The sequence below is a fragment of the Thiomicrorhabdus xiamenensis genome (assembly GCF_013282625.1).
GTDB lineage: Bacteria > Pseudomonadota > Gammaproteobacteria > Thiomicrospirales > Thiomicrospiraceae > Thiomicrorhabdus > Thiomicrorhabdus xiamenensis.
In genome coordinates, this window is the sequence record NZ_CP054020.1 from 2,533,467 (window position 1) to 2,591,137 (window position 57,671).

55 protein-coding genes, 2 tRNA genes and 3 rRNA genes (2 of these 60 cut by a window edge) are annotated in these 57,671 nt (G+C 48.4%); 15 read left to right on the forward strand and 45 right to left on the reverse strand.

The window, feature by feature from the left end; all coding sequences use genetic code 11:
• A protein-coding gene (locus HQN79_RS11670; protein WP_173286750.1) for a hypothetical protein crosses the window boundary here: on the forward strand, positions 1–1,060 show its 3' portion. Its footprint begins 107 nt before the window's first position; only the last 1,060 of its 1,167 coding nucleotides appear in the window; its start codon lies off the left edge, out of view; it ends in the stop codon at positions 1,058–1,060.
• A gap of 32 nt (positions 1,061–1,092) precedes the next feature.
• On the opposite strand, the gene HQN79_RS11675 is transcribed toward HQN79_RS11670, so the two are convergent.
• The 4 genes from HQN79_RS11675 to aroK all read right to left on the reverse strand — a co-directional run bounded on the left by HQN79_RS11675 (position 1,093) and on the right by aroK (position 4,297).
• Entirely contained in the window at positions 1,093–1,629 is a 537-nt protein-coding gene (locus tag HQN79_RS11675) for a hypothetical protein (protein ID WP_202984494.1), read from the reverse strand.
• A gap of 11 nt (positions 1,630–1,640) precedes the next feature.
• Positions 1,641–2,549 carry a D-hexose-6-phosphate mutarotase gene (locus HQN79_RS11680; RefSeq protein ID WP_173286752.1) on the reverse strand — a complete coding sequence of 303 codons (909 nt, stop codon included), beginning with the start codon at positions 2,547–2,549 and terminating at the stop codon, positions 1,641–1,643.
• 94 nt (positions 2,550–2,643) lie between these two features.
• Positions 2,644–3,729, reverse strand: a complete 1,086-nt coding sequence (gene aroB / locus HQN79_RS11685) for a 3-dehydroquinate synthase (RefSeq protein WP_173286754.1) — start codon at positions 3,727–3,729, stop codon at positions 2,644–2,646.
• Positions 3,730–3,772: 43 nt separating this feature from the next.
• Positions 3,773–4,297 carry a shikimate kinase AroK gene (aroK, locus tag HQN79_RS11690; RefSeq protein WP_173286756.1) on the reverse strand — a complete coding sequence of 175 codons (525 nt, stop codon included), beginning with the start codon at positions 4,295–4,297 and terminating at the stop codon, positions 3,773–3,775.
• Between the two features lie 246 nt (positions 4,298–4,543).
• Between aroK and gmk the strand changes: the two genes are divergently transcribed.
• The 8 genes from gmk (at position 4,544) to HQN79_RS11730 (ending at position 13,242) form a co-directional block, all read left to right on the forward strand.
• Positions 4,544–5,158 carry a guanylate kinase gene (gene gmk, locus HQN79_RS11695; protein WP_173286758.1) on the forward strand — a complete coding sequence of 205 codons (615 nt, stop codon included), beginning with the start codon at positions 4,544–4,546 and terminating at the stop codon, positions 5,156–5,158.
• A gap of 218 nt (positions 5,159–5,376) precedes the next feature.
• On the forward strand, positions 5,377–5,601 hold the full coding sequence (gene rpoZ / locus HQN79_RS11700) for a DNA-directed RNA polymerase subunit omega (RefSeq protein WP_173286760.1): 225 nt from the start codon (positions 5,377–5,379) through the stop codon (positions 5,599–5,601).
• Positions 5,602–5,623: 22 nt separating this feature from the next.
• On the forward strand, positions 5,624–7,753 hold the full coding sequence (locus HQN79_RS11705; protein WP_173286762.1) for a RelA/SpoT family protein: 2,130 nt from the start codon (positions 5,624–5,626) through the stop codon (positions 7,751–7,753).
• A gap of 24 nt (positions 7,754–7,777) precedes the next feature.
• Complete coding sequence (locus HQN79_RS11710) at positions 7,778–8,164, forward strand: RidA family protein (RefSeq protein ID WP_173286764.1); 387 nt, start codon at positions 7,778–7,780, stop codon at positions 8,162–8,164.
• A gap of 199 nt (positions 8,165–8,363) precedes the next feature.
• The gene (locus HQN79_RS11715) at positions 8,364–8,813 is read left to right on the forward strand and encodes a hypothetical protein (RefSeq protein WP_173286766.1); all 450 of its coding nucleotides are present in this window, start codon (positions 8,364–8,366) and stop codon (positions 8,811–8,813) included.
• A gap of 19 nt (positions 8,814–8,832) precedes the next feature.
• Positions 8,833–10,854, forward strand: coding sequence for a tetratricopeptide repeat protein (locus HQN79_RS11720; protein ID WP_173286768.1), 2,022 nt, complete (start codon positions 8,833–8,835; stop codon positions 10,852–10,854).
• A 196-nt stretch (positions 10,855–11,050) separates the two neighbouring features.
• Positions 11,051–12,232: a tetratricopeptide repeat protein gene (locus tag HQN79_RS11725; protein WP_173286770.1), complete on the forward strand. Its 1,182-nt coding sequence runs from the start codon at positions 11,051–11,053 to the stop codon at positions 12,230–12,232.
• 152 nt (positions 12,233–12,384) lie between these two features.
• Positions 12,385–13,242 (forward strand): HDOD domain-containing protein, encoded by an 858-nt coding sequence (locus HQN79_RS11730; RefSeq protein WP_173286772.1) that lies wholly within the window; start codon positions 12,385–12,387, stop codon positions 13,240–13,242.
• Between the two features lie 3 nt (positions 13,243–13,245).
• Here HQN79_RS11730 and HQN79_RS11735 read toward each other — a convergent pair whose 3' ends face one another.
• The 3 genes from HQN79_RS11735 to HQN79_RS11745 all read right to left on the reverse strand — a co-directional run bounded on the left by HQN79_RS11735 (position 13,246) and on the right by HQN79_RS11745 (position 16,292).
• A complete protein-coding gene (locus HQN79_RS11735) occupies positions 13,246–14,052 on the reverse strand; it encodes an HAD family hydrolase (RefSeq protein WP_173286774.1) in 807 nt (268 codons plus the stop codon).
• A gap of 198 nt (positions 14,053–14,250) precedes the next feature.
• Positions 14,251–14,757 carry a ferritin gene (locus tag HQN79_RS11740; protein WP_173286776.1) on the reverse strand — a complete coding sequence of 169 codons (507 nt, stop codon included), beginning with the start codon at positions 14,755–14,757 and terminating at the stop codon, positions 14,251–14,253.
• Positions 14,758–14,885: 128 nt separating this feature from the next.
• Positions 14,886–16,292 (reverse strand): GGDEF domain-containing protein, encoded by a 1,407-nt coding sequence (locus HQN79_RS11745; protein WP_173286778.1) that lies wholly within the window; start codon positions 16,290–16,292, stop codon positions 14,886–14,888.
• Between the two features lie 260 nt (positions 16,293–16,552).
• On the opposite strand from HQN79_RS11745, the gene HQN79_RS12080 reads away from it, so the two are divergent.
• The gene (locus HQN79_RS12080) at positions 16,553–18,934 is read left to right on the forward strand and encodes an ATP-dependent DNA helicase RecG (RefSeq protein WP_238843382.1); all 2,382 of its coding nucleotides are present in this window, start codon (positions 16,553–16,555) and stop codon (positions 18,932–18,934) included.
• Between the two features lie 12 nt (positions 18,935–18,946).
• Entirely contained in the window at positions 18,947–19,483 is a 537-nt protein-coding gene (locus HQN79_RS11760; protein WP_173286780.1) for a chorismate--pyruvate lyase family protein, read from the forward strand.
• Between the two features lie 4 nt (positions 19,484–19,487).
• On the opposite strand, the gene HQN79_RS11765 is transcribed toward HQN79_RS11760, so the two are convergent.
• Positions 19,488–20,558 (reverse strand): hypothetical protein, encoded by a 1,071-nt coding sequence (locus HQN79_RS11765; protein WP_173286782.1) that lies wholly within the window; start codon positions 20,556–20,558, stop codon positions 19,488–19,490.
• 44 nt (positions 20,559–20,602) lie between these two features.
• Here HQN79_RS11765 and HQN79_RS11770 point away from each other — a divergent pair, with 44 nt between their 5' ends.
• On the forward strand, positions 20,603–21,103 hold the full coding sequence (locus HQN79_RS11770) for a hypothetical protein (protein ID WP_173286784.1): 501 nt from the start codon (positions 20,603–20,605) through the stop codon (positions 21,101–21,103).
• A 1-nt stretch (position 21,104) separates the two neighbouring features.
• Here HQN79_RS11770 and ubiA read toward each other — a convergent pair whose 3' ends face one another.
• From ubiA to HQN79_RS11865, 20 genes are all read right to left on the reverse strand, one after another.
• Positions 21,105–21,962, reverse strand: coding sequence for a 4-hydroxybenzoate octaprenyltransferase (gene ubiA, locus HQN79_RS11775; protein ID WP_173286786.1), 858 nt, complete (start codon positions 21,960–21,962; stop codon positions 21,105–21,107).
• Between the two features lie 74 nt (positions 21,963–22,036).
• Positions 22,037–22,288, reverse strand: coding sequence for a hypothetical protein (locus HQN79_RS11780; protein ID WP_173286788.1), 252 nt, complete (start codon positions 22,286–22,288; stop codon positions 22,037–22,039).
• A gap of 71 nt (positions 22,289–22,359) precedes the next feature.
• Positions 22,360–23,724 carry a bifunctional UDP-N-acetylglucosamine diphosphorylase/glucosamine-1-phosphate N-acetyltransferase GlmU gene (glmU, locus tag HQN79_RS11785; protein WP_173286790.1) on the reverse strand — a complete coding sequence of 455 codons (1,365 nt, stop codon included), beginning with the start codon at positions 23,722–23,724 and terminating at the stop codon, positions 22,360–22,362.
• A gap of 254 nt (positions 23,725–23,978) precedes the next feature.
• Positions 23,979–24,413 (reverse strand): F0F1 ATP synthase subunit epsilon, encoded by a 435-nt coding sequence (locus HQN79_RS11790; protein WP_173286792.1) that lies wholly within the window; start codon positions 24,411–24,413, stop codon positions 23,979–23,981.
• A gap of 6 nt (positions 24,414–24,419) precedes the next feature.
• Positions 24,420–25,802 carry a F0F1 ATP synthase subunit beta gene (gene atpD / locus HQN79_RS11795; RefSeq protein WP_202984575.1) on the reverse strand — a complete coding sequence of 461 codons (1,383 nt, stop codon included), beginning with the start codon at positions 25,800–25,802 and terminating at the stop codon, positions 24,420–24,422.
• Between the two features lie 28 nt (positions 25,803–25,830).
• Positions 25,831–26,694 carry a F0F1 ATP synthase subunit gamma gene (gene atpG, locus HQN79_RS11800; protein WP_173286796.1) on the reverse strand — a complete coding sequence of 288 codons (864 nt, stop codon included), beginning with the start codon at positions 26,692–26,694 and terminating at the stop codon, positions 25,831–25,833.
• 16 nt (positions 26,695–26,710) lie between these two features.
• Positions 26,711–28,252, reverse strand: coding sequence for a F0F1 ATP synthase subunit alpha (gene atpA / locus HQN79_RS11805; RefSeq protein WP_173286798.1), 1,542 nt, complete (start codon positions 28,250–28,252; stop codon positions 26,711–26,713).
• Positions 28,253–28,267: 15 nt separating this feature from the next.
• Positions 28,268–28,804 (reverse strand): F0F1 ATP synthase subunit delta, encoded by a 537-nt coding sequence (locus HQN79_RS11810; protein WP_173286800.1) that lies wholly within the window; start codon positions 28,802–28,804, stop codon positions 28,268–28,270.
• A gap of 15 nt (positions 28,805–28,819) precedes the next feature.
• The gene (locus HQN79_RS11815; protein ID WP_173286802.1) at positions 28,820–29,290 is read right to left on the reverse strand and encodes a F0F1 ATP synthase subunit B; all 471 of its coding nucleotides are present in this window, start codon (positions 29,288–29,290) and stop codon (positions 28,820–28,822) included.
• Between the two features lie 66 nt (positions 29,291–29,356).
• Positions 29,357–29,647: a F0F1 ATP synthase subunit C gene (atpE, locus tag HQN79_RS11820; RefSeq protein WP_019557536.1), complete on the reverse strand. Its 291-nt coding sequence runs from the start codon at positions 29,645–29,647 to the stop codon at positions 29,357–29,359.
• Between the two features lie 154 nt (positions 29,648–29,801).
• On the reverse strand, positions 29,802–30,617 hold the full coding sequence (gene atpB, locus HQN79_RS11825) for a F0F1 ATP synthase subunit A (protein WP_202984495.1): 816 nt from the start codon (positions 30,615–30,617) through the stop codon (positions 29,802–29,804).
• Between the two features lie 11 nt (positions 30,618–30,628).
• Positions 30,629–30,994, reverse strand: a complete 366-nt coding sequence (locus HQN79_RS11830) for an ATP synthase subunit I (protein ID WP_173286804.1) — start codon at positions 30,992–30,994, stop codon at positions 30,629–30,631.
• Positions 30,987–31,256: an AtpZ/AtpI family protein gene (locus HQN79_RS11835; protein ID WP_173286806.1), complete on the reverse strand. Its 270-nt coding sequence runs from the start codon at positions 31,254–31,256 to the stop codon at positions 30,987–30,989. Before HQN79_RS11835 ends, HQN79_RS11830 begins: the two co-directional genes overlap by 8 nt.
• 280 nt (positions 31,257–31,536) lie before the next feature.
• Positions 31,537–32,415, reverse strand: coding sequence for a ParB/RepB/Spo0J family partition protein (locus tag HQN79_RS11840; protein WP_238843383.1), 879 nt, complete (start codon positions 32,413–32,415; stop codon positions 31,537–31,539).
• 17 nt (positions 32,416–32,432) lie between these two features.
• On the reverse strand, positions 32,433–33,200 hold the full coding sequence (locus tag HQN79_RS11845) for a ParA family protein (RefSeq protein ID WP_173286808.1): 768 nt from the start codon (positions 33,198–33,200) through the stop codon (positions 32,433–32,435).
• Positions 33,201–33,239: 39 nt separating this feature from the next.
• Complete coding sequence (locus tag HQN79_RS12170) at positions 33,240–33,524, reverse strand: 16S rRNA (guanine(527)-N(7))-methyltransferase RsmG (RefSeq protein ID WP_338065236.1); 285 nt, start codon at positions 33,522–33,524, stop codon at positions 33,240–33,242.
• The gene (gene rsmG, locus HQN79_RS12175) at positions 33,517–33,888 is read right to left on the reverse strand and encodes a 16S rRNA (guanine(527)-N(7))-methyltransferase RsmG (RefSeq protein ID WP_338065237.1); all 372 of its coding nucleotides are present in this window, start codon (positions 33,886–33,888) and stop codon (positions 33,517–33,519) included. Before rsmG ends, HQN79_RS12170 begins: the two co-directional genes overlap by 8 nt.
• 3 nt (positions 33,889–33,891) lie before the next feature.
• Positions 33,892–35,787, reverse strand: a complete 1,896-nt coding sequence (gene mnmG / locus HQN79_RS11855; protein ID WP_173286810.1) for a tRNA uridine-5-carboxymethylaminomethyl(34) synthesis enzyme MnmG — start codon at positions 35,785–35,787, stop codon at positions 33,892–33,894.
• A gap of 263 nt (positions 35,788–36,050) precedes the next feature.
• The gene (locus HQN79_RS11860; RefSeq protein WP_173286812.1) at positions 36,051–36,479 is read right to left on the reverse strand and encodes a group II truncated hemoglobin; all 429 of its coding nucleotides are present in this window, start codon (positions 36,477–36,479) and stop codon (positions 36,051–36,053) included.
• 32 nt (positions 36,480–36,511) lie between these two features.
• Entirely contained in the window at positions 36,512–36,826 is a 315-nt protein-coding gene (locus HQN79_RS11865; protein WP_173286814.1) for a DUF4282 domain-containing protein, read from the reverse strand.
• A gap of 162 nt (positions 36,827–36,988) precedes the next feature.
• On the opposite strand from HQN79_RS11865, the gene HQN79_RS11870 reads away from it, so the two are divergent.
• Positions 36,989–37,573, forward strand: coding sequence for a hypothetical protein (locus tag HQN79_RS11870; RefSeq protein WP_173286816.1), 585 nt, complete (start codon positions 36,989–36,991; stop codon positions 37,571–37,573).
• 14 nt (positions 37,574–37,587) lie between these two features.
• On the opposite strand, the gene HQN79_RS11875 is transcribed toward HQN79_RS11870, so the two are convergent.
• The 8 genes from HQN79_RS11875 to HQN79_RS11910 form a co-directional block, all read right to left on the reverse strand.
• Positions 37,588–39,015 (reverse strand): sodium/proline symporter, encoded by a 1,428-nt coding sequence (locus HQN79_RS11875; protein WP_173286818.1) that lies wholly within the window; start codon positions 39,013–39,015, stop codon positions 37,588–37,590.
• 156 nt (positions 39,016–39,171) lie between these two features.
• Positions 39,172–39,993 carry an NADPH-dependent 7-cyano-7-deazaguanine reductase QueF gene (gene queF, locus HQN79_RS11880; protein ID WP_173286820.1) on the reverse strand — a complete coding sequence of 274 codons (822 nt, stop codon included), beginning with the start codon at positions 39,991–39,993 and terminating at the stop codon, positions 39,172–39,174.
• 1 nt (position 39,994) lies between these two features.
• Positions 39,995–40,396, reverse strand: a complete 402-nt coding sequence (locus HQN79_RS11885) for a hypothetical protein (RefSeq protein WP_173286822.1) — start codon at positions 40,394–40,396, stop codon at positions 39,995–39,997.
• A gap of 223 nt (positions 40,397–40,619) precedes the next feature.
• Positions 40,620–40,734: ribosomal RNA gene (gene rrf / locus HQN79_RS11890) — 5S ribosomal RNA — on the reverse strand.
• 148 nt (positions 40,735–40,882) lie between these two features.
• Positions 40,883–43,746 (reverse strand): 23S ribosomal RNA (locus HQN79_RS11895).
• A 376-nt stretch (positions 43,747–44,122) separates the two neighbouring features.
• Positions 44,123–44,199, reverse strand: a tRNA-Ile gene (locus HQN79_RS11900).
• A 36-nt stretch (positions 44,200–44,235) separates the two neighbouring features.
• Positions 44,236–44,311 (reverse strand) — tRNA-Ala (locus tag HQN79_RS11905).
• Between the two features lie 63 nt (positions 44,312–44,374).
• Positions 44,375–45,918: ribosomal RNA gene (locus tag HQN79_RS11910) — 16S ribosomal RNA — on the reverse strand.
• Together the 16S, 23S and 5S rRNA genes with 2 tRNA genes alongside form the textbook arrangement of a ribosomal RNA operon.
• Before the next feature lie 641 nt (positions 45,919–46,559).
• On the opposite strand from HQN79_RS11910, the gene HQN79_RS11915 reads away from it, so the two are divergent.
• Together HQN79_RS11915 and HQN79_RS11920 are read left to right on the forward strand one after the other, a co-directional pair.
• Positions 46,560–47,693 (forward strand): histone deacetylase family protein, encoded by a 1,134-nt coding sequence (locus tag HQN79_RS11915; RefSeq protein WP_275284673.1) that lies wholly within the window; start codon positions 46,560–46,562, stop codon positions 47,691–47,693.
• Between the two features lie 121 nt (positions 47,694–47,814).
• On the forward strand, positions 47,815–47,976 hold the full coding sequence (locus HQN79_RS11920) for a hypothetical protein (RefSeq protein ID WP_173286823.1): 162 nt from the start codon (positions 47,815–47,817) through the stop codon (positions 47,974–47,976).
• Positions 47,977–48,008: 32 nt separating this feature from the next.
• Here the strand turns inward: HQN79_RS11920 and HQN79_RS11925 are convergent, their stop codons facing one another.
• The 9 genes from HQN79_RS11925 to yidC form a co-directional block, all read right to left on the reverse strand.
• Positions 48,009–48,623 carry a YigZ family protein gene (locus tag HQN79_RS11925; protein WP_173286825.1) on the reverse strand — a complete coding sequence of 205 codons (615 nt, stop codon included), beginning with the start codon at positions 48,621–48,623 and terminating at the stop codon, positions 48,009–48,011.
• Positions 48,624–51,683 carry an efflux RND transporter permease subunit gene (locus tag HQN79_RS11930; RefSeq protein ID WP_173286827.1) on the reverse strand — a complete coding sequence of 1,020 codons (3,060 nt, stop codon included), beginning with the start codon at positions 51,681–51,683 and terminating at the stop codon, positions 48,624–48,626.
• Positions 51,683–52,750 (reverse strand): efflux RND transporter periplasmic adaptor subunit, encoded by a 1,068-nt coding sequence (locus HQN79_RS11935; RefSeq protein WP_173286829.1) that lies wholly within the window; start codon positions 52,748–52,750, stop codon positions 51,683–51,685. The genes HQN79_RS11930 and HQN79_RS11935 overlap by 1 nt, the downstream gene beginning before the upstream one ends.
• Positions 52,737–53,183 (reverse strand): NfeD family protein, encoded by a 447-nt coding sequence (locus tag HQN79_RS11940; protein WP_173286831.1) that lies wholly within the window; start codon positions 53,181–53,183, stop codon positions 52,737–52,739. The genes HQN79_RS11935 and HQN79_RS11940 overlap by 14 nt, the downstream gene beginning before the upstream one ends.
• Positions 53,184–53,457: 274 nt before the next feature.
• Positions 53,458–54,087, reverse strand: coding sequence for a YchE family NAAT transporter (locus tag HQN79_RS11945; protein ID WP_173286833.1), 630 nt, complete (start codon positions 54,085–54,087; stop codon positions 53,458–53,460).
• Positions 54,088–54,181: 94 nt separating this feature from the next.
• Positions 54,182–54,760: a histidine phosphatase family protein gene (locus tag HQN79_RS11950; RefSeq protein WP_173286835.1), complete on the reverse strand. Its 579-nt coding sequence runs from the start codon at positions 54,758–54,760 to the stop codon at positions 54,182–54,184.
• Positions 54,761–54,770: 10 nt separating this feature from the next.
• Positions 54,771–56,132 (reverse strand): tRNA uridine-5-carboxymethylaminomethyl(34) synthesis GTPase MnmE, encoded by a 1,362-nt coding sequence (gene mnmE, locus HQN79_RS11955; protein ID WP_173286837.1) that lies wholly within the window; start codon positions 56,130–56,132, stop codon positions 54,771–54,773.
• Positions 56,133–56,297: 165 nt separating this feature from the next.
• On the reverse strand, positions 56,298–56,630 hold the full coding sequence (locus HQN79_RS11960) for a hypothetical protein (protein WP_173286839.1): 333 nt from the start codon (positions 56,628–56,630) through the stop codon (positions 56,298–56,300).
• A gap of 11 nt (positions 56,631–56,641) precedes the next feature.
• A protein-coding gene (gene yidC, locus HQN79_RS11965) for a membrane protein insertase YidC (RefSeq protein WP_173286841.1) crosses the window boundary here: on the reverse strand, positions 56,642–57,671 show its 3' portion. Its footprint extends 647 nt past the window's final position; only the last 1,030 of its 1,677 coding nucleotides appear in the window; its start codon lies off the right edge, out of view — the gene reads right to left on this strand; it ends in the stop codon at positions 56,642–56,644.

Below are 57,671 nucleotides of genomic sequence, written 5' to 3' on the forward strand. Positions count from 1 at the left end.
GAAATACTCCGGGAACCTGTGTCACGGCGCAGCCGGAGCTCCTACAACCATGTTATGGACGCTATCTGACGGTATTAGTTTAGAACTCAAGACTTTTAAAAAAGAGGGAAATGGAAAAGTTGATATTAAACTCACTGTTGCCGAAAATACGACAATAGAATGGGAACAAGGTGGAATTCAAATTCTCGCCGATAAAAAATCAATCCAGACTGTGGAACCTCAAGTTGTAACCAGGGCCTGCAAAGCTTCTCCATCAAATGGCATCATCAACTGGAATAATTTAATCGCTGTGCCAACAGCTTTTGATTCCAATGGCGTGCCCGCCAAACCTTTCTCAAGCAATTTAAGCTCACCATTTTTTTCGCTTAAAAACTTCACGCCCAAAACGGTCTCCTTACAAATTCCCGATATATCTACGTCCGAGAAAGCCCCAGCTCATATAGCCATGCATCCGACAAGCCTACTATTACACGAAGTCATAGTTCGATCGCTCCTTTCTTCATCTTCAAGAAACCGTGTCGTCTATATGACCGAAAATCAATTAGCTCGCTACCATAAAGAAGTTCACCAGTGTCAAAGCAACAGCGAGAAAAGCAAACACTTCTCATGCGAAGAGGCGGCCTATTTTAAATACAAAACCTTCAAAGAGCCGCTCGGCGCTTTTCAGGCAAAAGGCCGATTGTGGCGTTTTCAAAGCGACACAGAAATGAACAACCTCAAAGGTTATCTGAATCTCAACCTGCCTGAAAAACCATTTAATTTTATCTGGTCAGGAAAGGAAATCACACTGCTTGATAAGGCGACCAAAGAGACACGCGGCATTGAACTGAGTACTATGTCGGCCTGTTCAACGATCAAAGCTCAATTAGGCGATAAAATCATCGGGATCGGCGATAGAGGAACGACGGTCACGTTTTCGATGAATCTGGGAAGTATAAAAGCTCAACGCTATCGGATAATCCTGCCGCCTTTACGTATTAATAACCAGCGCCGGATTCTTAAACCGATAGATTTGGAATTACGCCAATTCGAACTGGGGGTTTTACCTATTAACTGCTAAAAATCAAAATCCGACCCTTTAGCATAAAAAAGTCAGCTCGGAGTGATAAGGATCTGCTGTTCACCAAGTCCATCTAACCGTAACAGATTGCATTCCGAATTGTGATCCTGATGACTTAGCAGCCAGATCTGTTCGAAAGGATGGTGGTCAATCTGCTGAATAAGATGGGCATGTTCAGCAAAAGCTTCCGTCTGCCAATGCGGATTAAGGTTGCGGATAACCAGCCAGACTTTTTTCGAGTCATAGCGCTTCTGAGACTTTTTCAGCAACACCTCGTTCAGGGCTTCCAGCAGACGGTGCGTTGGCGGCGTCTTTTGTAAATGTCGCAAAGCGGCGCGGGTTTCGTCAGATAATTCCCGCCCGAGAATATGTTTCGCTTCCACTTCGCTGCCGTAAAGGTGTGCGATCTCCAAATCCAGACGTTCGCCATTCAGATAACAGCTGACATCGGGTTTACGCGGCGTATTGTGCCAGATATGCCGCATTGGAATGCCAAACTGTTTTTCATAGCGGCGCATGAACAGTTTGGCCGCTTCATGTTCCAGATGTAACTTTTCGTGATCGCTCACTCTGTCCGCCTTCACGGCTTGCAAATGGCAATTTGCATTTTGTGCTTGCTTTCCGCCGGTACGGTAACGAAATTATTCCAGACATTACCGTTTTCAATGCAAACAAACTCCTTCCAGTGACTGTTTTCGATATCGCTGAAACCTTTCACCGTCTCCGGGCCCGGGTTCCAGACAATACATGAGCGCGCATGAGAACTGTCGATCTGCAACACAGGTTCGCCCTGCACGCTAGCCTGTAGCGACGGCCCTGCATTCAGATAGACATTATCAATCGGGCTTTGCATAACGACCGGAGTTCCGACCAGATTTTGCCGGTTTTGCTGCAAAGTTTCGATCTGTGTGGCGCCCTGCAACCCATCTAGCTGTAAAGTGTCGTCTGGCGGCAATCGGAAATAAGTATGCAGTGCCTCGGTCAACTGCAGATCGAATGCATTCAGGTTATGGGTTGTCAAAGACAGACTCAAGGTCTCGCCGACCACAACCTGCAGTTGCAGCGCGAAAGCATAAGGCCAGATTGCCTGCGTTTCCTTGCTTGAAGAGAGCGAGAACAGAACCGTGGTCACTCCGCTGGGTAACTTTTCGACATTTTCCAAATGCCAGGACATCTTGCGCACAAACCCGTGTGCTGGAGGCTGCGCACCTTCCTCCAAAAGTGCATTGAATTCGCTCTGATAACCGCTGAACCATGGCCAGCAGACCGGGATACCGCCGCGTATCGCCGCCTTACCGTCAAAAACCGCCTGTTCGCTGACCCAGAGCAGATCTTCCTGCAAATCGCCGTTTTTATCTTTCGGGCAATAACTCAGCACCGTCGCGCCGTGAGCAGTCATGACCGCCTTTGCATAGTCGTTCTCCACCTCGATAACGCTTACAGCATCGCGCATGGAAAAAGTCACTCCGGGAATATGGGAAAACGGCATTTCAACTCCTTGCTTGGAAAATTGCTTCAATAAAAAAAGCGGCAAATTAACACTAATTTACCGCTTTCCTTTGTCAGGTCAATGAAGACGTCGATTAAGAACGAAACTCATCCAAAGTCTGTTCCAGCAACTCGTACGGATAGTCGCCGGTGACATAAGCCTGTCCAATAGCTTTTAACAGAACCAGACGGATGGTTCCAGCCTGAACCTTTTTATCCCCGGCCATCAGATCAAGGAACTTCTGTTTGCTCATCTCTTCGACGGAAGGCGGCATAATCGGCAGATTGGCGCGATCAAGGATTTTCGCAATGCGTTTTTCGTCTTCGGAAGTCAGATCGCCCATCAGCATCGACATATAGACCGCCTGCATGGTTCCGGCACTGACCGCCTCACCGTGCAACCAGACGCCATAGCCCATGCCTGCTTCAATCGCATGTCCAAAGGTGTGGCCAAGATTAAACAGCGCGCGCAAGCCCGCTTCCTTTTCATCCTTGGCAACAATATCCGCCTTATTCTGGCAGGAGCGTTCGATCGCTTCGGAAAGCGCCTGAGGATCGCGTGCCAGCAATTTCTCAAGATTTTCTTCCAACCACTCGAAGAACGGCAAATCAACAATCAGACCGTACTTGATCACTTCCGCCAGACCGGCGGAAAGCTGGCGATCTTCCAGCGTATTCAGAGTATCCGTATCGATAATGACACATTCCGGTTGATGGAAAGCGCCAATCATATTTTTACCTAAGGGGTGATTGACACCGGTCTTTCCGCCAACCGAAGAGTCCACCTGCGCCAGCAGTGTGGTCGGAATCTGGATAAAGTTGACCCCGCGCTGATAAGCTGCCGCGGCAAAACCGGTCATATCACCGATAACGCCGCCACCTAAAGCAACCAACGTACATTTACGGTCAAAACGGTTCCCGATCAAGGCGTCAAACACTTTGTTCAGCTCTTCCAGCGTTTTGTATTGCTCGCCATCCTGCAGCACGACCGAATGCGTATCAAAATCAGCAAACGCTTTTTCGCACTGTTGCAAATACAAAGGAGCAACGGTCTCGTTGGTGACAATCAGAACCTGAGTCCCTTGCACATACGGCTTCACCAACTCGGCGCTGCCCAGCATGCCCTGACCAATAAAAATCGGGTAACTGCGTTCCCCCAAATCAACGGTTAATGTTTTCATTCTTTAAAAACCTTAAAGTCTCTTTAAAAGACACAAACTTTAATTAAACGATGCCTTCCTGCTGCAAACGGTCATAAATCTTCTTTACAACTCGATGCACCGGAACCTGCTGGGTTTCCACCACCATATCGGCCATTTCCAGATACCACGGCTCGCGGCGCTGCATCAGTTCAGTGAGCACCTGCTCCGGGTTATCGGTCTGCAACAAAGGACGGCTGCGGTCATGACGGGTTCGCTGAATCAGCGAGTCTACCGACGACTGCAGGTAAACGACAAAGCCCCGGCTGCGCAAATGTTGACGGTTCGCTTCACGCTCGACCACTCCGCCGCCTGTCGCCAGAATCACGTCTTTGCGTTGCGACAACTCATCAATGACCAACTCTTCGCGATCCCTGAAACCGGACTCGCCTTCGATGTCGAAAATCATCGGAATAGTCGCACCTGTTCGCCCTTCGATCTCGTGATCGCTATCGACAAAATCATAGTGCAGCTTTTCGGCCAGCAACTTTCCGACGGTGGACTTTCCGGCCCCCATGGGGCCAACTAAAAAAATACTTTCTCTATGCATAGCCGCATTGTAATGGATTTATGCCGGAAGCACTATTCTATCCCGGTGCTTTTGCGCAACTTAGCGGAATATTTATTCACGCCGACAAGACGCCCGCTTAAGCAAGATTCACTCATTCAGGTGCCATCTCTGGTAAACTTATGCGACATTTCCTGACCGCGGCCTTTTTTAAGTCCGTTACCGAACAATCCGCCTAGGTTCGGAGAGAGGTCAGATTCTTAATATTTGCTTTGGAGTATTTGAATTATGAGCGGCTCTCTCTACATTGTCTCAGCCCCTTCCGGTGCCGGTAAAACGTCGTTAGTCAGTAAACTCATTGAACAAGATACCCATATTATGGTTTCCGTATCCAGCACGACTCGCCCGAAACGCGACGGCGAAGAGGACGGCGTCAATTACCATTTTCTGGAAACCGAAACCTTTCTGGAAAAAATCGAACACGGTGATTTTCTGGAACATGCCGAAGTCTTCGGCAACTTCTACGGCACTTCGAAAAGCTCGGTAGAAGCGCAACTCAATGCCGGTAAAGACGTGATTCTGGAAATCGACTGGCAAGGTGCGCAGCAGGTGCGTAAGCTGATGCCTGAAGCGACATCCATATTCATTCTGCCACCTTCTCTGGAAGAACTGCAACGCCGCCTGAACAATCGCGGGACGGACAGTGCGGAAGTGATCGAAAAACGCATGAACGAGGCGGTCAGCGAAATGTCGCACTACGATGAATACGACTATATCGTCATCAATTACAATTTCGAGAAGGCGCTTGAAGAACTGCACAGCATTTTCAAAGCCGGACGCCTGCGCCGCGAAGTGCAGTCCAAAGCACATAAAAACATGATTGCCGGCCTCCTCGGCGAGTAACCGGCACGACCGTTCGGAAAAGCTTCAATCCGGACGGCAATCCACCAAAATCCAACCGCTGTTTTCGGTTTGCCTGTAGTCGGAATCGGGTCAACATCGGTTTTTCCGACAAAACCTGACAAAAAACCTAAAAATCCGTAACTTACAGCATTTATTTTTAATCTCTGATTTGATACATTAACTCTTTACTCAAAAATATTTATGGGATCAAAGAAACAATGGCACGCGTCACAGTCGAAGATTGTTTAACACAAGTAGAAAACCGTTTTGAATTAGTCATTCTGAGCGCTAAGCGCGCACGTCAATTGTCTTACGGCGCAGAAGCGACTCTTGAGTGGGATAACGATAAACCGACCGTAATGGCCCTTCGTGAATTGGCAGAGAACACCATCGACGGCAAGGTGGTTATGGAAGATCCTGATACTCCTCCATTTTTTAGCTAATCGCTAAGGAGAACCCGCCAGTATGCCAACCCCCACTTCAATTGACGGATTAATTGAAAAGGCTTCATCCTATCTAAACGAAGAACAAGTTGAACGAATTAGACAGGCATTTGAGTTCGGCGCCCTGGCTCACCAGGGACAGAAACGCAAAGCCGGTGGGGATTACATCTGGCATCCGGTGGCCGTCGCCGAAATTCTTGCCGAATACAAACTCGATCATGAAAGCATCATTGCCGCCATCCTGCATGATGTGGTCGAAGACACACCTTTTGACAAAAACGACATTATCGAACGTTTCGGCGAAAGCGTTGCCGACATGGTTGAAGGTGTCACCAAACTAGCCAAAGTTAAATATAAGAGCGCCCAGGAAGCACACGCCGAAAGCTTCCAGAAAATGATGCTGGCGATGTCGCGCGACATCCGTGTCATTCTGATCAAACTGGCCGACCGTCTGCACAATATGCGCACCATGGGTGCCATGCGCCGCGATAAACAGTATCGCATTGCCGATGAAACACTCGAAATTTATGCACCGATCGCAGCCCGTCTCGGTATTCACGCCATCCGCATCGAACTCGAAGACCTGTGCTTTAAAGCCAAGCATCCGTACCGTTACGAAGTTCTGAAACATCGCCTGCAACAGGTTCGCGGCGGCCGCAACGAAGCCTTGAAACATATTGCCGACAACTTCCAGCACCGCCTGAATCAGGACGGCATCCCGGCAACCGTCATCGGTCGTGAAAAGCATCTGTACAGCCTGTACAGTAAGATGCGCAACCACAAATTTTCAGAAATTCTCGACATCTTCGCTTTCCGGGTAATTGTCGATACCATCGACAACTGCTACCGAGCACTCGGTTCCGTGCACTCCTTGTACAAACCGCTACCGCTGCGCTTTAAGGACTATATCGCAGTACCGAAGAAAAACGGTTATCAGTCGCTGCACACCACCGTAATGGGCCCCTACAATAACGCCCACCTGGAAGTGCAGATTCGTACCGAGCAGATGCATGAAGTCTCCGAACACGGGATCGCGGCGCACTGGCAGTACAAACAGAAAGGCGACGACGAAAACGAGATTTCCCAAGTCGATACACTGGCTCAGGAATGGGTTAAAAACCTGCTGGAAATTCAGCAGAGCACTGGTAACTCGCTCGACTTTCTGGAAAACGTCAAAATCGATCTTTTCCCGGAAGTCATCTATGTCTTTACGCCTAAAGGCGATATTATCGACCTGCCACGCGGCGCAACCGCTCTCGACTTCGCTTATGCGCTGCATACTGATCTGGGTCACGCCACCAAAGGTTGCCGTGTCGATAAGAAAGCCTGCCCGTTGAGAACTGTACTGGAAAGCGGACAGAGCATCGAAATCATCAAAGGCAAAGAACCGGCTCCTCAGGCAAGCTGGCTGCAGTTTGTGACCACCGCCAAAGCGCGAACGCAAATCCGCCACTATATGCGCAATCTGAAAGCGAGCGACGCCATCGACCTCGGCGAACGCCTGCTGAATACCGCTTTACTGGCCAACCACCTTAGCCTGGGCAGTCTATCCGACGAAACCAAACAGACCGTTCTGGAAGAGTTGAACGTCGAATCCTGGCAGGATCTTCTTGGCGAAATCGGCAGCGGAAACCGTATGCCGGCACTGGTGGCCAAACAGATTCAGGAATTTGCCGGCGAACCACTCACCGAGGAACAGAAGCAGGCGGCCAACACCACCCTGCCAATTACCGGTACCGAAGGGATGGTTATCCACTATGCGCACTGCTGCCACCCGATTCCGGGCGACTCGATTCTTGGCTTTATCAGTAAAGAGAAAGGTCTGGTCATTCACCGCGAATGCTGCACCAATGTCAAACATCTGAAAAGTCAGGTGGATAAATGCATCGAGCTGCGCTGGGCCGATAATGTCGAAGGAACGTTCCTCGCGGAACTGCAACTTGAAGTGGACAATGTACGTGGAAGTCTGGGAACAATCGCCAGCACCATCGCTTCAACCAATACCGACATCGACCGCGTACACTCGGATGACAAAGATGAAAGCTACAGCTTGATGAACTTTGTCATCAAAGTTCGTGACCGCATACATCTCGCACAAGTCATGCGCGTATTGAAACGCTTGCCGATTGTGCAGAAAATTCAACGAAATTAATATCCATTATTAAGGAACAGAACTATGCGCCAAGTTATCAGTACTGAAAATGCGCCTCAGGCGATTGGAACTTACTCTCAAGCGGTGCGCTTCGGCAACACCGTCTATCTATCAGGCCAGATCGGTCTGATTCCGGCTACGATGGAACTGGCCGAAGGTGAGATCAGCGAACGTATTCACCAGGTATTCAAAAACCTGAGTGCCGTCTGTGAAGCAGCGGGCGGAAGCTTGCAGGATATTGTTAAATTAAACATTTTCCTGACCGATATGAGCCACTTCGCAACCGTTAATGAAATTATGGCGCAATACTTCAAAGAGCCTTACCCTGCTCGTGCAGCCGTCGCGGTTAAAGAACTTCCGAAAAACACCGACGTTGAAATGGACGGTGTTATGGCTCTGTCGAGTTACTAAACCTCTCTTCTCTCCGGGCTTGCCCCCTAAGCCCGGAGCCCCCTCTCTTGTTCCCTTCCCTAAATTTTCCAAACTCAATTTTGATTTCAGACAAATTCCGAAAATAAATAGTTTTATACAATAAAAGCTCGTTTTTAATTGGCAAAAAAGTACACAACGCTTTGTAATCTTCTTCTGCCCTCCAAGAACAAGGCACTTCATGACGAGCAAACCATTTTTGTGGACGATCATCCAGATATTGCTGCCTATCGCCTTGTGGCTGACGGGAGCCGCGTATTACTTTCTGGCTTCGGTTGGTTTAGGGATGGCATTTTCTCTGGAGACTCTTGAATATGACGCCGATTTTTTCAAAATCGTTGCCATAGGACTTGTTTCGCTATGTGCCATGGGCATAGCCTCTTATTTCAGCAGAGACAGACTTTCACAACTCATCTCATTCGCGCTTATTGCCACGTTTATCTTTTACGGCGTTTACAACGCTATCGGGCTTATTGAAGACCAGAACTCTACGCTTTCTATATGGCTGTTGTCCGTCGGCAGCCTATTTATTCCTCCTCTGCTTTGGATTCTCTGGCCTTTTAAACACCTCAGAAAAAGATATTTTGAAAACATAAGACTCGCATCTCATAAACAGCCTGAACAAGAATAAAATTTAACAAGAGAAAATCATGATGAATAAATGGATACTCCCTCTACTGCTTCTGACCTTAAGTATAGATTCATTCGCTCAAGTCGATATTGAACAGGCCCATCAAGCTTATCAAGCCGAAAATTATCCGAAAGCACTCAAACTTTTTGAAGAAGCCTGCAATGAGAACCAGGCATCAGCCTGCGCAATGCTAGGCTTTATGTATGACCAGGGGGAAGGGGTTAAACAAGATCAATCCAAAGCGATAACCCTTTATCAACGAGGCTGTGACGGCGGGAATTCTGTAGGCTGTTTCAACATTGGCATCATAAATAATCAAATGCAGAACTTTTCAGCTGCCCTCAAATATTTCCAACGTTCATGCGATTTGGGTAATGCTGATGGCTGCACGATTCTTGGCGAAATGTATGACGGAGACAAAGGAATACCGGAAGACAATATCAAAGCGGTAAATTATTACCGAAAAGGTTGCGAAGGAGGGAGCTCTGTCGCCTGCCTTAACCTCGGCATCATGTATAAAGAGGGAGAAGGCGTAAAGCAGAACACATCTCAGGCAATGAACTTCCTGACCAAGGCCTGCGAAAATGGAAACGCTGAAATATGCAATCATGTCGGCGTTCAATATTATGAAGGCAATGGAGTTGAACAGCATGTCGGAAAAGCGACTCAGTTTTTCCGAAAAGCCTGCAACGGCGGCAATGAAACAGGTTGCAGCAATCTAGCCAAGATGAATTCGCAAGACAAGGAAGAGTACCAAGATCAAGCCGATGCTGCCTATGATGCTCAAGATTACACCAAGGCCGCTCAACTGTATCAGAAAGCGTGCGATTCAGGACAAATGCTAGCCTGTAATTCTCTTGGCGTGATGCTTGTTGAAGGACGAGGTGTTACACAAAGTCATTTGCAAGCAGTCAAACTGTTTAAACACTCCTGTGATGCTGGAAATGCCACCGGTTGTGATTACCTTGGTGGAATGTATTTTAGCGGCAAGGGCGTTGAAAAGGACATTAATAAAGGCATTGAATTAGCTGACCGCGCCTGTAAAGGCAAAGAAGGTCATGCCTGTCTCATGCTGGGAGGATTTCTATACGATGGTTCCATTATTTCCCGCAACATACCACAGGCAATCAAATACTTTTCCCAAGGGTGTGATTTGAATATCGCTGAAGCCTGTCGGCATGCCGGAAATATCTACGGCAATGGTGATGGCATTGAAAAGGATGACAAGAAAGCTTTTCTATTCTTTAAGCGCGCCTGTGATTTAGGAGATGGAATGGGGTGTACAAATTACGGCGTTAGCTATGCACTCGGAGAGGAAGCTCCTCAAGATTATTCCAAAGCCATCAGTCTGTTCTCAAAAGGTTGTGATCTTAAGGATGGTCAAGGCTGTGTCAGTGCCGGATACTATTATGAAATCGGCAGAGGAGTAGAAAAAAACCTGGCTGAAGCTTCTCGTTTTTACCAAAAAGCCTGTGATTTAGATAATGCTAAAGGGTGCAGATTTCTAAGTGATTTTTATCTGAACGGAACAGATGGAACTAAAGACCTTCTTCTCGCAGAAAAGCTTTCTCAAAAAGCCTGTGATCTGGGTGATTCCAACGGCTGCACTGTTCTTGCAACGGTTTTTTATCGCAAAAAAGAGTTTAAAAAAATGGGCGCCTTGCTAAGAAAAGAGTGTGATAGAAATATTGCAGATGCATGCGTCACTCTCGGCTTTGGTCATGACCCACTTCAGGAGCATATAGGATTTACTAAAAACCCAGCTAAAGCAGTAATGTTTTACTCAAAAGCCTGCAATCTAGGAGATGGCAGAGGCTGCTATGAAGCAGGAGAAAGTTATATGTATGGAAAAGGTGTACCTTCCTCGGTTTCAAAAGCAATGCCTCTCTACCAGAAAGGTTGCGACTTGCAAAATAGCGACAGTTGTTTTGCTTTAGGACAAAAAAAAATGTTCGAAAAGAATAAAATCGAAGCACGCAAATATTTGAATAAAGCCTGTGATTTAGGCCACAACGTTGCTTGTGGTTTGCTTCAAAGATAACTCTCTAAAACCAATTAACTAATAATCTCACATTAGGACAATCTCAATGACTATTGATCTGACTGGTTTCTGTCGGTTTCTTTATTAATTCCGCCTCTATTCTGGCTTCTTTGGCCTTTTCAAGGCCTTAGAAAAAGATATTTTTAAAACCACAAAAATCACATCTCATATAAAGACTAAACAAGAAAAAAGCATTATGAAAAAATGGATACTGACTGCCCTGACAACTCTTTTATTTAGTACAAATTCATTCGCTGATTTTGACTTTGAAAAAGCCTGTCATGAAGGCCGGGGGGATGCCTGTTCAGTTATCGGCTTGGCGTATGATAGGAATAACAACTATGCAAAAGCCTTAGCGTTTTACCAGAAAGGATGCACCTATCGCGATGCCAATTCATGCACAAAAATTGGTTTGATGTACGATTCAGGTAGAGGCGTCAAAAAAAACCCTGGCAAAGCCATCGATTTTTACAGCAAAGCCTGTGAGTATGGTGACGCAGAGACATGCAACTATCTCGGCGCCAAATACAACAATGCTGACGGTATTAAACAGAATGTCGCCATGGCGATCGACTTTTTTCAGAAGGCCTGCAATGGTGGCAATGCAGATGGTTGCCAAAATGTTTTTAAACTCTACCAAGCATACTGCGATGGCGATCACGCCTTTAGTTGTAATGCGCTTGCAGGGATTTATTTTAAAGGACAAGGGGTTACGAAAGATCCCACCAAAGCAGCAGAGCTTGTTGTTAAATCCTGTCGTCTTGAAGATGCTAACGGCTGCTATCTCAGCGGCATGGTTTATGAACAGGGAGTCGGCGTCACACAGAATCTGAAAATTGCCCTGCAATATTATCAAAAGAGTTGCCAGAAGCAGCATAACAAAGCCTGCCAAGCAGTTCAAAAGCTGCAATCTAATACACATAAAGCTCAACAGCCTGCCAGAGAAAGTCATGCTCAATCGCCAGTTGCAGAACCCAAACATGCGGCAAAAAAACCGCAAAACCAACAACAGAATGAAGCCGAAACACTCTATTCAAAAGCGCTTAAATTGGCGAACAGTACAGAAGGTTGCAACCAAGAAGCTTACGGTTTGTTCCAGCAGGCTGCCAATCAGGGACATATCGAGGCGAGCAATACTCTTGCTTACTACGCAACCAGAGGTGTTTGTGAAGCGAAAAGCTACTCACGCATGATCCACTGGTATCAGAATGCAGCCAACCACGGTGACACTAACGCGATGTTCACTCTCGGAAAAATTTATGAAAATGGCGATTACGATCAAAATATCGATAAGGGCAAGGCTGCTCACTGGTATGAAAAGTGTGCAAAACAGGGAAAACAAAGCTGCCAGAAAGCATACAATCGACTTAAAAGGTAGTTCGCCTTTTGAGTTGAATTAGAAAATCCTGCCCTCTAACGACGAATTGCCGGACTTCCCGTTCGGCTAATCGACATTACAACCGCAAACAATTTTCCTCAAGTAGACAGATCACCTATAATCGGACTCACTCATTTTCAGGGATGATTACAATGCCTACCTATGGAACTCAGGTTCAAGTTGCCCGCGAATTAATTAAGCAGATCGATATTCCAATCCTTCCTGACGAGCTCGTTCAGTTGCAACAACTCCTGCAAGAACATGAGATGCCGAGCATAAAGAAACTGGTCGAGCTGATCAGCCGCAACCCCTATCTTGCCGCGGAACTCATCTCTCTGGCCAATACCTCGCTTTTCAATAGTAAGATGATTCCCGTACGAGATCTCGAAAGTGCGCTTTTCCGGCTTGGGATTAACAATCTGCGCGATTACGTAACCTCGATACATATTAAAAAGAATTTTCTGGAAAATTCTATTAGCGGCTTGAGTTACCACAGCCAGATAATCGCTGAAATCACCAGTCTAATCGCACTCGAAACCAATTTGCTTAAACCTTCAGAAGCGTATCTGCTCGGTTTAATTCACGATATCGGTGCTTTTGCCATTCACAAGATGGATGAAAGTTACGGCATGACGTTCCATCAAAGCCACAAGAGTTTCCACGCTGCCAACGATCGGGACTACAAAAAATACGGTACTTCTCATAGCGCCCTCGGTTATGTGATTGCCCACGAGCTGCATCTTCCGAAAATAATTGCCAATACTATTCTTCTGCACCACGAACAACATACCCAACGGATAAAAGAGCCTGCTCTGCGCAGAAACGTTGCCTTGCTCAAAATGGCGCACTTTCTGGAAATGGATTTACGTATCAAGAACTCCAAACAGGGGAATTCTCACCGCAACAGCGCCAACGAACAGGAACAGATCGAACGCTGTTTAGCCGTACTGGGGCTCAACCAAGAGCATCTGAAGCAACTCGACTCGCGTCTGGCACAACTGAACCCTTAACACCTACAGAGCCTTAACCTCCAGCAGATTCTGTTGCAAATAGAGCGCCACCCCCTCCTCGGCATTACTTAACGCCTGGTCAGCATACGGAAGCTGCTCTTTCAGAGCCTCATTAGCATTGGCCATGACCACCGGACGTCCCACCCACTGCAACATATCAATATCGTTAAAGCCGTCGCCGAAAGCCATCACCTCGGAAGCGTCGATGCCTCTCTCGGCACAAAGCTGGGCGAGCGCTGTCCCTTTGGAAACACCCTTGTTCATAACCTCCAGATAGATTTCCGTAGTGAAGGTGATGTAAAGCTGATCTCCCAAAGCGTCCTTTAATTTGCGCTCAAGCGGAACCAGTTTGGCATGGGGTGCATTGAAGTAGAATTTGTCGATGTGCTCGGGGTCAAGCTCGGAAAAATCTACCCGCTGATACTCAAAGCCGGATGCCTTGTGTATATCCAGCAACGGCTCGTTTTCCTCTTCAACCAACCAGACATCGCCCTGATAGATATTTCGATGCACGGCATAGTCTGCTGAGATATCTAATACTCTGGCAACCAGCTCTTGCGGAATATGATTTTCGTACAGCAGTCTGCCGTGGTGATCGTGAATACGAGCTCCGTTGGAGGTGATGAAGCTGACCGGCACTTTAATCTTCTGGGCAATCAGATAGACATCCTGAAAATGACGGCCGGTGGCAATCATCAGTTCGGCACCACTGGCATATAACGCCTGCAGAGTTCGAACAGTCAAATCACCAACCTGGTGGTCTGAATTTAATAAGGTCCCATCTAAATCTATTACAACCAATCGAGCCATCAATGACTTCCCTAAAGATATAGATTATTATCTATGAAAAATTGAATAACGTTAAATTTTTATAGAACCTTACCAGAATTTTAGGGTTTTTAGGAGTCTTATAAACAGCGACCACAGCGCTGTCTTGCTATGAAAGGCATAAAAAAGCGGTCGGGAACGGCTTCTCCTGACCGCTTATAATCCTTGGCATGCTTGTATTTAATGCGCTGCGGCCAAACGCTTCAAATAGCTATCCATAATGTGTAGCGTCTGCCCAGGCTCGCCGGTAAAACCGAGCATTTCCGCCTTGCCAAGAACCTTACCGAACAAAACCTCTTCTTCATGCTGTTCGGCAATGAACCATTCGATGAAATTGAACGTCGTATAGTCTTCTTTTTCAAATGCGGTTTTAGCGATCTGCTTAATCATCGCGGTCACTTTTTTCTCGTGTTTGAACGCCGCTTTGAGCACTTCCATCAGATTGTCGTATTCGCTAGGCGGTTTCGGAATCTCTTCGATCGTGACCGGTGCACCACACTCGGCCATATAGTTAAAAATCTTGTCCATATGCTCGCGCTCTTCAAGACTGTGGCCGCGAAAAAACTCCGCCGCTCCGTCCAGACCTTCGGCCTCTGCCCAGGCACACATCTGAAGATAAATATTCGAAGCGTAAAACTCCGCGTTTACCTGTCTGTTCAACAGCTTTTTGATCTTTTTACTTAACATGTCCACCTCCTTCGACATCAGTCATTAATTAGACGCCTTTTACTGCTTGCCTTAAACCCGATACTCCAATTATTCAAATCTTCAATTCTTTGCACACTTTTCGCCAGACTTGCGCCGCGAACCATTCTCTAAATCTGCTCTCGAGCCTGTTTATTGCGCTTTTTCTGCTGATACATCGCTTTATCGGCCTGCCTGAGAATCTCGTCGGCACCCTCCATTTGCGGCAACAGAAGAATCCAACCGATACTGATATGGCAAACGATCTGCTTGCCGTCAATCTCATAGGGCTCGTTCAATAAACTCTGATAACGTTCAGTCATATCACGCAATTGAGCAACCGCCGATTCCGGAGGTGTCGCCAGTCCCTGAAACATAATCACGAACTCATCGCCCCCCAAACGGGCAACCAGATCATCGATACGGGTATATTTCTGGAGCCGAATGGCAAACGCCTGTAACAACTTATCACCCATATCATGCCCATAGCGGTCATTTACCGGTTTAAAATCATCCAGATCCAAATACATCAATCCGGACTGAATGCCTTCATTCTGTAAATTTTTCAGCGCTTCCCCTGCTCCTTGAATCAGCATTCTGCGATTGGCCAAGCCAGTCAGTTCGTCATGCATGGAAAGATGGTTCAGGCGTTTAAACAAATGCCCTTGATGTTTTTCATGATGCATCGCAAACCATAACAGCCCCAGCCAAAGCACGACGAAAACACCCCAGACGACTGCGGCGTGCCAAATAAGATGCTGAGCAAAACGTTTTAGAATCAGCGGATTTTCAACAACGGCCACCTCCCATAGTGTATTGGAAACCGCTACCTTAGCAGCCACCCTGCGGAGTTCATCTTCCTGCAGGAAATAGGGCCTGCTTAAAGTCTCTCGCGTGCCTTCGGTGGTCACTTCAATCAATCCTTGACGGTCGCTTCTCAACAAATACACTTCGTGCTGAGAAATTTGGCTCTCCCTGAGCGCTTCGGACAGAGGCTTGGGACTGAAACTCATAAAAAAGACCAGTTTCTTCTGATTCCAGAGGACCGGAAAAATCATATCGAAATGGTAGTTGCCGGGTTGAGGATGGAGATAGGTCTTGTAGTCGTAGTATTGCGTTTGCAGACTTAAGATCTCGGCGCTTTTTTCCAGGTCCTGACGACAAACGTCACTGACAAAGAAATCCAGATTCGACCATAGAATTTCGCCATGCTCATCGGCGATACCGAATCCGATCATTGAAGGAAAATAAAGTTTGAAGCGTTCAAACAGCGACTTCTGCAGTTCGTCGATGCTGTGAAAGGTTTCCAGCTCTCTGAGCCATAAATCATCCAGTGAAATGGCGATCATGCTGTCACGCAATGCATTCACCCGAGCTTCAATATCTTTGGCGGTGATTTCAGCCTGCTTGCGCATAATAAAGTGCTGATGCTCGATAAATTGCCGCTTTTCGACTTGCACGCGCCATCCCAAAGCGACTGTAACCAATACCAGCAGCAAAATCATCAGGGTGACAAATAGAGCGGTTGAGCGACGCATAAGGCACCTCTTTATCTCAACAAACGACTCTTACGAGCAATTAAAAGAGGAAAAATACAGCGTAAATGATTTTCATCTTTATCATCAATAGTACGTAAAATATACCCAATGATCAAGAAACCGACTCATAATGTAAGCTTGTCATCGCGGTATCCGTATCAACAAAGCCTTTCCACGTGAAACATAGTCGAAGCAAGCCGCCGCCAAGCCAATAAAGTTTTTGATAAAATTTTCGCCAGTCCCGAAAAGAAACCGCGTCAATGTTAGAAAGCAATTCACTGGATACCCTAAAAGGGGTTGGTCCGAAACAACTGGAAAAACTGCATAAACTTGGATTGTTTACGATCCAGGATATGCTGCTTCATCTGCCGTTGCGCTATCAGGATAAAACCCGACTGACGCCGATTGACTCTCTTCTGGTAGGCGTCGAAGCGCAGACCGAAGGAACCATTATTTCCCAAGCGATGACGCGTGGCGGACGTAACAGCCTGTTGGTTACCATCCAGTCACCCGGCGGAGCCTGTCTGACACTGCGTTTCTTTCACTATCATTACCGCCAGGCACAGAGTTTCACCCGCGGGAAAACCGTACGTGTCTACGGCGAAGTCCGTTCCGGCCCGAATGGTCTGGAAATGGTGCACCCCCACTACCAGTTTATTAATCTGGAAAACCCGAAACCTCTGGACAGCACTCTGACACCGGTTTACCCGACGACAGAAGGACTCGGACAACCGAGCATCATCAAACTGATTACTCAAGCGTTGGATCTTGTAAAATCTTCGCCGCTTCCGGAATTACTACCGCCTGATCTTTTACAGGAACTGCAATTACCGGATCTCAACCAGGCCATAGTCACCCTGCATCAACCACAGGCGTCGGATGACCTTGTATCCATTAAACAGTTTTGCCATCCCGCGCAACAGCGCCTGATTATTGAGGAATTAATCAGTCAGCAGATCGGTTTGCAGAAACTGCGTCAGGAAGAACAAAAACGCCTTGCCCCCGCCTTTCCGCCGAGCCAAAAAGTGAATGCATTGCTCGCCTCTCTGCCGTTTTCGCTGACCGGAGCCCAGCAGAGAGTTCTGGATGAAATCGGTCAGGATTTAAAACGGCAACATCCGATGCAGCGTCTGGTGCAGGGCGACGTCGGTTCGGGGAAAACCGTCGTTGCCGCCATTGCAGCCATCCAGGCCGCGGAAGCCGGCTATCAGGTGGCAATCATGGCGCCGACCGAAATTCTGGCTGAACAGCACCTCAATGCGTTTCAGGAGTGGCTGGAACCACTGGATATTTCGGTCGCCTGGTTAAACGGGCGCATGAAAGCGGCCGAAAAACGGCTGATGCTGGCGCAGGTGGAAAGCGGCGAAGCCAACGTCGTCGTCGGAACGCACGCGCTGTTTCAGGATGCGGTCAACTTTAATAACCTCGGCCTTGTCATTATCGATGAACAGCATCGTTTTGGTGTCCACCAACGGCTGACATTGCAGCAAAAAGGGCAAAAAATCGTTCTAGAAGGCGAAGATAGCGCAGCACTGCAGGACGCTACTTCAGAGGGAGATGTTTTACCTCAGTTCAAGGCCCATGAAGGAACCGACGCTCAGTTGGCTCAAAGTGCCAGTGAGCCTTTTAATCCTGAAAGCAACAAAGAAGCAGTGGGAGATAATTTGCTCAAGGTCGCGGCAGATAAATCCTATAACGACGGATTTTTAAGTCAGATTGAGGCGGACGAAGAACCCGGAGCGCAGTGTACTCAAGGTGTACATGAGCAACGGAAGGCTGAGTCCAACAATGATCTGGCTCAAAAAGACAAGTTAGAGGTGCATCCACACCAATTGATTATGACCGCGACACCTATTCCAAGGACTCTGGCCATGACCGCCTACGGCGATCTCGATCTCTCGGTAATTGATGAGTTACCACCGGGCCGAAAACCCATCGAAACCGCCGTTATGAGTACGACCAAGCGTGATGAACTGATGGAACACCTGTATGCCAAATGTACGCAGGGTGTGCAGGCATACTGGGTTTGCCCGTTGATCGAGGAATCGGAACTGCTGCATGCCCAAGCGGCAGAGGTGACGGCCACGCAATTTACCGACCGCTGGCCTGACCTGCGGGTCGGTCTGGTTCACGGCCGTTTGAAAGGAGAAGAAAAAGCGCTGGTCATGAATGCATTCAAACGGCATGATCTTGACCTGCTGGTCGCGACAACCGTGATAGAGGTCGGTGTAAATGTTCCGAATGCCAGCCTGATGATTATCGAAAATGCCGAACGTCTGGGACTGGCTCAACTGCATCAGCTACGCGGCCGGGTTGGTCGAGGCGAAAAACAGAGCCACTGTGTGCTGCTCTATCAGCCGCCTTTGTCGACCACCGGCAAGGCACGATTAAATATTATGCGCGACACCAATGACGGCTTTAGAATTGCCGAAGAAGACCTTAAAATCCGCGGACCGGGCGAAATTCTCGGTACGCGTCAGACTGGAGGGCTTCAGCTGCGAATCGCCGACCTGCAACGTGACGCACGCTTTATTCCTCTTGCCCAAGAATACAGCGCCTTAATGCTGCATAATGATCCGCAAAGAGTCGACGCCCTGCAACATAGATGGATCGGCCATCGAGTCGAATACCAGAATGCCTAGAGAGTTTTTACTATGCCTTTGAGTGGATCAACCCCGGCGGAGAAGCGATGGTATGCGGATGCCTTGCTAAGCCGCATTACAGAGCAGCCACGACAGAAATCCTGGTTGCGTACGCCAAAGTCGCTGACGCGTAGAATTCGCCAACACTGTCCGCAGATGCAGGTTAAAGTCCTGAAACAGGCATTCGCCTTGGCCTATGAAGACGAACGCCAGGCGCTTGGGTTGCAAACGCATCAGCGGGTATGGATCAGAGAGGTCTTACTGCAATGTGACGGACAAGATTGGGTCTTTGCACGTACCGTGATCCCCTATTTCGAAAGCGGTAACCCTTGGCTGATGCTGCAGAAACTTGGCACCCAGCCTCTCGGAGAAATTCTGTTTGATATCAAACAGATCTGCCGCAGCGATTTCCGTTTTCAGCATTTTCCCAAGCAGCGTTTACCGCTGGATGCCTCTTTACGGCACGCCAGACGTTCTGTTTTCTGGCATGATACCCATAGCGATTTCCCGCTACTGCTGACCGAAGTTTTCCTGCATCGAATGCCGTAGGCATTCAGGATTTGCTGAAAAGCATTTCCAGCATAAAGCTGATGCTAAACTCCGGTTGCTCGAAGTCATCTTCGGCAAACCAGCTCAGGCGGGGTTGCATTTCGGCGAACAGCCACTCCTGATAGAGCTTTTCCCGCCAGTTCATTCCTAACGTCACCTGATCCTGATTAAAGGTGTCTGTATGAATGTTTCCTTTGACCTCAATAAAGTAAGAGCGAATCCGGTGCGGATTGATCTGATAAAAAACCGTACCCCGCTGACGTAGTTCATAAAGATTTTCGTCATATAACCAGGTTCCACGCGTTTCGCTACGAAACAGATTATGCTCGGTCGGATAGTCGAAAACCTGAGTGATTTTCCAGACAAAGTGGCTCATACGTTCATAAATAAAGTCCTGACTGGTCCGACTCGTCAAACCGCTATCAAACTTGGATCTGTAACGGTGGCGCCAGCGAACATAGGGATTGGGGCGGGTTTCGTCAAATTTGAGACCGACATCGAACTGCAACAGGAAGTTGGCGCTACTGTTGACCAGGTACTGGGCGGCGAAGGTTGTGCGCTGCGGCACGGCAGTATCGTCTCTGACCGGTTTCGACTCAAGCGAGCCGATCCCGTCGTCCTCAACATCTGGATCGCTTTCGTCAAACGATGAAATCAGAAACTTGACTCTTTTCCGCCATCGCGGCAGGTCAATATACACACGAAAATTCGGACGACTGCGTAAAGTTCCGTTGTCATAGAAGGTCACCGGGAAATACAGCTTGAGCTTACTTCCCTTGCGTTGAATTTCCAGCGTTTCGTCGCCTAGGAAGCGGTCAACGCGATCACCGACATCATCCAGATAATCGGTTACCTCGTATTTGAGTCCAACCAACTGTTCAATCGCATCCACGATCATCCCGGGATGATAGTTTTCAAAAAGGTATTTCGGCTCCTTTTCTGGCCCACCCAGAGTTTCTTCCGCTTGAGCCTGTGTCGCGGCCAAAACGCTACAAAACAGCACAGACACCGCCAACACATGCCAACGGAAGCTGACTTTAGCAAACAGCCGTTTTATGGTGCGGTTTTGGTACAATAGCGCCCCCTGCAGGAAGAAAACAAATACGCGGAAATTCAATAGTGAGTGATCAAATCAATCAGATTCAGGCAACATTTAACGCTTTCGAAGACAGAATACTCTTAAAGTTTAAAACCCTCAACGATCATGTCTATCAAGCGTGGGTCACGCGCCGCTTCTGTAAATTGCTTTTACCGGCGCTGCACGGATTACATCCGGTAACCGGCGAACCTTTATTCGATCTTGATAATACCGCAAGCAGCGATGAAGCTGATGATAAGCCGCAACTTATGGGCGATTATTCGAATGAGTACGAAGCGCCCGAAAATCCGACCTATCCGCTCGGCGAAGAACCGATTCTGTTGGCAAAGATCCGTTTTCAGGATCTGGATAAGGAGTTGGCTACTTTTATTCTCGAACCGCACAAGGGACAGGGACTCATTTTGCCATTCCATCCGGATCTTATCGGCCCCATGCTGAAAATCATCAGTGAAGCGGTCGCTAACGCCGAATGGGATCTCGGTCAGGAAATGGGCGTTCCCAAAAGCCAGATGCTGCAATAAGTCACGAACAGGCTTTGTCGAGAATAATACCGGCAAGAATAATAACGCCAACCCAGTGATTCTGCAGGAATACTCTGAAAGCAGTTTGTGCACACCCCGAGGCCAAGCGCTTGAGGTCATATGCAAACCACAAAGCGGCAATCGCCAGCCCCCCGTAATACAGAATGCCCAGCTCGAATGCCTGACCGGCAAAATATAACAGCGCCAGCATCAGAAGCTCAAAAAAGCCGATCCAATAGACTAACTTATCGCCGAACAGAATCGCCGTCGATTTAATCCCGACTTTCAAATCGTCCGGCATATCACCGACAGCATAAGCCGTATCGTAAATCAGAGACCAGACCAGTGTTGCTGCATACAACAGCCAGGCTGCGGCCGGAACCTCTCCGCTCACGGCTGCAAAGGCCATTGGAATCGCCCATGCGAAAGCCGCCCCCAGAAAGGCTTGCGGCCAGTAGGTGTGACGTTTCATAAAAGGATAAAGTGCGGCCAGAGCAACCGCAGCGAAAGAGAGCCAAATCGTCAGAGCATTAAGCGTTAAGACCAGCCCGAAAGCAAACAGGCAGAGTAGCGCAAAAAAGCCCAAAGCCTCTTTGGAACTTAAAACGCCAGTCGCCAACGGACGGCAGCAGGTGCGAGCAACCTGACCATCGAAGTTTCGATCCGCATAATCGTTAATGACACATCCGGCCGATCGCATCAGCACCGAGCCGAGAATAAACACCGTTAGAATCCATAAATCCGGCATGCCGTCGGCGGCAATCCATAGCGCCCACAAAGCGGGCCACAAAACCAGATAAATCCCAATGGGACGATTAAGGCGGGTCAGGTCGATATAAGCTTGCAGTTTCGGCGACATATTACACAATCAGGGACAAAATCTAGGAATTTGCCGCTAATTATAACTGATCGCCAAAACGGTAATGGAAGGACTTAGGCGGCCTCGATAAAAGCATCGATTTCCGGACGCACAGCCGCAGACATCTCAAGGTTAGCCTGCGCCTTTCCTTGATGATCTTCATAGTGCATAGTGACTTTATAGTCGCCTTTTTTCCACTGAATGACATAACCATAACCGCATAATTCGGTCTGGCCGACATCCTGATGGGCAACTTCCCAACCGTTTGCGGACATGTAGTCGCGCAACGGCTCGCATTTGATCGGATCGATGTTTAGATACTGCATAATAATTCCCGAAAATTGAATTCTTTAGTACCGAACGACGAGCGCTTCATGCACCAACGAACAGCTTAAAACTATTTTTTAACCGGCTTGGCCCAATTTTTAATGGTTAACTGTTTGGAGCGAGACAATGTCAGCATTTCGGCGGGCGCCTCTTTGGTAATGGTGGATCCTGCACCAATCGTGGCACCATCCCCCACCTTTACTGGTGCAACAAGTTGAGTGTCGGAGCCGACAAAAACGTTATCGCCGATTTCCGTCAGGTGTTTATTGACGCCGTCATAATTACAGGTAATTGTGCCGGCTCCTACGTTACAGCCTGATCCCATCAGGGTATCGCCGACATAACTTAAATGATTGACTTTGGATCCCTTGCCGATTTTTGCCTTTTTGGTCTCGACAAAGTTTCCGATACGAACTTCATCAGCCAGATCCGTGCCAGGGCGCAATCGAGCATAAGGGCCGACAGAGACCTTCTCACCCACGACACACTCTTCAAGATGGCTAAACGGATGAATAACCGTACCGGCTGCAATGGTGACACTTTTTAAAATACAATTGGCGCCGACTTGGACGTTATCGCCGAGAATCACATCCCCTTCAAAGATAACGTTCGCATCGATCTGTACGTCTTGTCCCACAGTTACCGAACCGCGGATATCAAGGCGCGAAGCATCGATCAGAGTCACCCCCTGGGTCATCAGTTGATTCGCCAATTGCATTTGATACTGGCGCTCTAAAGCCTGCAATTGCGCCTTGTCATTCACACCCAAGACTTCAATTTCCGCAGCCGGCTGCGTGGTTTGCACCGTATAACCGTCGGCAACGCACATGGCGATAATATCCGTCAGATAATATTCACCCTGGGCATTCTCATTGCTAAGCTTGCCCAGCCAGGCTTTCAAGTGAGCGCCTTTAGCCGCCAGAATACCAGTGTTCACTTCCTGAATCGCCAGCTGTTCGGTGCTCGCGTCCTTCTGTTCGACAATGGCTTGAACCGCCAGGTGTTGGTCACGAACAATGCGTCCGTAGCCGGTCGGATTATCAAGATTAATGGTCAACAGTGCCAGAGGGTGTTGCTCAGAAACGAGCGCTAACAAGTCTTCAAGCGTCGTTTGCGCAGTGAGTGGGACATCCCCATATAAAACTAAAACGGTATCCATGTCGTCGATCTCAGGCACCACCTGTTGAACCGCATGCCCCGTACCTAACTGTTCTGTCTGGGCAACAAAATAAATACCCTGCTCCGCCATCGCTTCTTCAACCAGATGTGACTGATGACCGACCACAGTCAATATCTGCTCCGCTTGCAGACACTGCGCCGTATTCACGACATGCTGCAATAGCGGCTGACCCGCAAGCGGCTGGAGAACTTTCGGTAAAGAAGAACGCATACGGGTCCCTTTACCCGCAGCAAGAATGACGACTTTTAATGCCATAGATAATCCAGTTATTTAACTTTGCGTAAACTAATAAACACTAATCTTAATGCCCATAGATTTAAACAAAAAGTATTTTGTCTATTACTGTTAGATTCATTGTGATGGATTGTGGTGCAAGGTCGAGGAAAGGTAAGTGAGTATAGAAATCTACACGACACGTCCTTGACGAAGAGATTGCCCGCAAGCCGCGCAAATAATCAACAAGGAAAAAAAAAGCGGGCACAAGGCCCGCTTCTTTACAGGGGTAACAATTAAGCCAACCCAGTCTTATGCAAACGATCGCGCATTTTGCTGATCGCTTGAATTTGGCCAACGGCTTCTGCAAGTTCAATCTGAGCACGAGCAATATCGGTTTCAGATTTAGCATTTTCCATGGCTTCTTCAGCTGCGCGCTTAGCTTCTTCAGCTTGAGCTTGATCTAGGTCAGCTGCGCGAATAGCGGTATCCGCAAGGATAGTCACTACACTTGGCTGAATTTCGATAATGCCGCCGTTAACGTAGAAGATACCTTCTTCGTCACCAGTAACAACGCGAACTGCGCCCGGCTTAAGCGAGCTTAAAAACTGGGTATGGTGAGGAAGGATACCAACCTCACCATCGGCAGCCTGTGCGAAGACCTGCTCTGCTTTACCAGAGAAGATTAAACCCTCCGCACTAACAACATCTACTTGCATTGAGACTGCCATAATTAATTACCCTTGGTATTTTTTCGCTTTCTCTAGAACTTCGTCGATGTCCCCAGCGTACATAAACGCTTTTTCAGGAACGTCGTCCAGTTCACCAGATGCGATCATTTTGAATCCACGGATAGTTTCTTTCAGTGGAACATAACGACCATCTTCACCAGTGAAAACTTTCGCTACGAAGTATGGCTGAGAGAAGAAACGCTGCATCTTACGAGCACGTGCAACCAAGTTGCGGTCTTCTTCAGAAAGTTCATCCATACCTAGGATCGCGATGATGTCTTTCAACTCTTTATAACGTTGTAGCGTTTGCTGAACGTTACGTGCAACTTCATAGTGCTCCTGACCAACAACTAGAGGGTCAAGCTGACGTGAAGTAGAGTCTAGTGGATCGATCGCAGGGTAGATACCCTGTTCAGCGATACCACGGTTAAGTACAACAGTCGCATCCAAGTGAGCGAAGGTAGTAGCTGGAGCAGGGTCAGTCAAGTCATCCGCAGGTACATATACCGCTTGGATAGACGTGATCGAACCAGTCTTAGTTGAAGTGATACGCTCCTGAACCTGACCCATCTCTTCAGCTAGGTTAGGCTGGTAACCTACCGCAGACGGTAGACGACCTAGAAGTGCAGATACCTCAGTACCAGCTAGTGTGTAACGGTAGATGTTATCAACGAAGAATAGAACATCACGACCTTCATCACGGAAGAACTCAGCCATTGTTAGACCAGTAAGAGCAACACGTAGACGGTTACCTGGTGGCTCATTCATCTGACCATATACCAGGGCAACTTTGTCAAGTACGTCTGACTCTTCCATCTCGTAGTAGAAGTCGTTACCTTCACGAGTACGCTCACCAACACCAGCGAATACAGAGTAACCACTGTGCTCGATAGCGATGTTACGGATAAGCTCCATCATGTTTACGGTTTTACCAACACCGGCACCACCGAATAGACCAACTTTACCACCTTTCGCGAAAGGACAGATAAGGTCGATAACTTTAACACCTGTTTCTAGTAGATCTTGAGAAGCCGCTAGCTCGTCAAATGCTGGAGCTTCACGGTGAATAACCATTTTCTGCTCAGCTTCTACTGGACCAGCCATATCGATCGCGTTACCAAGAACGTCGAAGATACGACCTAGTGTTGCTTTACCTACTGGTACTGAAATCGCTTCACCAGTATTTTTAACAGACATGCCACGCTTAAGACCGTCAGAAGCACCCATCGCGATACCGCGAACAGTGTCATCACCGATCTGCTGTTGAACTTCGATCGTTAGACCGGTTTCTTCAACAATCAACGCGTCATAGATTTTTGGTAAATCAGCACCTTTAAACTCGACGTCTACAACGGCGCCGATAACCTGTACGATTTTTCCGTTCATAATCTTTAACCTTTTATTGAAACTTTCAAACTTAAACAGCCGCTGTACCAGCAACGATTTCTGAAATTTCAGCTGTGATCGCAGCTTGACGCGCCTTATTGTAAGACAGCTTCAATTCATTGATCATTTCACCCGCGTTGTCGGTTGCGTTCTTCATCGCAATCATACGAGCACCTTGCTCGCAGGCTGCGTTTTCAACCACAGAACCGAAAACGGTAGCTTCAACATAACGACGCATCAACAGATCAAGTGCTGTTTTTGCATCCGGCTCGTAAAGGTAATCCCAACGAGAGTTGTCATGTTTATCTTCAGCTTGCAATGGAACCAATTGGGTAACAGTCGGATCTTGCGACATAGTGTTTACGAATACGTTAGACGCAACATAAACTTCGTCAATTTCACCGGCATCGAACTTATCAAGAACGATTTTAACTGTACCAACCAGGTCCTCAATGTGAGGGGTATCACCTAGATCAGAAACAGAAGCGACAACATTACCACCGTAAGAACGGAAGAAAGTTTTTGCTTTGTTACCGACCAGGGCAAGTTCAACCTCAACACCAGCTTCTTGCCAAGCTTTCATCTTTGGCAAGATTTTACGGAATAAGTTTGAGTTTAAACCACCACAAAGACCTCGATCAGAAGAGACTACGATCAAGCCAACGCGCTTAACGTTGTCACGAGTCTGAGTATAAGGATGCTTATACTCAGGGTGAGCTGCCGCTACGTGGCTGATCACTCTCTTCACTTTTTCGACGTATGGCTGAGTCGCTTCCATGCGTGCTTGTGCTCTACGCATTTTAGACGCCGCAACCATCTCCATGGCTTTGGTGATTTTTTTGGTATTCGTTACGGAACCAATTTTGGCTCGTATTTCTTTACTACCGCCTGCCATGGCCTACTCCTTACTCTTAGTAAACGCCGTTCGCTTTGAACTCTTCGATGCAAGCTTTAAGCTCAGCAGCGATATCATCGTTCCAAGCACCACCATCGTTGATCTTAGCGGCTAGGTCAGCGTGTGCAGAGTTCATGTGTGCGTGCATACCAGCTTCAAACGCAAGAACTTTTTCAACTTCTACGTCGTCTAGGAAACCTTCGTTTGCAGCAAACAGAGAAGCAGCCATCTCAGCGATTGTAAGCGGAGCAAATTGCTTCTGCTTCATAAGCTCAGTTACGCGCTTACCACGCTCTAGCTGTGCTTTAGTTGTCGCATCTAGATCAGAAGCAAACTGTGCGAAAGCCGCAAGTTCACGGTACTGAGCCAGGTCAAGACGGATACCACCACCAAGTTTCTTGATCGCTTTAGTCTGTGCAGCACCACCAACACGGGATACAGATAGACCAGCGTTAACCGCAGGACGGATACCCTGTGAGAACATTGAAGTCTCAAGGAAGATCTGACCGTCAGTGATCGAGATAACGTTAGTAGGTACGAAAGCAGATACGTCACCCGCTTGAGTTTCAATAATAGGAAGAGCAGTCAAAGAACCAGTCTTACCTTTTACTTCACCGTTAGTGAAACGTTCTACGTAGTCTTCGCTTACACGAGCAGCACGCTCAAGTAGACGTGAGTGTAGGTAGAAGATATCACCAGGGAATGCTTCACGCCCAGGAGGACGACGAAGTAGTAGTGAGATTTGACGGTAAGCTTGCGCTTGTTTAGTCAAGTCATCATAGATGATCAGTGCATCTTCACCACGGTCACGGTAGTACTCACCCATTGCACAACCAGCGTATGCCGCTAGGTATTGTAGTGCTGCTGGATCAGACGCGTTAGCCGCAACGATAACAGTGTTTTCCATCGCGCCAGTTTCTTCCAGCTTGCGACGTACGTTGTTAACAGTAGATGCTTTTTGACCCATCGCTACGTATACACATTTCACACCAGTGTTCTTCTGTGAAATGATTGCATCGATTGCGATAGCAGTCTTACCGATCTGACGGTCACCGATGATCAACTCACGCTGACCACGACCGATTGGAATCATTGAGTCGATAGACTTGATACCAGTCATCATTGGCTGATCAACCGATTTACGGTCGATAACACCAGGAGCGATACGCTCGATAGGTGAAGTGATTTTAGCGTCGATTGGACCTTTACCGTCGATTGCACGACCAAGACCGTCAACAACACGGCCCATCATTTCCGGACCAACTGGTACTTCTAGGATCTTACCGGTACAAGTTACCTTGTCACCTTCAGAAATGTGTTTGTATTCACCAAGAACAACAACACCGATAGAGTCACGCTCAAGGTTAAGCGCCATACCGAAAGTGTTCTCGTCAAATTGAACCATCTCACCATACATTACATCTGACACACCGTGAACACGTGCGATACCATCTGCGATGCTAACGACTGTTCCTTCGCTGCCAGACTCAGCTGCACCTTCAAAACCTTTAATACGGTCTTTGATCAGGCTGCTGATTTCAGAGGCATTCAATTGCATGTTTGTTCCTCTCCATTATTGGGCGATTGCTGCGCCAAGTTTGTTCAGTTGCGTAAGTGCCGAGCCGTCTAGCGCCCAGTCACCGACTTTGATCTTAATGCCGCCGACCAGTGAAGGATCAACTTCATAACTGATCTCTACTTCGGCATCAAACTTAGCATTTAAAGCAGCACTTAATTTATTCTTCTGCTCATCCGTTACGTCGAAAGCTGAAACAACAGTCGCGCGAACGCGTTTCTCTTCTTCGGCTTTAAGAATCTCAAATTGCTCAGCAACTTCAGATAAAGCCGGAAGACGTTTGTTATCAGCCATAGCAGTCAACAGGTTCTTGCCTTGTTCAGTCAGACCTTCACCCATTACCGCAGCATAAATCCCAAGGATTTCATCTTCAGTACGTGAAGGATCATTTAGCACATCCTGCATAGCGGCATCATTTGTGATGGCTGCAAGATTTGCTAACTGTTCTGACCAAGCTGCAAGCGTTTGCTCTTCTTTAGCTAGAGCAAAGACCGCTTCTGCGTAAGGTCTTGCAATTGTCATTAATTCTGCCATAGAGCTTCCCCTAGATTAGATTTGTTTTACTAGGGCTTCTAGCATGTCGTTATGCGCAGCAGCGTTAACTTCTTTACCTAGAATTTTCTCTGCACCAGATACGGCAATTGTTGCAACTTCTTTACGTAGTTGCTCTCTTGCACGACTTACTTCTTGCTCTATTTCTGCTTGGGCGGAAGCTTTAATACGTTCTGCTTCTTCAGTCGCTTTGACTTTAGCATCTTCTACGATTTCAGAACCGCGCTTTTCAGCTTGGCTTAGAACGTTTTGAGCTTGAGCTTTTGCTTCTTTAAGGACTTCTTTAGCCTTCTGTTCAGCTAGCTCCAACTCATGCTTACCTTTCTCAGCAGCAGAAAGTCCGTCAGCGATTTTCTTCTGACGCTCTTCCATTAACTTCGAAAGTGGCCCCCACAGCACCTTGTTCACAAACCAGATCAATAGCACAAATGCAATAATCTGGATGAGAAGCGTTGCGTTAATACTCACAGTGGTTACCTCGCCATTCGTTTAAGTAATTAAAAAATTAATTAGATACAGTTTCCACGCTTAGGATTAAGCACCTAGAGCAGCAGTCATTGCACCAACGAATGGGTTAGCGAATAGGAACCACATTGCGAAAGCTAGGATAATGAATGGGAAAGATTCCATAAGACCAGCGAAGATGAACATGTTAGTCATAAGCGCAGGACGCATTTCAGGCTGACGAGCAATACCTTCTAGAGTTTTAGAACAGATTAGACCCCAACCGATTGCTGAACCCAAACCAGCAGCAGCCAAGATAACACCTACACCAATAGCAGTTGCAGCGTAGATATCAGCGATCATAGTAGCAGTTACTTCCATCGATTTTCTCCAAAGTTTAAAGTTAGAAAAGTTAATAGTTAAAAAAAAGCTTTTTACTTAGGCATCCTTGCGAAAACTTAAGTAGGTGCGCTTAAACCCTGTTTGGTGTCCCTCCTAAAAGAGACACCGGACTTCTTTATTGCCTACCTGAGGATTAGTGACCTTCGTCGTGTGCCATTCCCAGATAAACAATTGTGAGCACCATAAAGATAAATGCCTGCAAGGTGATAACCAACAAGTGGAAAATCAACCAACCTAGATCAAGCAATACTTGTAGTGGTGCCCAGAATAGGGCAGCGGCACCCACTGCTAGAGTTCCACCAATCAATGCGATCAGTAGGAATACCAATTCCCCTGCGAACATGTTACCGAACAAACGCAGAGCAAGAGATAGCGGCTTGGAAACTTCTTCAATCGCAGTCATTACAATGTTGACCGGTACGAAGAACTTACCGAAAGGATGGAATAGGAACATCTTGATAAAGCCACCGATGCCTTTAATCTTGATGTTGTAATAAAGAATCAATGCAAATACGGTGAACGCCATCGCCAAAGTCGTGTTTAGATCCGTAGTCGGAACAACTTTCAAGTATGCGTGAGAATCACCTGTAACAATCTGGAACAACCAAGGTAGTAGATCAACCGGGATCAAATCCATGAAGTTCATCATCCAAACCCATAGGAAAATGGTCAACGCGATTGGCGCGATAAGCGGGTTATGTCCTGGGAAAGCATCACGAACGTTAGTCGAAACGAAGTCTAGAATCGATTCAACGAAGTTCTGGAAACCGCCTGGGGTTCCGCTTTCAAGCTGTTTACCTAGACGAGCCGCCGTAAAGACGATCAGCGCACCAAGCAAAAAGCTGACAATAATCGTATCCATGTTGAAGGTCCAGAAACCTTCACCAATGGTGTTGTTGGTCAAGTGGTGTTGGATATACTCGACCGTTCCCATTTTTTCAGCACTCAAGGGTCTACTCCTTAGTCAGTCAAACGTCTTTTCCCTTTCAAATTAAAGAGTTGCCCGATCTGCATTAACACAAAAGTGATAATGACCGGGAACGCCTCGCTCTGATCGAGAATAGACAGCCCTAATACAAAAAACACAGCCAACAGAATGAATCTGATTACTGCACTCAGATATAAAACCAGCATGCCCGCTTTCGGGTCTTCCGCCGCACGTTTATTGGCTTTTTGGAAGGTAAACTGCAACATAAAAATGTTCAGCAGCCCGATAACGAAACCATAAGCCGCGCCCGCAACATGTCCCTGGGTCGCGTAAAACACTACAACGGCAATCCCGATAATGCCCTGTACCTTATATGCCGTATCGACGTTTCTAATCATCTTTTTTCTCTGATTGAACGTTATCCAGACGCTTGGTCAAATGAATAACCTTCTGGATTCCGCCGATAAAGCCCAATAGTGCACAAGCCAGCATCAGAATCGGTCGGGTATCGAAAATTTCGTCCAATACGTACCCGACAATAAATCCTGCAATCAACATGGAGGTAAAAATCGATCCTGCGCTCAGGAGTAAATAGTTCGCAGCAGCCCCCGGAGCACCTCTATTTTCATCGCTCGGTGGGGTATTTGGCTTTTCGCTCATCGTTTTTACCTTTGTTGTTTTAGCTCAATTAAGTTTGGCCTAAACGGTGGCACATGATAATGTTTTATCCGCCCAAAAGCTAGCCGTATAGGGCTGATTTTTAAGCTTTTTTCGTTTGCATGGCAGGGCTCTTTTTCATTTGTCAGACAAATTGAACCGAATACCTACAACCTGTTGCGACCCACTTATATAAAAATACAATATCTTGTAATTAATAAAATTTAGTCAGCGGCTAATTGTTATCTATTAGAGTTTCTTATATTTCTGTATGAATTCCGTGTCACTTTTGTGTCAAAAGTTCGGACAGTCGCTGCAGTTCTTTTTCATCTTTGTAACTGATTTCAATCTTGCCGCGACCATTTTCCTTGTGCTTGATCTGTACCTTGGCATCCAGGCGCTTCGCTAGAGACTCCTGATGGAGGTCGACGAACTCAAACTTCGGTTTGGCAGCGTCTTTAGCCGCTTTTTTGACCGCTGATGGCACCAAGACTTCTTGTGCCGCCTGCTCCATCTGGCGAACCGACCAACCGTTTTGAACCGCCTTCTTAACCAAATCATTCTGAATCGGCTCCGGCATACTGATGACCGCACGCGCATGCCCCATGGTGATCTTACCGTCATGCAACGCTTGTTGAATGGCCTCCGGGAGTTTCAGCAGGCGCAACAGATTCGATACCGCCGAGCGCGAATAACCGACCGCATCCGCCACTTCCTGCTGCGTCAGTTCAAATTCCTGCAGCAGACGTTTCAAACCGATAGCCGTCTCGATCGGATTCAGATTTTCACGCTGGATATTTTCAATCAGCGCCATTGCCAGTGTCGTCTGGCCATCGGCCTGACGAATCACAACCGGAACATGCTCCAGTCCGGCCAGTTTTGCGGCACGCCAACGGCGCTCTCCAGCAATAATTTCATAGGAATCGTCATTCAGGGAGCGAACTACGATCGGCTGTACAACACCCTGCACCTTGATCGACGCGGCCAACTCGGCCAAAGAATCGTCATTGAACTGTTGGCGAGGCTGGTATTGTCCGGCCTTAAGCTGATCGACAGGCAGCTTTTCGACACGTAAATCGCTGACATTCTTTTCCGACTTCTGCTTAGCCCCCAACATGGCGCTTAGACCGCGTTTTCCCATACCTGAACGTTTTTTTACCACAGAAATTCCCCTTCGGATTAAATTTGCGTTTTACGAACCACTTCATTCGCCAGCGCCAGATAGGCCAGGGCGCCACTGCAGCTCATATCATAGTCAAAAATCGATTCGCCGTGACTCGGCGCTTCAGCCAGACGCACATTGCGCGGAATAATGCTTTGCAGAACCTTCATACCGAAATGACTAACCAATTCGTTGGAGACATCATTCGCCAGATTATTGCGGCGGTCATGCATGGTTCTGAGGAGTCCGTCGATATGCAGCTTCGGATTCAATTCGCTTTGCACCGTCTCGATCGTATCCATCAGCGCCGACAAGCCTTCCAATGCGAAATACTCACACTGCACCGGCACAATAATACCGTCCGCAGCGACCAGTGCATTCACCGTCAACATATTCAAACTCGGCGCACAGTCGATCAGAATTACATCGTAGCGCTCTTTAATTGGCTTCAGAGCTTGGGAAAGCCGGGTCGGTCCCATATCTTCTTCCAGAAGCTCAACTTCCGCTGCCGTCAGATCGCCGTTGGAAGCCAGAAGATCCAATCCAGCCTCTTCGATTTCGCTGACCACCTCGTCGAAACCGGCCTCATCTACGAGGATATCGTAAATGGTTTTTTCCGCGCTGTCCTTGTCAAAACCAACAGCGACCGAAGCATTCCCCTGCGGGTCCAAATCAATCAACAATACCTTCTTCTGCAGTCGGGCAAGCGCAGCCGCTAAGTTCACACTCGTCGTCGTCTTGCCGACGCCGCCCTTCTGATTTGCAATGGCTATGATTCTTCCCACAAAAGATCCTTTAAAGCTCTATTTTCGAGAATAATGGTTTTAATCGGCTTTTTTCTGCGCCTGAATCAGGCGACGCTGGGCATCCAGACCCGGCACCTGGAGTTCGATGATTCGCGTTACTTCCGCATACTCCGGCAAACCGGCGAGATCTTCGGTCTCTTTTTGCGCCTTCATCGCCCACCAGACACCGCCTTCGGGAATCAGGTGGTGCGTCCAAGTAAGCATATCGTCCAGAGAAGCGAACGCGCGCGAAATCACCGCATCATACAACGGTTCCGGCTGATATTCCTCAACCCGTTTATGCCACACTTGGGTGTTATTCAAACCCCAATTGTGCTTTCGCCTGAATTAGAAAACGTGTTTTCTTGCTGTTACTGTCCAGCAGATCAATTCGTCTTTCCGGAAAACAGATCGCCAGAGGAATCCCTGGAAGTCCCCCGCCGGTCCCGACATCGATGATCGACTCGCTGTCGATATGCGGAACGACGGCAAGACTGTCAATCAAATGCTTGGTCAGCATCTCTTCAGGATCGCGGATCGCGGTAAGATTATAGACTTTATTCCACTTTTGCAGCAGCAGAAGATACTCCATCAGCAGATCGACTTGCTGTGGGGACAACTCGAGTGTCAACAGTTCCAGTGCCGATTCCAGTTTCGGTCTCAAGTGAGAAAGTTCGTTATGCATCATCAATCAGGCACTTTTTTGTGAGCGGTGTTTTTTAATTTCGATCAGCAGAATCGAAACCGCCGCCGGGGTGATTCCCTGGATACGGCTGGCCATGCCCAAATTAGCTGGGCGATGATCGCGCAGTTTCTGCTTAACTTCATTCGACAGACCGGAAATCTTATCCAGATCAAGATCTTGTGGAATCTCGACTTTTTCCGAACGCTTCAATTTTTCAATCTGCTCCATCTGACGAGCAATATAGCCGGAATACTTAGCCTCAATCTCAACCAGCTCGACTACCTGCGGGTCTTCTACGCCTTCGCCGAAAACGTCCAGTTCGGAAAGCGCCTCATAGGAAACATTCGGGCGTTTTAAAAGATCGAAAAGCGTCTGCTCTTTACTCAGCGGAAGATCCATCAGCGCTTCCGCCTGCTTCGCTTCGGCATGCGTCGGATAGATCCATGTCTGCTGCAGGCGTTCCACCTCTTTTTCGCGCCCTTCCATCTTCGCTTCAAAAGCCGCCCAGCGCCCATCGTCAATCAACCCCATTTCACGGGCGACCGGTGTCAGGCGCTGATCGGCGTTGTCTTCACGCAACATCAGACGATACTCGGCACGCGAGGTAAACATGCGATAAGGCTCATTCGTTCCCATGGTAATCAAATCATCGACCAATACACCAAGGTAAGCCTGATCACGGGTCGGATACCACTGTTCGTTTTCCTGCGCGCGGCGCGCGGCGTTGATACCGGCCAGCATCCCCTGCGCCGCAGCCTCTTCATAACCTGTCGTACCGTTGATCTGGCCGGCAAAGAACAGACCGTTGATCGCACGGGTTTCCAGCGTCGGTTTCAAACCGCGCGGATCAAAGAAATCATATTCGATCGCATAGCCCGGACGCATAATCTGAGCATTCTCCATCCCTTCCATCGACTGAACGATCTGGATTTGGGTTTCAAACGGCAAACTGGTCGAGATACCATTCGGATAAAGCTCTGTGGTGTTAAGCCCTTCCGGCTCGATAAACACCTGATGACGATCCTTATCGGCAAAACGCATCACCTTGTCTTCAATCGAAGGACAGTAACGCGGCCCGACACTGTCAATTTCGCCCTGATCGGAATACATCGGTGACTGGTGCAACGACGCCATAATCGCTTCATGCGTCTGCGCATTGGTGTAGGTGATATAGCATGGTACCTGCTGCGGGTGCATATCGCGGCTGCCCATATAGGAAAAGACCGGTGCCGGATCATCACCCGGCTGCACCTGCATTTTTGCAAAATCGACGGTACGCGCATCAATTCGCGGAGGCGTTCCGGTTTTCAGACGCCCGACCGGCAAATCCAATTCACGCAGTTTAGCCGCTAAACGATTTGCCGGTTCATCTCCGGCACGACCGCCTTCGTAGTTTTGCAGGCCGATATGAATGCGCCCGGCCAGAAAGGTTCCCGCAGTCAATACCACTTGGCGCGAGTAGAATTTAAGCCCCATCTTAGTGACCACTCCGGTCACCTGATCCCCTTCGGTCAGAATATCTTCAACGGGCTGCTGAAAAAGCGTCAGGTTCGGCTGGTGTTGAAGCATCTTTAGAATCGCCGCTTTATACAGCAGGCGATCGGCTTGCGCACGCGTGGCACGCACTGCAGGACCTTTGGAAGCATTCAAAGTACGGAACTGAATCCCACCCATATCCGTAGCCAGCGCCATAGCGCCGCCCATCGCATCGACCTCCTTAACCAGATGGCCTTTACCGATCCCGCCGATCGCAGGATTACAGGACATTTGTCCGAGAGTATCGATATTGTGCGTCAACAACAGGGTTTTCTGTCCCATACGCGCCGCCGCCAAGGCCGCTTCCGTACCGGCATGGCCTCCGCCAACCACAATCACATCATAGATTGAAAACGCTTTATCCATTAAATTGCTCGCAATGAAGCCATGCTTCAAAATATTCCGAAAATCACTACCTAAACCAAACTGGCCGGAGAAATCTCATCCGACCTTCGACACGGTAAGCCTCGACAAAATCGAGATAAGAATTTGTTTTTACTACGTTTTCGTCGGGCTTCATCCGCCAAGGTAAAACGCAGGCTAATCGCATATTTTACCACAAGGCCTGCTCAAGATAGAAAGCTTAGTTGATTTTAAAACATGCACACTGCGCCTGAGTGCGTATTTGCTCACTTTGCGTTCCGGGATTCACTACTCACCTGACGGATTCGCTCCGCCGGCCTGAACAGCTCCGTCAAAAGATACTGTTGCAAAGACAATGGATAATCTTGTTTTTCCAATGCAACCTGCATGCAGAAAAGCCAAGCATCGCGTTCGGCCTCGCCGACATCAAGATGGGCATGCGCCTGTGGAATATTAATCGATCCGTATTTATCTGCATAAATCTGCGGACCGTTCATCCAGCCGGATAAAAAATGCACTAACTTGTCTCGCGATACCTGTAAATCTTCAGGGTGCATAGCCCGGATAACCTGAGCTTCGGGTAAAACCTCCATTGCACCGTAAAACTCGTCCACCAGTTTCACCAGACCACTGTAGCCGCCAACCGCACGATAGGTTGCATCACCCATCCCGTATTCCACTCTCTCCAGAGACATGCTCTCTCCCTATATAAAATTCATAACGGTCTCTATGCCGGCATCACCAAAGCGTCGCGCATCTGCATAAACGCGATCAGATACTCAAACATCAGACGCCATAAAAGCTCGGCAAACAGAAACATTAAAACACCCAGAAGCACCCATCTCCACCGACGCCCTGCACTCAGGTTCAACACAGAACGAATCAAAGGCTTACTCTGCTGCACGACTTCGGCCAAATATTTCCGATACAGAACACTCAGCCAGCTATAAATCAGCAACGGCATAACCACTGCACCGAGATAATAGAAAACAATCAATACATCGATACTGATTAAACGCTTAAACGTCAAAAATTCATACATAGGACAGCTATTTTATTTACTTTTCAATACGGAATAATCAAAGATTTCAATCTTTTGTATAGAGTCTGCTATTGAAGATAAAGATAGAATAACCGATTATGTAATCTTTAGCCGTTCTGCTCAGGAATGGCACAGCACACACCTGATTGAAAGAGGTATCCAATGACTTATCTCAAGACGATTTTATTGACTGGACTCATTGGTGCGGCGACCGTCTCCCTGAATGCCTGCAATACCGCCCCGCCGAAGCATATGATGGACATTCAGGCAGGAGAAGTCTTCACCCTTAAAAAGCCTTTGACCATTCGTGCAGACAGTGCCCGGAGCTATATTCAACACGGCCAGGCAACCGGCGGAGGATTTGACCATTACGATCAGCACTGCCGTTTGGAAGTTCGGACGCTTTCCGATCAGGTTAAAATCATTAAGCCGGATCAGTTTACAATTACCCGCGTATCACTCGGGGCCGAAGAAATTGCATCCCGTAACGCTACCCGCCTTTACGCAGGACTGCAGCCCTTGTTTGTCGGCAGCGCCCGGGCAGAGGACACGGATTCGCAACCAAGTCCGACAATGGACTATGTCCACCTCTATCTGCAATCCAAGCAGCAACCCGATGTCTTGCGTCTGACCTGCGCCGGCTCACTCAGTGACGGCGATCTCGCAGATGCTCCGCGCAGTTATCGACCAAAAAGAGAACAGATCAACCAGATTCTTGGCAAAATCGGCTCAATCAGCACTGAATAAGAGGCCGATTGAGCTCAGGTCTCTTTCTGACGCGCTGCGCTCTCATGCAGCGCCAGAATTATGATGCCACTGATAAAACCGAACGTGAGTGCATAAACATCACTCCACCAGCCATTAACAACGAACAGTGCAAAAGTCAGCATGGCACCGATAATCGCCATAAAGGCAGCGGCAACCGTCACCTTTCTGCGAAGCGCCAACCAAATAATTAACGGCCCAAAGGCACTGCCCAACATACCCCAGGTATCCAGCACCAGACTGAACACGGTCTGATTATTGGACAGCGCAATCATAACGGCAATCGCCAAAATCACAAATGTGGCCAACTTATTAAGCCATAGACGGCGATTCGGCTGAGTACTGAAATCCCGGTTCAATGACGCCGAGCAGGCAAAAATCAACGAATCGACCGTCGACATGGTAGCGGCAAACAACGCCGCGAGAATCAAACCGACAAAAATTTGCGGCATTAAGGTTTGCGCCAAACTCGGCAAGGCCAATTCGGCATCAAACTCGCTGATCTCCGGAACCAGAACCCGGCTCATCAATCCGGCAACAATGGTCAAACCGTAAAACAGGGTAAACCAGAAATAGTAGTACATCTGCATCTGCCTGACACTGCTTTGCTCAGAAAGCGTTACGAAACGGATGACCACATGCGGCTGGCCGATAACCCCCATGCCGCCGAACACCCATCCAAGAACGAATAAACCCGCTCCGAAGAGCGTGCTATACTCCGGAAACAAGTTCAGATACTGGTCGGAAACCTGTTGCAGAGCGCTGACAAAACCCCCGGTTTCACTCAACGAAACCCAGCCAAACATAACCATCAACCCCATGCCGACCAGCATCACGATTGACTGGGCAACATCGGTCCAGATTGAGGCCCGCAGGCCACCTACCAGGCTGTAGACAAAGATAATGACCGCAGCGATCAGAATGCCGCTATCGCTGTCCCAATCCAGAAGCACTTCCGTGGCCTTGGTTCCGGCCTTCAGTTGAGCCGCGGCATAGACCGTCAAAAACAATAAGGTAATCAAACCGACAAACTGGCGTAGGCGGTGTCGGGCGGTTTCGGAACAGGTGTTTTGCTTATCCGTAGAGAGCCAATGAACCAGAAGACCGCCGAATGAATGCACCTGCTCGCTCGCACCAATATCACGAATCCGCCGGACAGCAGTGTTCTGAATCAGAAAATCCCCCAGTATCCAGCCAATCATTAGCCAGATCGAGGACAACCCCATACTGTAGGTCGCACCGATCATACCGGTAAACATAAAGCCGCTGTTATTCGTGGCCACAGCGGACAAACCGATCAACGGGGCGGAAACATTTTTTCCGGCGACCAGATAATCTTCAGTGGTACCTTCACTGGCAAAATAACTCGACGCGCCAATAAAAAAGAAAAGTGTTAAAAAACTGATAAATGCAATTTCTACCATACTATTTCCTTAAAAAATTCTTCGAAAAACGAATACAGGAAATACTCTGACTAGAAACGATTTAATAGAAGGTAGGCAACTAACTCACCGCGCACAAGCGTAATATGGTTAACAAGGGGTTCGACGACCTGTGTGCGGTGTAATAACATGAGGTCATTATTGACGAATCGTTCGCGAAATATCAAACTCATCTTCGAAATTAGATCGATATGGGTTGATATCCAGCCCTCCACGACGCACGTAACGAGCATAAACCGTTAAGTGCGTCGGCTTGCACTGACGCATAATATCCATATAGATGCGCTCAACACACTGCTCGTGAAATTCATTGTGTTCGCGGAAAGAAATAATATATTTCAGCAGCGCTTCGCGATTGATTTTGCGTCCGCTATAGCGGATAACAACCGAACCCCAATCCGGCTGTGCCGTGACCAGACAGTTGGACTTCAATAGATGGCTGTTTAGAGTCTCATCATCTACTTCTTCATCTTCCAGCTGCAACAGAGAGCTATCGACTTGATAAAGATCGACATCAATATCCAAATCATCCAGGTTCTCTCCGGCCACATCGCCAAACAGAAGTTCATGTCCCGTTAAGGGTTTAAATTCAACAGCCACAGGGCCGCCTGACGCAACAGAAAGATCTTTCTCCATCAGGGAGACAACTTCCTCTTCAGATTCGAAACGCGTGCCATTAAAACTGTTCAGATAAAGTTTGAAAGATTTCGATTCAATTAAATTGGGGGAATCCACCTGAAACGCAAACTCAGCCACTCTGACAATCGGTTTACCCTTTGCGTTAAGCCATGACACCTCATACGCTGTCCAGATATCCAGACCGGTAAACGGCAGTGAACTCTCATCAATGTCCAGCTCGGCTCTTTTCTCGATACGCGGTATAGGGAACAACAGCGAAGCATCATACTGCGCACAATACGGCGTCTCTTTTCCTAAAAGGCTTTGGTTAGCAGTCGACATCTTAAGAACCTACATCGAAATTACGCAATGCGGACCGGAAAGAGTTGAAAGGATTTAGCAGTGCATCAGAAAGAATGATTCCATAACCGAGCCAATGGAAGAAAGTAATCTCTTTTCCCGGGGTGAAATACAGGTAAGTTAACAGCGACGTCGCGACTATAACCGTAAAGACGGCCCAGAACATATCCATAAAGAAGCCCAGAGGCGTGATATCCACCGATTTCATCATCTCGACAAACAGAATGACCACCGCCATAGTTATGAATGCATAACCGTAAATAGTATTGTCCAGAGAAACTCCGAACTGTTCTGCCAGAACCAGAAAAGCGATAACCAGTAACATCCATGGAAATTTGGAAATTGACCTGATCAAACCGGCCTCATTATTTTTTGACGCGAACATAAATTACTCCTCAATTAAGAGCAACAATCTAAAAGATGCATTGCAAGAAAACAAGGAAAAATAGTCATTAAACAGAACTTTCACCTGCTACCGGGATTTAGAACATTCGAAAGGTGATTTCATTTCTGGTAGCAGAGGAACGCTGAGCAACAGAAGAGGAGATTTATTTGAGGCAAAAAAAAACCGCCGTTCCTTCTGGAATCAGCGGTTTTTCGGGATATAAGCTTGGCGATGACCTACTCTCACATGGGACCTCCCACACTACCATCGGCGCTAAGACGTTTCACTTCTGAGTTCGGGAAGGGATCAGGTGGTTCCATCTTGCTATTGTCACCAAGCAATTCGGTGTTGTACGACTGATCTTCGATCAGCCACACAAAATTCTTTAGAATAACGTTTGCTGTTGTTTTAGGTACGCACCTTAGATTACTCAAGGTATTTGCGTCTGAACCTCAGTCATAACTTAAAAAGTTACTTTTGAGTTGTATAGTTAAGCCTCACGGGTAATTAGTACAAGTTAGCTTCATACATTACTGCACTTCCACACCTTGCCTATCAACGTCGTAGTCTCCAACGGCCCTTCAGAAGACTTAAAGTCTAGGGAGAACTCATCTTGAGGCAGGTTTCCCGCTTAGATGCTTTCAGCGGTTATCCTTTCCGAACATAGCTACCCAGCAATGCCATTGGCATGACAACTGGAACACCAGCGGTTCGTCCACTCCGGTCCTCTCGTACTAGGAGCAGCCCCTCTCAATTCTCCAACGCCCACGGCAGATAGGGACCGAACTGTCTCACGACGTTCTAAACCCAGCTCGCGTACCACTTTAAATGGCGAACAGCCATACCCTTGGGACCGACTTCAGCCCCAGGATGTGATGAGCCGACATCGAGGTGCCAAACACCGCCGTCGATATGAACTCTTGGGCGGTATCAGCCTGTTATCCCCGGAGTACCTTTTATCCGTTGAGCGATGGCCCTTCCACACAGAACCACCGGATCACTAGAACCTACTTTCGTACCTGCTCGACGTGTCTGTCTCGCAGTCAATCACCCTTCTACTCTTGCGCTCAATGCACGATGTCCGACCGTGCTGAGGGTAACTTCGCGCTCCTCCGTTACACTTTGGGAGGAGACCGCCCCAGTCAAACTACCCACCATACACTGTCCCTGATCAGGATTCACTGACCGAGGTTAGAACCTCAACATTACCAGGGTGGTATTTCAAGGATGGCTCCACTGCATCTGGCGACACAGTTTCATAGCCTCCCACCTATCCTACACAAGTAAGGTCAAAGTCCAGTGTAAAGCTGTAGTAAAGGTTCACGGGGTCTTTCCGTCTAGCCGCGGGTACGCAGCATCTTAACTGCGAGTTCAATTTCGCTGAGTCTCGGGTGGAGACAGTGTGGCCATCATTACGCCATTCGTGCAGGTCGGAACTTACCCGACAAGGAATTTCGCTACCTTAGGACCGTTATAGTTACGGCCGCCGTTTACCGGGGCTTCGATCAAGAGCTTCGCATAAGCTAACCCCATCAATTAACCTTCCGGCACCGGGCAGGCGTCACACCCTATACGTCATCTTTCGATTTTGCAGAGTGCTATGTTTTTAGTAAACAGTTGCAGCCACCTGGTCTCTGCAACCCCCACTAGCTTAGAGAGCAAGTCTCATCACCGGCAGGGGCACACCTTCTCCCGAAGTTACGGTGTCATTTTGCCTAGTTCCTTCACCCGAGTTCTCTCAAGCGCCTTGGAATTCTCATCCTGACCACCTGTGTTGGTTTGGGGTACGATTCTTTATGACCTGAAGCTTAGAAGATTTTCTTGGAAGCATAGCATCAACCACTTCGTCCAAAAGAGGACTCGTCATCAACTCTCAGCATAGAGTATCCCGGATTTGCCTAAGATACATGCCTACCGTCTTAAACCTGGACAACCATCGCCAGGCTGGTTTAGCTTTCTCCGTCCCTCCATCGCAGTCATAAAAAGTGCAGGAATATTAACCTGCTTCCCATCGACTACGCCTCTCGGCCTCGTCTTAGGGGTCGACTAACCCTACGTCGATTAGCGTTGCGTAGGAAACCTTGGTCTTTCGGCGAGGGAGCTTTTCACTCCCTTTATCGCTACTTATGTCAGCATTCGCACTTCTGATACCTCCAGGACACTTTACAATGCCCCTTCGCAGGCTTACAGAACGCTCCTCTACCATGCGTAAAAACGCATCCGCAGCTTCGGTACACTACTTAGCCCCGTTAAATCTTCGGCGCAGGCCGACTCGATCAGTGAGCTATTACGCTTTCTTTAAAGGGTGGCTGCTTCTAAGCCAACCTCCTGACTGTCTAAGCCTTCCCACATCCTTTCCCACTGAGTAGTGTTTAGGGACCTTAGCTGGCGGTCTGGGTTGTTTCCCTCTTGACTACGGACGTTAGCACCCGCAGTCTGTCTCCCATGATTGCACTTCCTGGTATTCGGAGTTTGCAATGGGCTGCTAACCCTTGACGGGCCGCTAGACCATAACAGTGCTCTACCCCCAGGAGTGAGACATGAGGCTCTACCTAAATAGATTTCGAGGAGAACCAGCTATCTCCGGGCTTGATTAGCCTTTCACTCCGATCCACAACTCATCCCCGCATTTTTCAACATACGTGGGTTCGGTCCTCCAGTACCTGTTACGGCACCTTCAACCTGGCCATGGATAGATCGCCCGGTTTCGGGTCTACGCCATGCAACTATTCGCCCAGTTAAGACTCGGTTTCCCTACGGCTCCCCTATTCGGTTAACCTTGCTACATAACGTAAGTCGCTGACCCATTATACAAAAGGTACGCAGTCACCCCAAAAGGGCTCCCACTGCTTGTACGTACACGGTTTCAGGTTCTATTTCACTCCCCTCCAGGGGTTCTTTTCGCCTTTCCCTCACGGTACTGGTTCACTATCGGTCGGTAGAGAGTATTTAGCCTTGGAGGGTGGTCCCCCCATGTTCAGACAGAATTTCACGTGTTCCGTCCTACTCGATTTCACAACTAATGAGTTTTCGCATACAGGACTATCACCTTGTACCGTTACACTTTCCAGAGTATTTTGCTAACTCAATAATTGCTTAAGGGCTGGTCCCCGTTCGCTCGCCGCTACTAAGGGAATCTCGGTTGATTTCTTTTCCTCCGGGTACTTAGATGTTTCAGTTCTCCGGGTTAGCTTCCTCAAAGAGGATATCCATAAAGGATGGGTTTTCCCATTCGGAAATCGCCGGGTCAAAGGTTATTTGCCACCTCACCGACGCTTATCGCAGGCTATCACGTCCTTCATCGCCTTCTACCGCCTAGGCATCCACCGTGTACGCTTAGTCACTTAACTATACAACTCAAAAATAACCTTAACCTTTTGTGTGATGTAAACATCATTAAGGTCTAGAGAGCTGCCATGACTAAGGTTCATCGCTGACACAAATACACTTGAGTAATCTCAATTAAGTATTGCGTTACCTATTACTTTGATTATTAAACTCACGTTTAACAATCCAGCAATTGCTAATAAATTTTGGAGAAATTTATTAGCGTATTGATATGACAAAGTCGGCGTCATATCAACGTTATTCCAAATTTTTAAAGAACTTCAGTTTACGTGAACTGAGAAGCGGAATTATAACATCCTTTTCTCAACCACAAAATAAAACTGTTAATAAACTTTCAAACTTCTGTTCAAAACCTTATTAACAGGTTTACTGAGTAATTGGTGGGTCTGGGTGGATTTGAACCACCGACCTCACCCTTATCAGGGGTGCGCTCTAACCAACTGAGCTACAGACCCAATAGTTGAGCCCGTAAAACTACCAACTCAAATAATTGGTGGAGCTATGCGGGATCGAACCGCAGACCTCCTGCGTGCAAAGCAGGCGCTCTCCCAGCTGAGCTATAGCCCCTAACAGGTAATTCAGAAAGAATTTATGTGAAAACTCGTCTAGACTCGTAAACCTTTTTATCTTAAAGGAGGTGATCCAGCCGCAGGTTCCCCTACGGCTACCTTGTTACGACTTCACCCCAGTCATGAACCACAAAGTGGTAAGCGCCCTCCCGAAGGTTAAGCTACCTACTTCTTTTGCAATCCACTCCCATGGTGTGACGGGCGGTGTGTACAAGGCCCGGGAACGTATTCACCGCAGCATTCTGATCTGCGATTACTAGCGATTCCGACTTCATGGAGTCGAGTTGCAGACTCCAATCCGGACTACGAAGGGTTTTTTGAGATTCGCGCACTGTCGCCAGTTGGCCGCTCTTTGTACCCCCCATTGTAGCACGTGTGTAGCCCATCCCATAAGGGCCATGATGACTTGACGTCGTCCCCGCCTTCCTCCGGTTTATCACCGGCAGTCTCATTAGAGTTCTCAACTAAATGGTAGCAACTAATGATAAGGGTTGCGCTCGTTGCGGGACTTAACCCAACATCTCACGACACGAGCTGACGACAGCCATGCAGCACCTGTCACAGAGCTCCCGAAGGCACCAATCTATCTCTAGAAAGTTCTCTGGATGTCAAGGGATGGTAAGGTTCTTCGCGTTGCATCGAATTAAACCACATGCTCCACCGCTTGTGCGGGCCCCCGTCAATTCCTTTGAGTTTTAATCTTGCGACCGTACTCCCCAGGCGGTCAACTTATCGCGTTAGCTACGCTACTAACCTTTTTAATAAGGCCAACAGCTAGTTGACATCGTTTACGGCGTGGACTACCGGGGTATCTAATCCCGTTTGCTACCCACGCTTTCGCACCTCAGCGTCAATTTTAGTCCAGGAAGGCGCCTTCGCCACTGATGTTCCTCCAGATATCTACGCATTTCACAGCTACACCTGGAATTCCCCTTCCCTCTACTAAATTCTAGATTGCCAGTATCGAATGCAATTCCCAGGTTGAGCCCAGGGCTTTCACAACCGACTTAACAGTCCGCCTACGCGCGCTTTACGCCCAGTAATTCCGAATAACGCTTGCACCCTCTGTATTACCGCGGCTGCTGGCACAGAGTTAGCCGGTGCTTCTTCTAAAGTTAACGTCAAATAATGCAGGTATTAACTACACTACCTTCCTCACAATTGAAAGTGCTTTACAACCCTCGGGCCTTCTTCACACACGCGGCATGGCTGCATCAAGGTTTCCCTCATTGTGCAATATTCCCCACTGCTGCCTCCCGTAGGAGTCTGGGCCGTGTCTCAGTCCCAGTGTGGCTGATCATCCTCTCAAACCAGCTAGAGATCGCAGTCTTGGTAAGCCATTACCTTACCAACAAACTAATCTCACCTGGGCTCATCCTTTAGCGAAAGCTTACAAGTAGAGGCCTCCTTTACTCCGTAGAGCACATTCGGTATTAGCATGCGTTTCCACATGTTGTCCCCAACTAAAGGGTAGATTCCCAGGCATTACTCACCCGTCCGCCACTCGACGCCTAGAGAGCAAGCTCTCTATCGTTTCCGTCCGACTTGCATGTGTTAGGCCTGCCGCCAGCGTTCATTCTGAGCCAGGATCAAACTCTTCAGTTTAATCTTGCTAGATATATTTAAATTCCGTCTCCGGATATAAACACTCGGAATTGACAAGTTAAGCATGATAAATAAGTAAACTTATTACCATTACATAATTGTCATAAATTTCGAGATTTTTTATCGGTCACTCATCTAGAGAGTTTCCACATAAATTATCTCTGAATTACCATATTGTTAAAGAGCTAACCAACTCGATCCGCGCTGCGTTCCTCGTTGGTAGGCCGCGTATTTTATAGAGTTGATATCTTCGTGTCAAATGTTTTTTCAAACTTTTTTCAGAAAATTTTCAACCGTTTTAAAACACTTAAAACGACCGGCTAAATCATCCCGCTTACTCTCATTATCTATTCCAATAACTCAAACAAACTCAATCACTTAGCACCAAATTTTTCTTGTCTTTCGAAGCCGGCTTAACGCTGCCCCTCAAGACAGGTGCGTATTCTAGGGATTTCTAAAAACAACGCAACCCTTTTTTTCACTTTTTTCTCAAAAAATCGCAAAAAAACCGCACCACCCCATTTATACACTTTACCCCACACCTTATCCACAAACTTATGCACATTTATAAGCTTTTAACCGCTTGCAGTAACGGATTATCACTTCCTAATAAACTTAATTCACCGATAACTTTGTTCTATATGACAGTGATTTCGCAAATTCATATAGTAGGCAGTAATCCGATCCACTATCAGATGAGTCTCAATATGCCATCCAGTCGTCGTCAGTTTATTCAATACTCATTGCTCGCTTCAATGGGACTCTTGCACAGCAACCGTCTCCAGGCACAAACACCGGCTAAACATAGTGTCGGTGTTCTGCTCGATCCTCTGTTCTTTAAACATGACCGCAAAGGCCATCCGGAAAGTGCCGCACGCCTTGAAGCGATTGATAAAGAGTTAAGTCGGCGTAATTATTGGCAGCACTTCACGCCGGTCAAGGGACGCCCGGCAACACAGGAGGAACTGCTCAGCACACATCAGTCCGGATACATTTTCGAAATACAGACGCTGAGTGAAGAAGGAAAAGACATCTTCTATAGTGCTTATAGCGAAGACACTTATATCAATGAGCATACCTACGATGCCGCTCTGATGGCGGCAGGCGGCAATATCGAATTGAACCTGGCGGTCTATGACCGCAAGATTGATCGCGGTTTCGGCTTGCTGCGTCCGCCCGGACACCATGCCAGAGCCGACCAGGCGATGGGATTCTGTATCTTTAACAGCGATGTCATTGCCGCACGCGCGTTGCAGAAGTATCGCGGGGTTAAACGCGTCGCAATTATCGACTTTGATGTCCATCACGGCAACGGGACCCAGGACCTGACGATTAAAGACCCATCGATTATGGCGGTCTCCATCCATCAGCACCCTTACTGGCCGATGACCGGCTTTGAAAGCTTTACCGGAATCGGTGATGCAGAAGGAACCAATGTGAATTGTCCTTTCCTTAAAGGCGCCGGTAATCAGACCTATCTGGATGTCTACGATCAGGTTATCCACCCTAAGCTGGAACAGTTTAAACCGGAACACATTATTGTTTTTGCCGGATACGACGGCCACTGGCAGGACCCGTTAGCCGGTCACCAGCTATCGGTTGCAGGCTATAACCGTCTGGTACAGCGCTGTATCGATTCCGCCGAGGCACTTTGCGGCGGGCGTATCAGTTTTTCCTTGGGAGGCGGTTACAACCTTGATCCTCTGGCCCAGTCGGTGGCGGGCAGTCTGCACACACTATTAGCTCTGGATGAAGATCCTAGATACCATTGGTGAAAGCAGCGAATCAGAAGAGGATTTTTTCCGAGCAGATCGAAAAGCTTACCAAGCTGCATATTAGACAGATTTGAAACCTTCTATATAGTGTCAATAACGACCAAATAGAGGAAGAGAATCGATGGAATCTGAAATCATCAAAGCAATCACCGGCGCCGCAATCATTTTAGGCGTGGGTTTTAGTAGCATTTTTCTACTCGACCTATTCTTTAAGTCAATTGGCAAGGAAGATAAAGCAGATAAGGAAAACGAAAAAAAAACCGATAATAATCGTCAGCCCTAAAACATTCACAGAATTAGATAGCTGCCAAATACCTAGGCCGACTCGATGTCATCAGTAGCGCGGTAAGCACAGCCCATCGCATCCAGCTGCGCCTGTAACTCGGCAATATTTTCTTCCGGAAGTTGTAAATGCATAGTCACTTGTTGGCTATAGTCGACAGAATCAACCATCCCCTCCCCCTGCTGACAGAGATAACGAACCTGCTGCTCCTGCGAAAAATCGCAAATCACTGTCAGTACCTGCTGAGGCACCTGCTCTTCGGTCGGCAGAACTTCCATTACCGCTTGCGCCGCCTGCCCGTAAGCGCGGGTCAAGCCACCGGCACCTAACTTAATGCCTCCGAAGTAGCGCACGACAATAATCATAATATCGCCGATCCCCTTATGCTGGAGTACATTCAAAATCGGTTTTCCTGCCGTTCCGGAAGGCTCGCCATCATCCCCCATACCGGCATTGGCGGCACAGTTCGGATTACCGAGAAGATACGCCCAGCAATGGTGCCGCGCATCGGGATACTGCTGTTTAATCTGCTCGAGCCACAACATACCCTCTTCACGACTCTGGATACCGCGCGCATAAGCAATAAAGCGACTCTTCTTGATCTCTATTTCCGCCACTGCCTCTTCGGCAGGAATTGGGTAGGACATTTAGGCAACCTTAACCTTGAACCAAAGCGCATATAATGCCGGTAAAAACAGCAAGGTCAAGAGAGTACCGACACCGACACCCCCAATCAGGACAAAAGCCATAGGTCCCCAGAAGGTCGATGTGGTTAACGGAATAAACGCCAGCATAGCGGCAACCGCCGTCAGTAACACCGGACGGGCACGTCGCAGAGTCGCATCCACCAGAGCCTCGTGAGCAGACATCCCGTGACGGGCGTTATCATCGATCTGCCCGGTCAGAATCAGCGTATTACGCATCAGTATGCCCGCCAGACCGATCAAACCAAGATTGGCGACAAATCCGAACGGCTGCTGGAACAATACCAGAGCCGCCACGGCACCGATTAAACCGAGCGGTGCCGTCAGAAGCACCATGAACATACTGCTGAAACTGCGCACAAACAACATCAGCAACAGCGTAATCATCAGTAGCATCAACGGCATCATCGCCTGAATCGACGCTTCGGCTTTAGCCGACTCTTCGACCGATCCGCCGACATCGATCCGGTAACCCGGAGGCAGTGAGTCTTTCAAAGGCCCCATGACATCGAGAAGTTTCTGAGTCGCCACCGGCGGCTGCATCCCCGGAGTCACTTCGCTGTTAACCGCCAAGAACAATTCGCGATTGCGACGATCAAATAACATATCTTCATATTGCGGCACCAGCTCAGCCAAATGACTGAGCGGCACGGTAGCCGAAGGCGTACGAATCAGAATATCCCCAAGATTGCCGAGATTACGCCGTGTTTGCCGATCCGAGCGCAGAACCACTTCAAGTGTCCGGTTATCCTGTCGAATCTGGCCAATCGTCGAACCCTGCAGCTGGGCATCCAACTGCGCCATTAACTGCTGCTGGGTCATACCCAGTTGCAATAAGCGCTCGCTATCGAATTTCAAACGCATGACTAGAGAGCGTTGCCCCCATTGCAGGTGCGGATCGATGGTAAAGTCCTGTTCGGCCATCAGATTTTGCAGACGCTTGGCGATCGCTCTTAAGGTCTCCGGATCCGGCCCGACAACACGGAAGGTCACCGGCCAAGGCACTGGCGGACCAAAAAGCAACGGATGCGCTCGAACGCGAGCCTCCGGGAAAAGTCCCTGATCAATTTGCGCCTGTAGCTCCGCTTGCAGCTGATCACGCTCTTCCTTACCGTGCGTGACGACGATAATTTTGGCAAATGCCGGATTCGGGAGTTCCGGATTCAACGCCAGAAAGAAGCGCGGCGCCCCCTGACCGATATAGGAGGAGAGCGACTTGACTTGAGGATGGCCTTTAATCAACTCTTCTACCCGTAGCGCCACCTTGTCGGTCGCTTCGATTGAGGTTCCTTCCGGCATAGCGATATCAATCATCAACTCAGGACGGTCGGAACTCGGGAAAAACTGCTTTTCAACCACATCTTTCATGGCAATCGCGGAAAGAACGAAAACTGCGAACGTCAGCAGAACCACGCTTTTTTTGTAACGCACACAGGTCTGCACAACCGAACGCAGAAAACGGTAAAAACGGCTGTCGAACAGTTCCTGATGCGGATTACTGACTTTTGGCAACATTTTTACGCCCAAATAAGGCGTGAAATAGACCGCGACCAGCCAGGAAGCGATCAAAGTCATTCCCAGCACCCAGAAAATGCCACCGGCATAATCGCCAACCTGCGATTGGGCCAGACCGATAGGCAGGAAGCCGACTACCGTCACCAGCGTACCGACCAGCATCGGCGCGGCGGTCACACTCCAGGCATAGGCAGCCGCTTTAGCTTTTTCCATCCCTTCGGCCATTTTCACCAACATCATCTCGATGGCGATAATCGCATCGTCAACCAGCAAGCCTAGCGAAATAATCAGCGCCCCCAATGAAATACGATCGAAGTTCAAACCGTTCAGGAACATAAACATAAATGTCATCGCCAGCGTAAGAGGCACTGCCAAAGCGACGATAAATCCGGCACGCAAGCCCAGCGCCAGCAGGCTAACCACCAGAACCACCAGTAAGGCTGTTACAAATTTAAGCTGAAAAGTACTGACCGCGCCATGAATCGCATCGGCCTGATTGGTCACCTTATCCAGCAAAACACCGGCAGGTAGCTGATGAATATAATATTGCTCAAAGTCGATCAGGCTCTTTTCCAGCTTCAGACCGTCCACCCCTTTCGCCATGACAACACCGACCAGAACCGCTTGTTCACCCTTGTCGCGGATCAGATAGCTCGCAGGAGACTGATAACCTTTATAAACCTCGGCGACATCACTTAAACGGATCGTCGTGCCGTTGATACTGAGCGGCAAAGCCGCAATTTCGGATACGGTCAGTTCCCGGCCGTTTTGTGGCGCACGCAAATAAACTCGCGGGCCGTTGGACTCAATAAATCCGCCGGAAGTTTTCTGCAAATGTGCAGCAATCTGCTCCTGTAGCGTATTGATATCCAGCGCCATCTGCGACAGTCTTTCCTGATCGAAATCGATAAAGACTTTCGACGGCTGCTCGCCGATCAGATTGACCTTCTTGATCCCATCCACACGGCGCAAGGCCACCGACATCTCATCTGCAACCTGAACCAGTTCCTGATGTGACCATCCCGGCGCCGTCAGGCTGTACAGTGTGAAATAGACGTCCTCGAAGTCGTCATTGAAGAAAGGGCCTTGAACGCCTTGCGGCAGGGTCGGTGCCAGATCATTCAGGCGTTTGCGTACCTGGTAGTAGAGATCCTGCGACATACCGCTCGGCGTGTCCTGCGCAAAGATCACCAGCAAATCGGTTCGTCCGGGACGGGACTTGGTTTCAACCCGATCGAAATAGGCAATCTCTTCAAGACGCTTTTCCATCGGATCGGCGACCTGCTCCTGCATTTCACGCGCTGTCGCTCCCGGCCAGGTCGCAGACACCACCATGGTATTCAGGTCAAAACTGGGATCCTCGGCTCGCCCCATATACAGGAAAGCGTAGATTCCGGCCAATGCCACAACGATAATAAAATACAGCGTAACGCTCTGCTCTCGCACCGCAAGTGCAGATAAATTCCATTTTGAAGGCTGATTCGACACTAAGGCATCTCCTCAAGCGCCTGTCCTTCCGACAGCAGATGCACCCCAAGCGCAATCACTTTACTGTTTTCAGGAAATTCTCCGGCGACCCAAGCCGAGTCACGGTTGATACGTAGTATCTGAACAGGAACACGCTTGGCTTTCCCATCCTGCAGAAGCCATACCGAGCGATAGTCACCCTGCTCGTACAGCGCGCTCAGCGGCAGACGGATTCCACTCTGAATTTGAGAAAACTGCACCCGCACCGTCTGACCCAGCGGCAAAGCATTGACCGCTTGCGACTCCGCAAGACGATAGAAAGCTGTCCAGGTTCGGCTCGCAGCATCGGCTTGCGGCTCAAGCGTGCGCAACTCGACCGGATAGTCATGCTCTTGAAGACGGATTTGTCCCTGTTTCGGTAAAGACGCCAGACGGTTTTCCGGGACATCTACCGCCACCTCGCGTTTTCCGTCGGCAATCAGTTGCAGAACCGGCTGACCGGCGCTGACCACCTGATTCGCCTCAACCAGTTTTGCGCGAATAATCCCGCTGACCGGTACTTTAAGCTGAGTATAGTTGAGCTGATTCTGCGCCTGCAGCAGTTGCTGCTGATTGGCTTTTTGCTGCGCTTCAAGCGCCTTAAGCTGATTTTCCAACTGCTGCTTCGCCTGCTCGGAAGCCAGTTTTCGCTGTTGAAGTGCCGTGATACGTTTCAGGTCGGAGCGGGTTTGGTTGATTTCTGCCGCTGTCGCGCGAATATTCGCCTCAGCGGAGGTGACCGACAACTGATAATCCGCCGGATCGAGATGTACCAACAGCTGATCCGCTTCCACCCGATCGCCCAGATCCACATTCACTTGCGCGATTTCACCCGCAACTCGGAATGCCAGATCGACCGTGGTTTTCGCCTGCAAGGTACCGCTTAAATACCACTGAGTTTGCTGCTGAGTTTGCTGAATTGATACCGTTTTGACCTTTAATAAAGGGGTTTCCGGTGTTTCCTGTTGCTGCTGACAACCTGCGATTCCCGAGACTACCAAGCCGATAAATAGACTGCCCGCCCAGTTCAGGTACTTAATTTTTTGCATGTACCGATTTCCTTGATAGCAACTCTACGGTTGCCTTGTCATCTATAATTTCCAAAACGACCACATGATCTCCGGGATGAAGACGCTCTTCATCGGTGACAATAGGCCAGGATTTATTTTTATATATTACTTTGAGCTCGCCATCCACACGTGAAATAACTCCAGTTCCCCCTTCGGGGTGCTCGTCCGCGACCCAAACCTTACTACGCCCGTTTTTCCCAACCTGATAGAGCAAAAACGCCATAATCAACAACCAAATCAGTTGAAACAAGCCGTCTTTAATATCGAACACCAGAGTACTGGCGCCGACAATAAGCAAACTTAAACCGATTATTTTCAGCCAGTGCATCTGAGTCAGCAGCTGAAGAGCCAAAAAAATCACACCGATAAAAAACAGTAGCCAATAATTCACAACAGGGAGAACTTCTGACATAACGCCTCCAGCATTAAAACGGATCGAGCGAACGGAAAGACTGAGTATTTCAGTCTGAATGAATTCAATCCTTTCTTTTTAGCACTTGCCCGGCACGGATGGAAACTATTCATTAACCGCTTGATTTACATCAAGCACTAATCGCCGTGGATCACGTCAGCAGGTTTCACGTGGAAACCATCTTGGATGTTGCGTCAACCACGGCGTTCAGCATCTTCGGAAAACCGCCAGTCCAACATCCAATTCGCATGCGATAACACTACGCAATGATGAATCAGGCGAGACTGGGAAAGAGTCCCTTCAGACCGTTGGCGATAAACTCAATCGCAATGGCCGCCAGCAATAGTCCCATAATCCGAGTAATGATATTGATCCCCACCTGGCTGATATGTCGCGAAAACCAGGGCGTCATCATTAAGGTTACCCAAAGCAAGAAGGATAAAATCAGAATATCCAATCCGAGAAAGCCGTAATGGGCAACACCGCTTTGCCGATGCGCTTCGATAATCACTGCGGAAATCGCTCCGGGTCCAGCCAGTAACGGCATCGCCAAAGGCACAACACCAACGGAGTCATTTTGCTCGGAATCAAATTCATCCTCTTTACTGCGAATCGGTTTTTCACCTTTGGTGTGCATCATCGAAATCGCCATCAACAGAATCAGAATGCCGCCGCCGACGCGGAAAGAGTTGATTGAAATACCGAAAAATTCCAGTATCGCTTCGCCAAAGAAGAGGGCAATCAAGAGAATGGTTGCAACCGCGGTAACCGTCACATGCACAATTTTCTTTCTTTCAGGCAGACTCAAGTCGGAAGTCATCGCCAGAAATATCGGGATAGCACCAATAGGGTTTACCACCGCAATCAAACCAACCAGAAACTTCGTGTATTCCGTATACTCCATGCCGACACTCCCGTCAGGAAAACAACTTCATCATAACCAATAACCAAAGGACATAAAACGGGTGACCCCAGTCATGGAAAGCACAAGATGCAGATTAATCAACCGAGGTTGCAGGCACTTCCAAAATACCCAGTACATCAAACAGCCCGTCACCCAAAGGTTCAAAAATAACCATTTGCGCAGGCTTTAACCGCTGATTGGTAATCTCGGCAATATTCGGGCGGTGTGTCACCATTACCATATTGGCAGACTCACTGTAATTGCTGAGAATTTGGCGGATTTTTGTCTGACTGGCATGAGCTTTCTCGTCCGGAACCGTTCGCACCAAGTGAAGCAGCTCCGAAACCTCATAGTTTCCGAATGCAAGTTTTGCCGTATCTTTAGTACGGCAATACGGGCTTGCCCAGACTTTGCCAACCTGAATCGCATGCGCTTCAAAAGCCTGCTTAATCGATTTGGCCTGCTGTTTGCCAAAATCCGTCAGGTTTTTTTCGGAAAAACAGCTCGCATCTAAAATTGAAGAGTCCCCCATATCGGGGTCAACCACAGCGTGGCGCATCATGATCACTTTGCCGCCTTCCTGCAAAGCCTCCCAAAGCGACTGTTCGTCACTTGCCTGAGAGCTTAATGGCAGAAAAAGCAGCGTTGTTAAAACAAAAAATAACCGCCACATGGTATTTCTCCTATTTACCGATACAGAAAGAGCTGAAAATACGCCCGAGAAGATCATCGGAAGTGAAACGGCCGGTAATTTCCGACAAGGCTTCCTGAGCAAGACGGAGATCTTCGGCCAAAAGCTCTCCGGCGGCAAACATTTCCAGTTGCTGCTGGCCGTTGCGCGTATAGTCCAAAGCGGTCTGAAGCGCATCCAGATGGCGTTTACGCGCCATGAAAACGCCTTCTTCGGTCTGCGCATAACCCATTTCGGTTTTCAGATGATCGCGCAGCAGATCCAACCCTTGACGGTGTTTAGCCGACAGCCAGATCACCGTGCGTCCGCTCGCTTGCTCACACTCGATCATCGGTTCATGCCCGATCAAATCAATTTTGTTTCGCACCAGCGTCACCGGCATGGATTGGGGCAGCTTGTCGAGAATCGCCTGATCCTCCTCATGTATCGATTCGCCGGCCTGCAACATAACCAGAACGCGATCCGCATTGTCGATTGCCTGCCAGGCGCGTTCGATTCCGATCTGTTCCACCTGATCGGTCGCTTCGCGAACCCCGGCGGTATCCAGAATGTGCAACGGCATGCCGTCAATATTGATCTCTTCTTTGACGATATCGCGGGTCGTACCGGCAATATCGGTGACAATCGCGATCTCTTTACCAGATAAAGCATTCAACAGACTCGACTTACCGGCATTCGGACGACCGAGAATCACCACCGACATCCCTTCACGCAGTAACACACCCTGCTGGGCGGAAGCAAAAACCTGATGCAACCTGTCGAGAATATGCTCTAACTGACCGGCCACCTTACCGTCGGAAAGAAAATCGATCTCCTCTTCCGGAAAATCGATCGCCGCCTCGACATACAGACGCAACTGAATCAACTCTTCAACCAGTGCATTCACCTCACGGGAGAAGTCTCCCTGCAAAGAGCGTAAAGCCGATTTGGCTGCCTGCGCCGAGGACGCTTCGATCAGATCGGCAATCGCTTCCGCCTGAGCCAGATCGAGTTTGTCGTTCATAAACGCCTGTTTGGAGAACTCTCCCGGCTCGGCCAGACGTGCGCCCAGTTCGACCACCCGCTCAAGCAACCATTGCAGCACGACTGGTCCGCCATGCCCCTGTAACTCAAGCACATCTTCACCGGTAAAGGAATTCGGATTCGGAAAATAGAGCGCAATACCGCGATCAAGAACGTCACCCTGAGCGCTGTAAAACGGCCCGTAGTGCGCATAGCGCGGCTCGGGTACTTTGCCCAATACCGCTTCGGCAATGCTTTTCGCCTTATTACCCGAAACGCGGACAATACCGACACCACCTCTTCCGGGTGCGGTCGCGACTGCGGCAATGGTATCGATATTTTCAAATTCCATAAATCAGCCTAAATAAAAAAGGAGTTAAACCAGTAAGACGCGAAGCTTGTAAATCAAGCCACCCGTTAGAATTTCATTAATTGTAGGACACTATAGACGATTGCGCATAGCAAAACGCCCACATTAAAGTGGGCGTCGTCGGCAGGAACAATTCCAGCAAATCGATCAGTTCGCGAGAACCTTATAGGTTTTGGTTTCGATATCGCTGATAAAACCTTTATCCTGATAAAGCGCGACGGTCTTATCGAGCTTCTTCTTCGAAGTAAACGTTTGCTCTTCGGCTTCGCCATTTACCTTGAAAGAAAGCACATAAAGATCGCGAGTCGCTACTTCGGCTTGCGCTTGAGGAACAGCCGCTGCAGGTGCAGCCCCCTCCTCAAGCGGAATATAACCATCTTTGGTTTTGTAGCACAGCGGCTGTGTGCCGTCGGCTACCAGATATTCAACCTTGCCGAACATCGGGTGATCGGAACCCAGTTTTTGATAAGTAATCTGCATCTTCAAATCCTTTATTTCGACTCTTCGCCGGCTTCAATCTTCTTAGTGATATACCACTGCTGAGCAACAGAAAGAATGTTGTTCACAACCCAGTAAAGTACCAGACCCGCCGGGAACCACAGGAAGAAGAAAGTGAAAATAAACGGCAACAGCTTCATCACTTTCTGCTGCATTTCATCCATCATCGCCGAAGGGTTCAGTTTCTGCTGAATGAACATGGTGATCCCCATAATAATCGGCAGGATGTAATATGGATCCTGCGCAGACAGATCCTGAATCCACAGCATAAACGGCGCCTGACGCATCTCTACCGAATACAAAAGTACCCAGTACAGCGCGATAAATACCGGCATCTGAATCAGGATCGGCAGACAGCCGCCCAGAGGATTGATCTTCTCTTCCTTATACAGCTTCATCAGCTTCTGCTGGAAGATCGCTTTATCATCGCCGTAGTTCTCTTTCAACTGTTGAAGCTTAGGCTGGAATTTACGCAGACGCGCCATAGAGCGGTAAGAAGTTTCCGACAGCTTATAGAAAACCAGCTTAATCAGGATGGTCAGCATAATAATCGCCACACCCCAGTTACCGACAAATCCGTGAATCGCATCCAAAATCCAGAACAGAGGTTCGGCCAAGAAAGTCAGAACACCGTAATCGATAGTCAGTTCCAGACCCGGCGCAATCTCAGCCAGTACATCCTGCTTCTCAGGCCCGATATACAGCTGCGAACTCAATTCACCGGACGCACCGGCAGGTACTTCAACCAACGGTTCGACCACACCAACCGCATAACGGCCGTCACCGACCGGCTTGGCAAAATAGCGGTTCTGCTCATCCTGGTTCGGTACGATCGCACTCAGGAAGTACTGCTGAATCATAGCCGCCCAACCGCCGGTTACGTTCTGCCCCGTGACCGACTGGGTATTCAAATCGTCGAAAGAGTGCTTAACGTATTTCTCTTCAGCATTACCGTCATACAGTACCGGACCGGTATAGGTATACATCATGAAGTTTTCTTCAGGATTATGGCTGTTACGCACC

Coding starts and splice junctions, on each gene's coding strand:
- HQN79_RS11680 (WP_173286752.1), bottom strand. CDS start 2,549: ATGCCGTTTTCCCATATTCCCGGAGTGACTTTTTCCATGCGCGATGCT.
- aroB (WP_173286754.1), bottom strand. CDS start 3,729: ATGAAAACATTAACCGTTGATTTGGGGGAACGCAGTTACCCGATTTTT.
- aroK (WP_173286756.1), bottom strand. CDS start 4,297: ATGCATAGAGAAAGTATTTTTTTAGTTGGCCCCATGGGGGCCGGAAAG.
- gmk (WP_173286758.1), top strand. CDS start 4,544: ATGAGCGGCTCTCTCTACATTGTCTCAGCCCCTTCCGGTGCCGGTAAA.
- rpoZ (WP_173286760.1), top strand. CDS start 5,377: ATGGCACGCGTCACAGTCGAAGATTGTTTAACACAAGTAGAAAACCGT.
- HQN79_RS11705 (WP_173286762.1), top strand. CDS start 5,624: ATGCCAACCCCCACTTCAATTGACGGATTAATTGAAAAGGCTTCATCC.
- HQN79_RS11710 (WP_173286764.1), top strand. CDS start 7,778: ATGCGCCAAGTTATCAGTACTGAAAATGCGCCTCAGGCGATTGGAACT.
- HQN79_RS11715 (WP_173286766.1), top strand. CDS start 8,364: ATGACGAGCAAACCATTTTTGTGGACGATCATCCAGATATTGCTGCCT.
- HQN79_RS11720 (WP_173286768.1), top strand. CDS start 8,833: ATGATGAATAAATGGATACTCCCTCTACTGCTTCTGACCTTAAGTATA.
- HQN79_RS11725 (WP_173286770.1), top strand. CDS start 11,051: ATGAAAAAATGGATACTGACTGCCCTGACAACTCTTTTATTTAGTACA.
- HQN79_RS11730 (WP_173286772.1), top strand. CDS start 12,385: ATGCCTACCTATGGAACTCAGGTTCAAGTTGCCCGCGAATTAATTAAG.
- HQN79_RS11735 (WP_173286774.1), bottom strand. CDS start 14,052: ATGGCTCGATTGGTTGTAATAGATTTAGATGGGACCTTATTAAATTCA.
- HQN79_RS11740 (WP_173286776.1), bottom strand. CDS start 14,757: ATGTTAAGTAAAAAGATCAAAAAGCTGTTGAACAGACAGGTAAACGCG.
- HQN79_RS11745 (WP_173286778.1), bottom strand. CDS start 16,292: ATGCGTCGCTCAACCGCTCTATTTGTCACCCTGATGATTTTGCTGCTG.
- HQN79_RS12080 (WP_238843382.1), top strand. CDS start 16,553: ATGTTAGAAAGCAATTCACTGGATACCCTAAAAGGGGTTGGTCCGAAA.
- HQN79_RS11760 (WP_173286780.1), top strand. CDS start 18,947: ATGCCTTTGAGTGGATCAACCCCGGCGGAGAAGCGATGGTATGCGGAT.
- ubiA (WP_173286786.1), bottom strand. CDS start 21,962: ATGTCGCCGAAACTGCAAGCTTATATCGACCTGACCCGCCTTAATCGT.
- HQN79_RS11780 (WP_173286788.1), bottom strand. CDS start 22,288: ATGCAGTATCTAAACATCGATCCGATCAAATGCGAGCCGTTGCGCGAC.
- glmU (WP_173286790.1), bottom strand. CDS start 23,724: ATGGCATTAAAAGTCGTCATTCTTGCTGCGGGTAAAGGGACCCGTATG.
- HQN79_RS11790 (WP_173286792.1), bottom strand. CDS start 24,413: ATGGCAGTCTCAATGCAAGTAGATGTTGTTAGTGCGGAGGGTTTAATC.
- atpG (WP_173286796.1), bottom strand. CDS start 26,694: ATGGCAGGCGGTAGTAAAGAAATACGAGCCAAAATTGGTTCCGTAACG.
- atpA (WP_173286798.1), bottom strand. CDS start 28,252: ATGCAATTGAATGCCTCTGAAATCAGCAGCCTGATCAAAGACCGTATT.
- HQN79_RS11810 (WP_173286800.1), bottom strand. CDS start 28,804: ATGGCAGAATTAATGACAATTGCAAGACCTTACGCAGAAGCGGTCTTT.
- atpE (WP_019557536.1), bottom strand. CDS start 29,647: ATGGAAGTAACTGCTACTATGATCGCTGATATCTACGCTGCAACTGCT.
- HQN79_RS11830 (WP_173286804.1), bottom strand. CDS start 30,994: ATGATTAGAAACGTCGATACGGCATATAAGGTACAGGGCATTATCGGG.
- HQN79_RS11835 (WP_173286806.1), bottom strand. CDS start 31,256: ATGAGCGAAAAGCCAAATACCCCACCGAGCGATGAAAATAGAGGTGCT.
- rsmG (WP_338065237.1), bottom strand. CDS start 33,888: ATGATGCATAACGAACTTTCTCACTTGAGACCGAAACTGGAATCGGCA.
- mnmG (WP_173286810.1), bottom strand. CDS start 35,787: ATGGATAAAGCGTTTTCAATCTATGATGTGATTGTGGTTGGCGGAGGC.
- HQN79_RS11860 (WP_173286812.1), bottom strand. CDS start 36,479: ATGTCTCTGGAGAGAGTGGAATACGGGATGGGTGATGCAACCTATCGT.
- HQN79_RS11865 (WP_173286814.1), bottom strand. CDS start 36,826: ATGTATGAATTTTTGACGTTTAAGCGTTTAATCAGTATCGATGTATTG.
- HQN79_RS11870 (WP_173286816.1), top strand. CDS start 36,989: ATGACTTATCTCAAGACGATTTTATTGACTGGACTCATTGGTGCGGCG.
- HQN79_RS11875 (WP_173286818.1), bottom strand. CDS start 39,015: ATGGTAGAAATTGCATTTATCAGTTTTTTAACACTTTTCTTTTTTATT.
- queF (WP_173286820.1), bottom strand. CDS start 39,993: ATGTCGACTGCTAACCAAAGCCTTTTAGGAAAAGAGACGCCGTATTGT.
- HQN79_RS11885 (WP_173286822.1), bottom strand. CDS start 40,396: ATGTTCGCGTCAAAAAATAATGAGGCCGGTTTGATCAGGTCAATTTCC.
- HQN79_RS11915 (WP_275284673.1), top strand. CDS start 46,560: ATGACAGTGATTTCGCAAATTCATATAGTAGGCAGTAATCCGATCCAC.
- HQN79_RS11920 (WP_173286823.1), top strand. CDS start 47,815: ATGGAATCTGAAATCATCAAAGCAATCACCGGCGCCGCAATCATTTTA.
- HQN79_RS11925 (WP_173286825.1), bottom strand. CDS start 48,623: ATGTCCTACCCAATTCCTGCCGAAGAGGCAGTGGCGGAAATAGAGATC.
- HQN79_RS11935 (WP_173286829.1), bottom strand. CDS start 52,750: ATGCAAAAAATTAAGTACCTGAACTGGGCGGGCAGTCTATTTATCGGC.
- HQN79_RS11940 (WP_173286831.1), bottom strand. CDS start 53,183: ATGTCAGAAGTTCTCCCTGTTGTGAATTATTGGCTACTGTTTTTTATC.
- HQN79_RS11945 (WP_173286833.1), bottom strand. CDS start 54,087: ATGGAGTATACGGAATACACGAAGTTTCTGGTTGGTTTGATTGCGGTG.
- HQN79_RS11950 (WP_173286835.1), bottom strand. CDS start 54,760: ATGTGGCGGTTATTTTTTGTTTTAACAACGCTGCTTTTTCTGCCATTA.
- mnmE (WP_173286837.1), bottom strand. CDS start 56,132: ATGGAATTTGAAAATATCGATACCATTGCCGCAGTCGCGACCGCACCC.
- HQN79_RS11960 (WP_173286839.1), bottom strand. CDS start 56,630: ATGCAGATTACTTATCAAAAACTGGGTTCCGATCACCCGATGTTCGGC.